The 55,735-nt window shown below is 61.3% G+C and carries 52 protein-coding genes, 1 pseudogene and 1 riboswitch (1 of these 54 cut by a window edge); of the genes and pseudogenes, 35 read left to right on the top strand and 18 right to left on the bottom strand.

All coding sequences use genetic code 11. The features are described from left to right. From ACTHLA_RS04695 to ACTHLA_RS04685, 3 genes are all read right to left on the bottom strand, one after another. A protein-coding gene (locus ACTHLA_RS04695; RefSeq protein WP_440185927.1) for a YebC/PmpR family DNA-binding transcriptional regulator crosses the window boundary here: on the bottom strand, nt 1-288 show its start. The gene continues 471 nt to the left of window position 1, outside the view; 288 of the gene's 759 nt are visible here — the first part of the coding sequence; it begins with the start codon at nt 286-288; its stop codon lies beyond the left edge, outside the window. A gap of 89 nt (nt 289-377) precedes the next feature. Beyond that, nucleotides 378-1,220: a TIGR00282 family metallophosphoesterase gene (locus ACTHLA_RS04690; protein WP_440185926.1), complete on the bottom strand. Its 843-nt coding sequence runs from the start codon at nt 1,218-1,220 to the stop codon at nt 378-380. Between the two features lie 34 nt (nt 1,221-1,254). Next, complete coding sequence (locus tag ACTHLA_RS04685) at nt 1,255-1,860, bottom strand: 5-formyltetrahydrofolate cyclo-ligase (RefSeq protein ID WP_440185925.1); 606 nt, start codon at nt 1,858-1,860, stop codon at nt 1,255-1,257. 296 nt (nt 1,861-2,156) lie between these two features. Next, a riboswitch (yybP-ykoY riboswitch) is annotated at nt 2,157-2,276 on the top strand. 63 nt (nt 2,277-2,339) lie between these two features. Between ACTHLA_RS04685 and ACTHLA_RS04680 the strand changes: the two genes are divergently transcribed. The 6 genes from ACTHLA_RS04680 to ACTHLA_RS04655 all read left to right on the top strand — a co-directional run bounded on the left by ACTHLA_RS04680 (nt 2,340) and on the right by ACTHLA_RS04655 (nt 9,955). Further along, entirely contained in the window at nt 2,340-3,338 is a 999-nt protein-coding gene (locus ACTHLA_RS04680) for a sodium:calcium antiporter (protein ID WP_440185924.1), read from the top strand. Nucleotides 3,339-3,349: 11 nt separating this feature from the next. After that, nucleotides 3,350-3,637: a 4Fe-4S dicluster domain-containing protein gene (locus ACTHLA_RS04675; protein ID WP_440185923.1), complete on the top strand. Its 288-nt coding sequence runs from the start codon at nt 3,350-3,352 to the stop codon at nt 3,635-3,637. 85 nt (nt 3,638-3,722) lie between these two features. Next, nucleotides 3,723-5,894 carry a M3 family metallopeptidase gene (locus ACTHLA_RS04670; RefSeq protein WP_440185922.1) on the top strand — a complete coding sequence of 724 codons (2,172 nt, stop codon included), beginning with the start codon at nt 3,723-3,725 and terminating at the stop codon, nt 5,892-5,894. A gap of 126 nt (nt 5,895-6,020) precedes the next feature. Next, entirely contained in the window at nt 6,021-6,659 is a 639-nt protein-coding gene (locus ACTHLA_RS04665) for a hypothetical protein (RefSeq protein ID WP_440185921.1), read from the top strand. 163 nt (nt 6,660-6,822) lie between these two features. Beyond that, nucleotides 6,823-9,093 (top strand): glycoside hydrolase family 3 C-terminal domain-containing protein, encoded by a 2,271-nt coding sequence (locus ACTHLA_RS04660; RefSeq protein WP_440186023.1) that lies wholly within the window; start codon nt 6,823-6,825, stop codon nt 9,091-9,093. Between the two features lie 61 nt (nt 9,094-9,154). Then, nucleotides 9,155-9,955, top strand: a complete 801-nt coding sequence (locus ACTHLA_RS04655; RefSeq protein ID WP_440185920.1) for a GDSL-type esterase/lipase family protein — start codon at nt 9,155-9,157, stop codon at nt 9,953-9,955. Here the strand turns inward: ACTHLA_RS04655 and ACTHLA_RS04650 are convergent. Continuing rightward, on the bottom strand, nt 9,915-10,370 hold the full coding sequence (locus ACTHLA_RS04650; RefSeq protein WP_440185919.1) for an Lrp/AsnC family transcriptional regulator: 456 nt from the start codon (nt 10,368-10,370) through the stop codon (nt 9,915-9,917). The genes ACTHLA_RS04655 and ACTHLA_RS04650 overlap by 41 nt on opposite strands. A 111-nt stretch (nt 10,371-10,481) precedes the next feature. Here ACTHLA_RS04650 and ACTHLA_RS04645 point away from each other — a divergent pair, with 111 nt between their 5' ends. Both ACTHLA_RS04645 and ACTHLA_RS04640 read left to right on the top strand, forming a co-directional pair. Next, complete coding sequence (locus tag ACTHLA_RS04645; RefSeq protein WP_440185918.1) at nt 10,482-11,219, top strand: tryptophan 2,3-dioxygenase family protein; 738 nt, start codon at nt 10,482-10,484, stop codon at nt 11,217-11,219. After that, complete coding sequence (locus ACTHLA_RS04640; RefSeq protein WP_440185917.1) at nt 11,216-12,277, top strand: aminotransferase class V-fold PLP-dependent enzyme; 1,062 nt, start codon at nt 11,216-11,218, stop codon at nt 12,275-12,277. Before ACTHLA_RS04645 ends, ACTHLA_RS04640 begins: the two co-directional genes overlap by 4 nt. A 34-nt stretch (nt 12,278-12,311) precedes the next feature. Here ACTHLA_RS04640 and ACTHLA_RS04635 read toward each other — a convergent pair whose 3' ends face one another. Together ACTHLA_RS04635 and ACTHLA_RS04630 are read right to left on the bottom strand one after the other, a co-directional pair. Continuing rightward, nucleotides 12,312-12,638, bottom strand: coding sequence for a cell division protein ZapA (locus ACTHLA_RS04635; protein ID WP_440185916.1), 327 nt, complete (start codon nt 12,636-12,638; stop codon nt 12,312-12,314). Further along, nucleotides 12,638-12,955 carry a hypothetical protein gene (locus ACTHLA_RS04630; RefSeq protein WP_440185915.1) on the bottom strand — a complete coding sequence of 106 codons (318 nt, stop codon included), beginning with the start codon at nt 12,953-12,955 and terminating at the stop codon, nt 12,638-12,640. Before ACTHLA_RS04630 ends, ACTHLA_RS04635 begins: the two co-directional genes overlap by 1 nt. Before the next feature lie 131 nt (nt 12,956-13,086). On the opposite strand from ACTHLA_RS04630, the gene tkt reads away from it, so the two are divergent. The 8 genes and pseudogenes from tkt to fba all read left to right on the top strand — a co-directional run bounded on the left by tkt (nt 13,087) and on the right by fba (nt 24,022). Beyond that, the gene (tkt, locus tag ACTHLA_RS04625) at nt 13,087-15,078 is read left to right on the top strand and encodes a transketolase (protein ID WP_440185914.1); all 1,992 of its coding nucleotides are present in this window, start codon (nt 13,087-13,089) and stop codon (nt 15,076-15,078) included. 109 nt (nt 15,079-15,187) lie between these two features. Beyond that, nucleotides 15,188-17,074, top strand: a complete 1,887-nt coding sequence (locus tag ACTHLA_RS04620) for an acyltransferase family protein (protein ID WP_440185913.1) — start codon at nt 15,188-15,190, stop codon at nt 17,072-17,074. Nucleotides 17,075-17,409: 335 nt separating this feature from the next. Further along, nucleotides 17,410-18,153 carry a response regulator gene (locus tag ACTHLA_RS04615; RefSeq protein WP_440185912.1) on the top strand — a complete coding sequence of 248 codons (744 nt, stop codon included), beginning with the start codon at nt 17,410-17,412 and terminating at the stop codon, nt 18,151-18,153. Nucleotides 18,154-18,166: 13 nt separating this feature from the next. Then, nucleotides 18,167-19,726, top strand: a complete 1,560-nt coding sequence (locus ACTHLA_RS04610; protein WP_440185911.1) for a sensor histidine kinase — start codon at nt 18,167-18,169, stop codon at nt 19,724-19,726. Nucleotides 19,727-19,894: 168 nt separating this feature from the next. Beyond that, a pseudogene (gene gap, locus ACTHLA_RS04605) lies at nt 19,895-20,917 on the top strand (type I glyceraldehyde-3-phosphate dehydrogenase). Between the two features lie 220 nt (nt 20,918-21,137). Next, a complete protein-coding gene (locus ACTHLA_RS04600) occupies nt 21,138-21,635 on the top strand; it encodes a hypothetical protein (protein WP_440185910.1) in 498 nt (165 codons plus the stop codon). A 25-nt stretch (nt 21,636-21,660) separates the two neighbouring features. Continuing rightward, the gene (locus ACTHLA_RS04595) at nt 21,661-22,857 is read left to right on the top strand and encodes a phosphoglycerate kinase (RefSeq protein ID WP_440185909.1); all 1,197 of its coding nucleotides are present in this window, start codon (nt 21,661-21,663) and stop codon (nt 22,855-22,857) included. Between the two features lie 127 nt (nt 22,858-22,984). Next, on the top strand, nt 22,985-24,022 hold the full coding sequence (fba, locus tag ACTHLA_RS04590; RefSeq protein ID WP_440185908.1) for a class II fructose-bisphosphate aldolase: 1,038 nt from the start codon (nt 22,985-22,987) through the stop codon (nt 24,020-24,022). Nucleotides 24,023-24,101: 79 nt separating this feature from the next. Here fba and ACTHLA_RS04585 read toward each other — a convergent pair whose 3' ends face one another. Beyond that, complete coding sequence (locus tag ACTHLA_RS04585) at nt 24,102-24,491, bottom strand: DUF2442 domain-containing protein (protein WP_440185907.1); 390 nt, start codon at nt 24,489-24,491, stop codon at nt 24,102-24,104. Beyond that, entirely contained in the window at nt 24,484-24,729 is a 246-nt protein-coding gene (locus ACTHLA_RS04580; protein ID WP_440185906.1) for a DUF4160 domain-containing protein, read from the bottom strand. Before ACTHLA_RS04580 ends, ACTHLA_RS04585 begins: the two co-directional genes overlap by 8 nt. A 102-nt stretch (nt 24,730-24,831) precedes the next feature. Here ACTHLA_RS04580 and ACTHLA_RS04575 point away from each other — a divergent pair, with 102 nt between their 5' ends. Continuing rightward, complete coding sequence (locus tag ACTHLA_RS04575) at nt 24,832-25,110, top strand: antitoxin of toxin-antitoxin stability system (protein ID WP_440185905.1); 279 nt, start codon at nt 24,832-24,834, stop codon at nt 25,108-25,110. Further along, nucleotides 25,107-25,358 (top strand): type II toxin-antitoxin system RelE/ParE family toxin, encoded by a 252-nt coding sequence (locus tag ACTHLA_RS04570; RefSeq protein ID WP_440185904.1) that lies wholly within the window; start codon nt 25,107-25,109, stop codon nt 25,356-25,358. The genes ACTHLA_RS04575 and ACTHLA_RS04570 overlap by 4 nt, the downstream gene beginning before the upstream one ends. A gap of 57 nt (nt 25,359-25,415) precedes the next feature. On the opposite strand, the gene ACTHLA_RS04565 is transcribed toward ACTHLA_RS04570, so the two are convergent. After that, nucleotides 25,416-25,817, bottom strand: coding sequence for a hypothetical protein (locus ACTHLA_RS04565; protein ID WP_440185903.1), 402 nt, complete (start codon nt 25,815-25,817; stop codon nt 25,416-25,418). Between the two features lie 398 nt (nt 25,818-26,215). On the opposite strand from ACTHLA_RS04565, the gene ACTHLA_RS04560 reads away from it, so the two are divergent. The 5 genes from ACTHLA_RS04560 to ACTHLA_RS04540 all read left to right on the top strand — a co-directional run bounded on the left by ACTHLA_RS04560 (nt 26,216) and on the right by ACTHLA_RS04540 (nt 28,741). Further along, nucleotides 26,216-26,722: a hypothetical protein gene (locus ACTHLA_RS04560; protein WP_440185902.1), complete on the top strand. Its 507-nt coding sequence runs from the start codon at nt 26,216-26,218 to the stop codon at nt 26,720-26,722. Nucleotides 26,723-26,832: 110 nt separating this feature from the next. After that, the gene (locus tag ACTHLA_RS04555) at nt 26,833-27,378 is read left to right on the top strand and encodes a 6-pyruvoyl trahydropterin synthase family protein (protein ID WP_440185901.1); all 546 of its coding nucleotides are present in this window, start codon (nt 26,833-26,835) and stop codon (nt 27,376-27,378) included. 1 nt (nt 27,379) lies between these two features. Further along, nucleotides 27,380-27,733 (top strand): dihydroneopterin aldolase, encoded by a 354-nt coding sequence (folB, locus tag ACTHLA_RS04550; RefSeq protein WP_440185900.1) that lies wholly within the window; start codon nt 27,380-27,382, stop codon nt 27,731-27,733. Between the two features lie 2 nt (nt 27,734-27,735). Next, nucleotides 27,736-28,275 carry a DinB family protein gene (locus ACTHLA_RS04545; protein WP_440185899.1) on the top strand — a complete coding sequence of 180 codons (540 nt, stop codon included), beginning with the start codon at nt 27,736-27,738 and terminating at the stop codon, nt 28,273-28,275. 58 nt (nt 28,276-28,333) lie between these two features. After that, nucleotides 28,334-28,741 carry a hypothetical protein gene (locus ACTHLA_RS04540; RefSeq protein ID WP_440185898.1) on the top strand — a complete coding sequence of 136 codons (408 nt, stop codon included), beginning with the start codon at nt 28,334-28,336 and terminating at the stop codon, nt 28,739-28,741. Between the two features lie 6 nt (nt 28,742-28,747). Here ACTHLA_RS04540 and ACTHLA_RS04535 read toward each other — a convergent pair whose 3' ends face one another. From ACTHLA_RS04535 to uvrB, 3 genes are all read right to left on the bottom strand, one after another. Then, nucleotides 28,748-29,386: a DUF3617 domain-containing protein gene (locus tag ACTHLA_RS04535; protein ID WP_440185897.1), complete on the bottom strand. Its 639-nt coding sequence runs from the start codon at nt 29,384-29,386 to the stop codon at nt 28,748-28,750. A gap of 107 nt (nt 29,387-29,493) precedes the next feature. Next, nucleotides 29,494-29,901, bottom strand: coding sequence for a hypothetical protein (locus ACTHLA_RS04530; protein WP_440185896.1), 408 nt, complete (start codon nt 29,899-29,901; stop codon nt 29,494-29,496). Between the two features lie 292 nt (nt 29,902-30,193). Next, nucleotides 30,194-32,353: an excinuclease ABC subunit UvrB gene (uvrB, locus tag ACTHLA_RS04525; protein ID WP_440185895.1), complete on the bottom strand. Its 2,160-nt coding sequence runs from the start codon at nt 32,351-32,353 to the stop codon at nt 30,194-30,196. A 633-nt stretch (nt 32,354-32,986) separates the two neighbouring features. Between uvrB and ACTHLA_RS04520 the strand changes: the two genes are divergently transcribed. The 4 genes from ACTHLA_RS04520 (at nt 32,987) to ACTHLA_RS04505 (ending at nt 37,277) form a co-directional block, all read left to right on the top strand. Then, entirely contained in the window at nt 32,987-34,111 is a 1,125-nt protein-coding gene (locus ACTHLA_RS04520) for a cell wall hydrolase (protein ID WP_440185894.1), read from the top strand. Nucleotides 34,112-34,336: 225 nt separating this feature from the next. Continuing rightward, nucleotides 34,337-36,055, top strand: a complete 1,719-nt coding sequence (locus tag ACTHLA_RS04515) for a methyl-accepting chemotaxis protein (RefSeq protein ID WP_440185893.1) — start codon at nt 34,337-34,339, stop codon at nt 36,053-36,055. A 244-nt stretch (nt 36,056-36,299) separates the two neighbouring features. Beyond that, nucleotides 36,300-36,686 (top strand): hypothetical protein, encoded by a 387-nt coding sequence (locus ACTHLA_RS04510; RefSeq protein WP_440185892.1) that lies wholly within the window; start codon nt 36,300-36,302, stop codon nt 36,684-36,686. A gap of 216 nt (nt 36,687-36,902) precedes the next feature. Beyond that, entirely contained in the window at nt 36,903-37,277 is a 375-nt protein-coding gene (locus tag ACTHLA_RS04505) for a hypothetical protein (RefSeq protein ID WP_440185891.1), read from the top strand. 73 nt (nt 37,278-37,350) lie between these two features. On the opposite strand, the gene ACTHLA_RS04500 is transcribed toward ACTHLA_RS04505, so the two are convergent. After that, nucleotides 37,351-37,488 carry a hypothetical protein gene (locus ACTHLA_RS04500; RefSeq protein ID WP_440185890.1) on the bottom strand — a complete coding sequence of 46 codons (138 nt, stop codon included), beginning with the start codon at nt 37,486-37,488 and terminating at the stop codon, nt 37,351-37,353. A 336-nt stretch (nt 37,489-37,824) separates the two neighbouring features. On the opposite strand from ACTHLA_RS04500, the gene ACTHLA_RS04495 reads away from it, so the two are divergent. After that, entirely contained in the window at nt 37,825-38,352 is a 528-nt protein-coding gene (locus ACTHLA_RS04495; protein ID WP_440185889.1) for a TIGR02281 family clan AA aspartic protease, read from the top strand. On the opposite strand, the gene dusA is transcribed toward ACTHLA_RS04495, so the two are convergent. Continuing rightward, a complete protein-coding gene (gene dusA, locus ACTHLA_RS04490) occupies nt 38,336-39,388 on the bottom strand; it encodes a tRNA dihydrouridine(20/20a) synthase DusA (RefSeq protein ID WP_440185888.1) in 1,053 nt (350 codons plus the stop codon). The genes ACTHLA_RS04495 and dusA overlap by 17 nt on opposite strands. Before the next feature lie 119 nt (nt 39,389-39,507). Here dusA and ACTHLA_RS04485 point away from each other — a divergent pair, with 119 nt between their 5' ends. Beyond that, complete coding sequence (locus ACTHLA_RS04485) at nt 39,508-40,746, top strand: site-specific integrase (protein ID WP_440185887.1); 1,239 nt, start codon at nt 39,508-39,510, stop codon at nt 40,744-40,746. A 245-nt stretch (nt 40,747-40,991) separates the two neighbouring features. On the opposite strand, the gene ACTHLA_RS04480 is transcribed toward ACTHLA_RS04485, so the two are convergent. Next, nucleotides 40,992-41,996, bottom strand: a complete 1,005-nt coding sequence (locus ACTHLA_RS04480; RefSeq protein ID WP_440185886.1) for a hypothetical protein — start codon at nt 41,994-41,996, stop codon at nt 40,992-40,994. A 137-nt stretch (nt 41,997-42,133) separates the two neighbouring features. Between ACTHLA_RS04480 and ACTHLA_RS04475 the strand changes: the two genes are divergently transcribed. From ACTHLA_RS04475 to ACTHLA_RS04465, 3 genes are all read left to right on the top strand, one after another. Next, nucleotides 42,134-44,374 (top strand): hypothetical protein, encoded by a 2,241-nt coding sequence (locus ACTHLA_RS04475; protein ID WP_440185885.1) that lies wholly within the window; start codon nt 42,134-42,136, stop codon nt 44,372-44,374. Between the two features lie 173 nt (nt 44,375-44,547). Beyond that, entirely contained in the window at nt 44,548-45,306 is a 759-nt protein-coding gene (locus tag ACTHLA_RS04470) for an ImuA family protein (RefSeq protein ID WP_440185884.1), read from the top strand. After that, entirely contained in the window at nt 45,281-46,738 is a 1,458-nt protein-coding gene (locus tag ACTHLA_RS04465; RefSeq protein WP_440185883.1) for a Y-family DNA polymerase, read from the top strand. Before ACTHLA_RS04470 ends, ACTHLA_RS04465 begins: the two co-directional genes overlap by 26 nt. A gap of 38 nt (nt 46,739-46,776) precedes the next feature. On the opposite strand, the gene ACTHLA_RS04460 is transcribed toward ACTHLA_RS04465, so the two are convergent. Then, on the bottom strand, nt 46,777-49,098 hold the full coding sequence (locus tag ACTHLA_RS04460) for a S8 family peptidase (RefSeq protein ID WP_440185882.1): 2,322 nt from the start codon (nt 49,096-49,098) through the stop codon (nt 46,777-46,779). A 133-nt stretch (nt 49,099-49,231) separates the two neighbouring features. Further along, complete coding sequence (locus ACTHLA_RS04455) at nt 49,232-50,290, bottom strand: AAA family ATPase (RefSeq protein WP_440185881.1); 1,059 nt, start codon at nt 50,288-50,290, stop codon at nt 49,232-49,234. 266 nt (nt 50,291-50,556) lie between these two features. Between ACTHLA_RS04455 and ACTHLA_RS04450 the strand changes: the two genes are divergently transcribed. Genes ACTHLA_RS04450 through ACTHLA_RS04440 form a run of 3 tightly spaced genes read left to right on the top strand, consistent with a single transcriptional unit; the run spans nt 50,557 to nt 54,728 of the window. Then, nucleotides 50,557-51,234, top strand: coding sequence for an SOS response-associated peptidase (locus ACTHLA_RS04450; protein WP_440185880.1), 678 nt, complete (start codon nt 50,557-50,559; stop codon nt 51,232-51,234). Nucleotides 51,235-51,249: 15 nt separating this feature from the next. Next, entirely contained in the window at nt 51,250-51,504 is a 255-nt protein-coding gene (locus ACTHLA_RS04445) for a hypothetical protein (RefSeq protein ID WP_440185879.1), read from the top strand. A 2-nt stretch (nt 51,505-51,506) separates the two neighbouring features. Beyond that, the gene (locus tag ACTHLA_RS04440; RefSeq protein WP_440185878.1) at nt 51,507-54,728 is read left to right on the top strand and encodes an error-prone DNA polymerase; all 3,222 of its coding nucleotides are present in this window, start codon (nt 51,507-51,509) and stop codon (nt 54,726-54,728) included. A 406-nt stretch (nt 54,729-55,134) separates the two neighbouring features. On the opposite strand, the gene ACTHLA_RS04435 is transcribed toward ACTHLA_RS04440, so the two are convergent. Continuing rightward, the gene (locus ACTHLA_RS04435; RefSeq protein ID WP_440185877.1) at nt 55,135-55,656 is read right to left on the bottom strand and encodes an SOS response-associated peptidase; all 522 of its coding nucleotides are present in this window, start codon (nt 55,654-55,656) and stop codon (nt 55,135-55,137) included. Between the last annotated feature and the right edge of the window lie 79 nt (nt 55,657-55,735).

Below are 55,735 nucleotides of genomic sequence, written 5' to 3'. Positions count from 1 at the left end.
GATGCCGACGCCGCCCGGACCGCGGCCCTCATAGCGGACCTCCTCCATATTGTCGGCCTCGCCCGAAGCGCCCTTCTTGATGGCGCGCTCGATATTGTCCTTGGGCATGGATTCGGCCTTGGCCATGGAGACGGCCAGACGCAGGCGCGAATTCATCGCCGGATCGGGCAGGCCCATCTTGGCGGCGATGGTGATGTCGCGCGACAGTTTCGAGAAGAGCTTGGAGCGCGCGGCGTCGGCGCGGCCCTTCTTGTGCATGATATTCTTGAATTTACTGTGGCCAGCCATGAAATCCTCTCACGCCGCCCGCATTGGTGCGGCATGTCCTTGAAGTGATCGCGGGTTTCTAACCTCGCAAAGGCGCTTTGTGAAGCCCGTTATCCGGCTGAGGTCAGCGCCTCGACCTGGGGAATCTGCGCCTTCAGCCGTCCGCCAACGCGGATCGGCTCGATGCGCAGGGCAAGGCCGGTGCGGTCGTCGCTTTCAACATAGACGCCGCAGACCGTACCTTCGCCGGTCGCGGGCTTGTAGCGCTCCTTGCCGATGCGGGTGGTGAAGCGGCGCAAAGGCTCTTCCTTGTCCATGCCGATCACGCTGTCATAGTCGGCGCAGGCCCCGGCGTCAGTCTGATAGGCGGTGCCGCCGGGCAGGATTTGCGCGTCAGCGGTCGGGACGTGGGTATGGGTGCCGACCACCAGCGTGGCGCGCCCGTCGCAGAAATGCCCCATCGCCATCTTTTCCGAGGTCGCTTCGGCGTGCATATCGACCACAATGGCGTCGGCGGCCAGACCCAGCGGGCACGACTCAAGCTGACGGTCCACCGCGCCGAACGGATCGTCCATCGACGCCATATGCACGAGGCCCAGCACATTCATGACCAGAATCCGCCTGCCCGTTTGCGTCTCGAACAGATTGGCCCCGCGTCCCGGCGCATCGGCCAGCGGCGGATAGTTGAGTGGCCGGATCAGGCGCGGCTCACGCACAATATAAGTTAAAGCCTCTTTCTGGTCCCACGAATGGTTGCCGAGCGTCAGACAGTCCGCGCCCGCGTCAAACAACTGCCGCGCCGAATTTTCCGACAGGCCAAATCCCGCCGAGGCGTTTTCGGCGTTGATGATGACAAATTCCAGATCGAGGCGCCGACGCAAACCCGGCAGATGCTCCGCAAGGGCGTCCCGACCGGGACGTCCCACCACGTCGCCAAAAAAAGCAAAGCGCATTAATCTTCCAAATCCAGAGCCAGATGACGGCGGCTCATGCCGTGCGGCGCGCCTCGATCACGCCACCTTCGGTAAATATCTCATCCAGACGCTGATCATGCACTTCATAGGGCAGTTCGGCAAGTTCCTGCCCGGAAAAAGCGATACCGCAAACGCGCATATCCCGCTGAAGACGCAAAGATTCCAGCGCGCGGTCATAATAGCCGCCGCCATAGCCGAGCCTGTGACCATCGCGCGTAAAGCCGAGCAGAGGAACCAGAATCACATCCGGCGCGACCTCTCCGGTTTCGGCGCGGGGCTGATGGATATCGAACGGCCCCAGCTCCAGCGCGTCGCCGATCGCGAAGCGGCGGAACCGCATGACGAAACCGTCGCCCTCCGCCATAAGACACGGCAGGGCCAGCTTGTAGCCGCGATCCTCGAAGACCTGCATCAGGGGAAACGGATTGATCTCGGACTGGATCGGATAATAGCCGGCGACGCAGGCGCCCGCCCGCGGCCAGCGTTCCATCGCCGTCAGCGTCTCGGCCACCGCCGCCGCCATATGATCGCCTACGCGCAGATCGGCGGCGGCCAGGGCGGCGCGCCGACGCTTCATCTCATTGCGCAGCAGAGGTTTGGGGGCTTCGACGTCGATCAAGGTCAGGCTCCCGAAAGGCAAAGGGTGGCGGCGCCGCGTAAGAACCGTGTCGAAGGTTTAAATCCTCTCAGACCTGACAAGTCAGGTGGGAACCAGATGACTAGGACCACGGTCCAGATCAGCGCCAGCCCCCGTTCTAAGTGATTAAGGTCAGAAGGATTTGTATCGCCACGCGAGCCGCAGCAAGACCCGCCATTTTTCATAATAATGTCGGGGCGCTGTGAACTCAAGATGGTCGCAAGGACCGGACGATAAAGATTCCGCTTTCCTGAAGCGGCGAAATGCGGCATAGGCGCGTCATCGTCATTGGGGAGTAGCCGCCTTTCTTCGGAAAGGGATCGCGCCAACATACTGAACGCCGCAGCGTTCTGGCGCGCTCATAACTGGCAAGACCTTTGGTCGTGGAAGCGGTTGTCCGGCCGGGCAAGACGCCTCTGCGCGCCATCGGTTGATCGCTTGCCCGGCCCCAATACGGATACATGCTCTTAACAATTGTCCTGTTCCTCGCTTCGGCAGTCGCCATCTATCTGGCCTGCGACTATTTCACCAACAGCATCGAATGGGTGGGCAGGCATATGAATCTCGGCGCAACCGCCGTCGGTTCGGTGCTGGCCGCCTTTGGCACCGCCCTGCCCGAAAGCGCCGTGACGCTCATGGCCGTGGTCTTCGGCCATACGGCGCAGCAGAAGGACATCGGCGTCGGCGCAGCCATGGGCGGTCCGCTGGTTCTGGCGACCATAGCCTATGGCGTGGTCGGACTGGCCCTGTGGCTGAACCGGCGCAAATTGCAGCGCGCCGACGCTATGGTGCAGGTCGAACATGGCCGCCTGAGCCGCGATCAATTGGCGTTTCTGGCGATCTTCGTCGTCAAGGTCGGTCTGGGCCTGGTCGCCTTCGCGTTCAAGCCATGGCTGGGCCTTCTGTTCCTGCTCGCCTACGGCCTCTATGTCTGGCGTGAGATCACCACAGCGGAAACCGACGCCGAGGAAGAGGAGCTGGAGCCGCTCAAAATCCGCCCCGGTCATCCAACCCTGTTCTGGGCCGGTTTGCAGGCCGGGCTCGCCCTGCTGGTCATCGCCTTCGCTTCGCGCCTGTTCGTGACCCAGATCGAACATATCGGCCAGAGCCTCGGCATGGCGCCGCACCTGATCGCGCTTCTGCTATCGCCGGTCGCGACCGAACTGCCCGAAACCATGAACGCCATCATCTGGGTGCGTCAGGGCAAGGAGCGGCTGGCCCTGGCCAATATTTCCGGCGCCATGATGATTCAGGCCACCATTCCGTCGGCGCTGGGGATCGCCTTTACGCCATGGCGCTTCGATCATGCGCTGCTGGCTTCGGGCGTGGTGACGGCCCTGGCCATTATCGCCCTGTTCCTTATGTTCCGGCGCGGGCGGGTCGATGCGCGAGCATTGGCGGGCGTGGCAGGGCTTTACGGAGTCTTCGCACTATGGCTGGTGCTGACCGGCGCGGTTTGATAAACAGCCTCATGAGCGAACCCTGCCAGCAACCGCCCGGCGCCTTTGCGCCGATCATCGACCGCGCGCGTTGCGAGGGCAAGGCCGACTGCGTCGTCATCTGCCCCTATGAGGTGTTCGAGCTGGACATCCTGCCGCCGGAAGACCGCAAGGCTCTGCCCTTCGGCGCCAAGGTCAAGGGCTTCGTCCACGGCTGGAAACAGAGCTTCGCCGTCCGCGCGGACGCCTGCCGCGCCTGCGGCCTGTGCGTCAAGGCCTGCCCGGAAAAGGCGATCACCCTGCAACGCGCGCAGGACTAGCCTCGCCTGCAACAGCGATTTTTTGGCCTTTCTTGGACCGGTTTCATGTGCAATGACTTGCCCTGAAACATTCAAGGAGGTTGTCATGAACCGAACCCGCCGTTTTTGTCTGGGCGCCACCGCGCTGGGAGGCGTCGCCCTGACCGCGCTGGCGGCAGGCGCGCCGCTGTCCGCCCTTGCAGGCCCTTCCGCCGATGAGACGTCCGATATGACCAGCAACCCGTTCGCCCAGCCGAGCGACCTGCCCTTGCAGGCCCCGCCCTTCGACAGGATCAAGGACACCGACTACCAGCCCGCCATCGAAGAGGGCATGAAGCAGCAACTGGCCGAAATCGACGCCATCGCCAACAACCCGGATGCGCCCAGCTTCGAGAACACTCTGGTCGCGCTGGAAAAGTCCGGGCGGATGCTGGACCGCGCGACCTCGGCCTTCAACGCCGTGGTGCAGGCCAACACCAATCCGACGCTCGATCAGGTGCAGACCGAAGAGGCTCCGCGCCTCGCCGCCCAGAACGACGCCATCTATCTGAACGACAAGCTGTTTCAGCGCGTCAAGGCGGTCTATGACCAGCGCGATACACTGAAACTCGACCCAGAATCGCAACGGCTTCTGGAGGTCAAATACAAGCAGTTCGTCCATGCGGGCGCCAACCTGTCCGAGGCCGACAAGGCGCGGCTGCGCCAGATCAACCAGCAGGACGCCTCGCTGGAAACCGAGTTCCAGCAACGCCTGATCGCCGGGTCGAAAGCCGCCGCCTTCATCACCGCAGATAAGGCCGATCTCGACGGTCTCAGCGATGAGGACATCGCCGCCGCCGCCAAGGCCGCGCAGGACCGCAACCTGCCGGGCCAGTATCTGATCCCGCAGCAGAACACCACCCAGCAGCCGGTTCTGGCGCAACTCACCAACCGCAAGGTGCGCGAGCAGATCTACACCAACTCGATCACCCGCAATGAAAAGGGCGACGCCAACGACACGCGCGCCATCATTCAGCAACTGGCGCAGCTCCGCGCCGAAAAGGCCAAGCTGCTCGGCTATCCCAACTACGCCGCCTATGTGTTGTACGACCAGATGGCGAAGACGCCTGAAGCGGTCGAAACCTTCATCGGCCAGCTTGTCCCCGCCACCGCCGCCAAGATCGCCGACGAAGGACAGCAGATTCAGGCGATGATCGACCAGTCCGGCGCGCACTTCGATTTGCAGCCCTGTGACTGGGAAATGTATTCCGACAAGGTGCGCAAGGCGAAGTACGACCTCGACCAGAGCGAGCTGAAACCCTATTTCGAACTGAATACGGTGTTGCAGGACGGCGTCTTCTACGCCGCCAACCAGCTTTACGGGATCAGCTTCAAGGAACGCCACGACCTGCCGGTCTATCAGCCGGACGTGCGCGTCTTCGACGTGTTCGACAAGGACGGCTCGCAACTGGGCCTGATCTATGTCGACTACTTCAAGCGCGACAACAAGGCGGGCGGCGCCTGGATGAGCAATTTCGTCAACCAGTCGCATCTCCTGGGCACGAAGCCGGTCGTCTATAATGTCGCCAACTTCACCAAGCCGGCGCCGGGCCAGCCTGCCCTGATCAGCTTCGACGACGTGACGACCATGTTCCACGAATTCGGCCACGCCCTGCACGGCCTGTTCGCCAACAGCCAGTACGCCAGCCTGTCCGGCGCCAATACGGCGCGCGACTGGGTCGAATTCCCGTCGCAGTTCAACGAACACTGGGCGCTCTATCCCGACGTGCTGAAGCACTACGCCGTCAACTACAAGACCGGCGAGCCGATCCCGCAGGCCCTGGTCGACAAGATCAAGGCGTCGGCGACCTGGGGTCAGGGCTATGATCTGGGCGAACTTTTGGCGGCGTCCGATCTCGACATGCAGTGGCACATGTTGCCCGCCGACGCGCCGGTTCAGGACGTCGACGCCTTCGAGACGAAGGCGCTGGCCGACACCCACACCAACTTTAAAAACGTGCCGCCGCGCTATCGCTCGACCTATTTCCTGCACATCTGGGCCAATGGCTATGCAGCGGGCTATTACGCCTATCAGTGGACGGTCATGCTGGACGACGACGCCTTCGCCTGGTTCGAAAAGAATGGCGGCCTGACCCGCGCCAACGGTCAGCGCTTCCGCGACATGATCCTGTCCAAGGGCCAGACCGAAGACTATGGCGACATGTTCCGCGCCTTCTACGGCAAAGACCCTGACATCGGCCCGATGCTCGAACATCGCGGTCTGGCGGCGCCGAAATAAGACATTGACGAACCCTCCGGCGCCTGCGCGCCGGAGGTTTTTTCCTTCACCACGCGCCCTGACATGACTTGACGCCCCCCGCCCGTCCTGAAACATAGGCGGATCAAAAAACACCGGGAGGCCGTCATGTCCGTTCGTCATACCCTGCTTTGGGACACCCTGCTTCTGGCCACAGCCTTCGCGCTGGCGCCGCTGGCTTCGCATGCGCAAGATCTGATGTCGCGCTCCCTGACCCCGCCTGCGGCGGATCAGTGGCAGTCCTTCGGCGACGGCGAGAGCCACAAGCTGGTCAAGGATGACGGCGTGCGCGGCGGCTGGGCTTATCAAGTGACCGCCGCCAAGGCCGGTCAAAATCCATGGGACGTGCAGGCGGGCGTCAGCACCGACCGTCCGGTCAAGACCGGCGACGTGATCCTGCTGGCCTTCTGGGCCAAGGCCGTGACCCCGCCCGCGAACGCAACAGCGATCTCAGCGCCCGTCGCGATTCAGGAAGCCGCCGCCCCCTATACCCGGCTGGGCGAGGCCACGCTCAACATCACCCCGGACTGGAAGCTCTATTACGTCACCGGGACAGCCACAAAAGACTATGTACCGCAGGCCCTGGGCGTCAGCGTGCAACTGGCCTCGGCGGCGCAGACCGTCGATCTCGGCCCGGTCTTCCTGCTCGATTACGGCGTCGGCTATAACGTCACGCATCTGCCGGTCAACGATCCCGAAGCCGCGCGCGCCGCCGAAGACGCCGCCAAGGGCAAAAAGAAGAAGTAAGGTGACACGGGTGCGTGGACGCGGTCCCACGGCCGTCGTCCGCGCTTTTTCCGCTTAAGAAGGCGCGGAATTCGTCTATAACCGCAAGATAACCGATACCCAGAAAGAGACGTCGTCAGGACGTCCAGATTTGAGCAAGAAACCGCAACCGGGAGACACCCTGATGATCTCAAGCCATGCCGTCCGCCTGACGGCCACGACCGCTATCGCCGCCATACTGGCCTGCGCCCCTTTCACCATCGCTCAGGCGCAGGACGCCGCCCCCGCCGCGCAGCCCTGGCTCAACAAGGATCTTTCGCCCGACGCGCGCGCCGACGCGGCGCTGGCGGCGATGACGCAGGAAGACAAGCTCACCCTCGTCTTCGGCTATTTCTCGACCAATGCGCCCTGGTTCACCGCCGGTACGAAGCGGTTTGAGTTCCCCAAGGACGGCCTGCCCAATTCGGCAGGCTATGTGTACGGCATTCCGCGCCTCGGCATTCCGGCGCAGTGGGAAACCGACGCCGGGGTCGGCGTCGCCACCCAGCGCTCGCCGACGCCGCGCCTGCGCACCGCCCTGCCGTCCGGCATCAGCACCGCCGCCACCTGGGACCCCGGCATGGCGTTCGCGGGCGGCCAGATGATCGGCAATGAGGCCAGACTGTCCGGTTTCAACGTGCAACTGGCGGGCGGCGTCGATTTGCTGCGCGAACCGCGCAACGGCCGCAACTTCGAATATGCTGGCGAAGACCCGCTGCTGGCCGGCGTGATCGACGGTAATGAGATCAAGGGCATCCAGTCGAACCACATCGTCTCGACCCTGAAGCATTACGCCTTCAACGATCAGGAAACCGACCGCAACATGATCGACGTCAAGATCGACGACAAGGCGGCGCGCGAATCCGATCTGCTGGCCTTCCAGATCGCCAATGAGGTCGGCCAGCCCGGCTCGGTCATGTGTTCTTACAACCGCGTCAATGGCTACTATGCCTGCGAAAACGACTGGCTGCTCAATCAGGTGCTGAAGCAGGACTGGGGCTTCAAGGGCTATGTGATGTCCGACTGGGGCGCGACCCATTCGACGGTCGCCGCCGCCAATAACGGCCTCGATCAGGAATCGGGCTGGGCCTTCGACCGCTCGGCTTACTTTGAGGGCGCCCTGCGCGAAGCGGTCAATAACGGCTTCGTGCCGCAGTCGCGACTCGACGACATGGCGCGCCGCGTCCTCTACGCCATGTTCGCGCATGGCCTGGTGGACGATCCGGTGCAGGGCGACAAGGCGGATACGATCGACTACGCCGCTCACGCCAAGGTCACACAGGCCGACGCAGAGGACGGCATCGTCCTGCTCAAGAATGACAAAGGCCTGCTGCCCATCGCCAAAACTGCGAAAAAGATCGTCATCATCGGCGGCCATGCCGATTTCGGCGTACTGTCGGGCGGCGGCTCGTCGCAGGTCTATGCCGAGGGTTCCAAGCATTTCGACGGCGAAGGCCCGGACGGTTTCCCCGGCCCGCTCACCTACTACGCCTCCTCGCCGATGAAGGGGATCGAAGCGCGCACCTCGGCCAAGGTCAGCTATCTTGACGGCAAGGACGTCAAGGCGGCGGCGAAGGCGGCGCGCGGCGCCGACATGGTCATCGTCTTCGGCACGCAATGGACCGGCGAAGGCATGGACGTGCCCGACCTCAACCTGCCGGACAATCAGGACGCCCTGATCTCGGCTGTGGCCAAGGCCAATAAGAAGACCGTGGTGGTGCTGGAAACCGGCGGCCCGGTCGTCATGCCGTGGCTGAACAATGTCGGCGCCGTGCTCGAAGCCTGGTATCCGGGCTCCAGCGGCGGCGAAGCCATTGCGCGCGTGCTGACCGGCGAGGTCAATCCGTCCGGCCACCTGCCCGCCACCTTCCCGGCCAGCGTCGATCAGTTGCCGCGTCCGAAACTGGACGGCGACCCCAAGCTTGGGCCCGACACCCATCCGCACACCGATTACGACATCGAAGGCGCGGCGGTCGGCTATAAGTGGTTCGACAAGAAGGGCTTAAAGCCGCTGTTCCCGTTCGGCTATGGTCTCAGCTACACCGCGTTCCAACTGGGCGGCCTGTCGGCGCAGGCTGACGGCAAGGGCCTGAAGGCGTCGTTCAGCGTGAAGAACACCGGCGCGAAGGACGGCAAGGAGGTCGCGCAAATCTATGTCGCGCCCGCTACGGACGCCGGCTGGGAAGCGCCCAAGCGCCTCGGCGGCTTCGTCAAGGCCGACCTCAAGCCCGGCGAAAGCCAGACCCTGACCGCCAGCGTCGATCCGCGCCTGCTCGGAACCTACGATTCCGCCAGCAAGACCTGGACGATCAAGGCGGGTGATTACAAGGTGATGCTGGCGACCTCCGCCGCCGACATCGCGCAAACGGTCACCGTCCACCTCGATCAGCAAACCCTGAACGTACAGGGTAAGTAAGCGTCTGAAAGCCCCCTCTCCCCATGACCACGGGGAGAGGGGACATATCCAAGACATCGCCATGTTCCGCCATCTGGTCCTCGCTCTCGCTCTCATCGCCTCGCCTCTGACGGCCCATGCGCAGGACTACCAGTCCTCGCCGCCGCGTCAGGACGCCACGGCGCGCGACTTCGGACCGTATCTTGGCCCCTATCGCGCCAAGGTGACGGCCAAGATGCTGGAGGATTTCGGCGAGCAATATCTTTACGCGCCCCTGAACGCCGCCCTGCCCGCGCTGAAACCGGATGAGGACCGCGTGGTCTTCCTCGGCGATTCGATCACCGACCGCTGGAATCTGGCGCAGTTCTTTCCCGGCAAGCCCTATATCAATCGCGGCATCGGCGGTCAGGTCACGCCGCAGATGATCATCCGCTTCCAGGCCGATGTCGTCGCCCTGCATCCGAAGGCCGTGGTCATTCTGGCGGGCATCAATGACGTGCAGGGCGTGTTTCAGGTCGAGAGCGAGCCGCAGATCGAAACCAATTATCTGACCCTGGCCGAACTGGCGGAGGCCAATGGGATCATTCCGATCTTCACCGAGATCACCCCGATCAACAACTATACGCCCAACGCCGCGACGGTGCTTGAGGACCGCCATGCCGACGAACTGACGCGGCTCAATGGGTGGCTTGAGGCCTTCTGCGCCGGACACGGCTATACGCTGATCGACTACGGCCCGATCTTGCGCGACGATAAGGGCCTGATGCGCGCCGACTTCACCACCGACGGCATTCATCCGACCGATTCGGCCTATGCGGTCATGGCGCCGGTGGCGGAAAAGGCTATTGAGCAGGCTCTGATGTCAGCCGCCCCCCGTCCTTGATCGCGCGCATGGCCAGGGTCGTGGAAAAGCGCTCGACTCCCGGCAGCCGCCACAGGCTCTGGCGCAAAAAATCGTCCAGCGCCGCCATGTCCGGCATGATGACCTGCAACAGATAGTCCGTCGCCCCGACCGTGGCGTGACAGGCCAGCACCGACGGATGCGCCGCCACCGCGCGCTCGAACGCCTCATGCTTGTCAAAGGCGACGCTGACCTGCACGAAGGCCAGGGTGGTCAGGCCCAGAGCGGCGGCGTCCAGTTCGGCGCGATAGCCCTTGATCACCCCTTGCGCCTCCAGCGCCTGCACGCGCTTCCAGCACGCCGCCTTGGACAGACCCGCGCGTTCCCCCAATTCGGCGAAGGACAGCCGCCCGTCGCCTTCCAGAAAGCGGATCAGCATCCGGTCAACTTTGTCCATTATTCATCTCGCACTGAGAAACATTGTTTCTCATATATCGCCATAAATACGAACAAACAAACAATGTTTGCGAATTTTGCGGCTAATCTGGCGCTACACAGGGAGGCCACGATGAACCGCAACGCCTATTATGATCTGCTCGCCGCCCCGGCGAAGCTTGACTACGAACTCTATCTGAAAACCGACCGGCTGCTGTCGTGCCAGAAGCCGCCCGCCGACCTCGTCAACAGCGACGAGATGCAGTTCCTGATCGTGCATCAGGTCGAGGAATTGTGGATGAAGCTGCTGGTCCACACCCTGCTCGACATCGACGACCACATGGCCGCCCGCCGGGTGCATCGCGCCCTGACCCTGTTTCAGCGCGCGGCGCAGATCCTGAAACTGATGAGCGAACAGCTCGACCTGCTGGAAACCATGTCGCCGCATGACTACCAGCAGATTCGCCTGCAACTGGGCAATGGTTCGGGGCAGGAATCGCCGGGCTTCCGGGCGCTGATGCGTATGCCGCCGGAGCTGTGGGCGACCTATGAGGCGCATTATCTCAAGGATCGCAGCGTGCGCGACATCTATGATGCGGGCTATGTGCACGACGACGCCTATATGCTGGCCGAAGGTCTGATGGAGCTGGACGAACGCCTGTCGAAATTCCGCGCCAACCACATCTTCCTGATCCACCGTTCCATCGGCATGAGATCGGCCTCGCTGAAAGGCCGTTCGGTCGAACTGCTGGAGTCCGGCGCGCGGCATCACTTCTTCCCGCAACTCTGGGCGGTGCGCGCCGAAATGACCGACGCCTGGGGCGGCGCCTATGGCCGGGTGCGGCCCAGCCTGTCGGAAGCGGCGGAATGAGTTTCATCCTTCCCAAAGGCGGGCCTTACCTGATGGCCCATTCGGTCGGCTGCCTGCCCGCGGGCGCGCAGGACGCACTGGCGCGCGCCGTGCTGGACCCGTGGGCGCAGGGCGATCCGTGGCCGCACTGGCTGATGGCGATTGAGGATTTCCGCAGCGCGCTGGCGAACCTGCTCGGCGGCGCGCCCGACGACTATTGCCCGCAGCCCAACCTGTCGGCGGGTCTGTTTTCGCTGCTGAGCGGCCTGCCGCACACCAAAAAGCGCGGCGCGGTGCTGGTTTCGGCCCACGCCTTCCCGTCCCTGCTCTATGTCATCCAGCAATTGCACGACAGCGGCCTGACACTGAAAATCCTGCCGCCGAACGCCGACCCCGGCGATCCGCAGCTCTGGGCCGACGCCATGAGCGACGAGGTCTGCGCCGTGGTCATGATGCACGTCCATTCCAATACCGGCGTCGTCACGCCCGTGGCCGATGTCGCCGCTATTGCGCAACAGCGCGGCGTGTTTTCGATTGTCGATATCGCCCAGTCCGCCGGGATTCTCGATGTCGATCTGCCCGGCATGGGGGTGGACGCCGCAATCGGCTCCTGCGTCAAATGGCTGTGCGGCGGACCGGGGGCGGGCTTTTTATGGGTACGCCCCAACGCGATTCACGCCCTGACCCCGCCCAATATCGGCTGGTTCTCGCACGAAGCGCCGTTCGCCTTTCAGAGCGGCTTTCGCTATGCGCCCGACGCGCGCCGCTTCTGGGGCGGCACACCCTCCGTCGCGCCCTATGCGCTGGCGAAGGAAGGTCTGCGCCTCATCTCGGACATCGGCGTCGCCACGATCCGCGCCCATAACCGCGGCCTGATCGCGCGTCTTAACGTCTCGTTCGACCCCGACCGCAGCGGCGGCACGCTCTGTCTGCGCCTCGGCGACGGAGCCGTGCAGCGTCTGAAAAACAAAGACGTGAAATTCGATCAACGCGACGGCCTCAGCCGCCTGTCCTTCCACATCTGGAACACGGATCAGGACGCCGATCTGGTCGCCGCTGCCCTGGAGCGCTTTTCCTAGCCCAAAAAGTGGAACCACGTATTGGGGAAACGCCCTAAGCGCCTAACAGCTTCTCCAGCCGCTCCGCTGCGTCCGAGATCGCAAACGCCGCCTTGCGCTCCATTTCGTGCGCCCCGGCATTGATGCGGGCATTGGCCGAATGCGCCTCGGCCAGTTGCGCGCGCAAGTCCTGCATCTCGTCGATCATCAACAAGGACGCCATCAGGAACAGCCGCACCTCGCCGATGGCGCCGACATCGGCCACCACCATTTCGACATGCTCGTTGAACAGGCGCGCCAGTTCGGTGACGCGGCCTTCCTGACCGTCGGCGCAGCCGACCGTATAGGGCTTGTTGTTGACGCGAACCGTGACCTCAGCCATTACGCCGCCTCCTCGCCCAGCAATTGCCGGATATCGGAGGCCGCCGCGCCCAGCGCCGCATAGGCGCTTTCCGCCGCCATGGCCAGTTCGGCATTGTGCGCGCGCGCCACATCCAGCTCTTCGAGCAGTTTCTGGTAATCGTCGTGGCGCACACCGTCGGCGGGACCGTCATAGGCGGGAACCGGCTCGCCTGCCTGCAAGGCGCGCACCCTTGATTCGAGCGCGGCCAGCGCCTTGTCGAGACGGTCCACGGCGACGGCCAGATTCCCGCCCGTTGCCAACGGCGCCGCATTAAGCCCCGGCTGTCCCTGCTCCATCACGACCTCCTTGCGTCCTGCGGCCTATTTTCAAGACCGCGTGGCGCGAAAAAACCTACACTTGCGCGGCAAGTTCCGCTAAAGGCAGCGTCAACTCATCCGTTAACAGACAGTGTAATAGAGACTCGCCCATGACCACAAGCGCCGCCGTGACCTCCGGGAGCAAACCGTCACCGGTCCTGATGGCCGACGCCATCCGCGTCCTGTCCATGGAGGCCGTCCACCGGGCGAAATCCGGCCACCAGGGCATGCCGATGGGCATGGCCGATGTGGCGACGGTTTTGTGGACCAAGTTTCTCAAATACGATCCGAAAAAGCCCGACTGGGCCGACCGCGACCGTTTCGTGCTGTCGGCGGGCCACGGCTCGATGCTGCTCTATTCGCTGTTGCACCTGACCGGCTTCAAGTCGGTGTCGATGGAAGATATCAAGAACTTCCGTCAGTGGGGATCGACCACGGCGGGCCACCCCGAATACGGCCATACGCCCGGCGTCGAATGCACGACCGGCCCGCTGGGTCAGGGTCTGGCCACCGCCGTCGGCATGGCGATGGCCGAGCGTCATCTCAATGCGCGCTTCGGCGACGACCTGGTCAACCACAAGACCTGGGTGATCGCGGGCGACGGCTGCCTGATGGAGGGCGTGTCGCACGAGGCGATCTCGCTGGCCGGGCGCTATAAGCTCAACAATCTGATCGTCCTGTTCGACGACAACAATGTCACCATCGACGGCTGGGCGACTCTGGCCGAAACCGGCGACCAACTGCTACGCTTCAAGGCGGCGGGCTGGGCGGTCAAGGCCGTGGACGGCCACGACCACGCGAAGATCGCCGCCGCCATGCGCTGGGCTGTCAAGCAGGACAAGCCGGTGATGATCGCCTGCAAGACGGCGGTGTCGAAGGGCGCCGGTCCGCTGGAAGGCGACAAGAAGGGCCACGGCTACAACCTGATGGACGACGAGATCAAGGCCGCCCGTCAGCATATGGATTGGCTGCACGACCCCTTCACCATCCCCGCCGAGATCAAGAAGGCCTGGGAAGCGGCGGGCCGCAAGGGAACCCGTGTCCGCAAGGCCTGGGAAGCCGCCGCGAAAGCCAAGCCGAACTATACCGCTTTCGACGCCGCCATGCAGGGCAAGCTGCCCGAAGGCGTGTTTGCGGCGCTCGACGCCCATATCGCCGACGCGGTGGCCAACAAGCCCGCCGATGCGACGCGCTCCTGTTCGGGCAAGGCTCTGGCCGCTCTGGTTCCGGCGCTCGATACGCTGGTCGGCGGCTCGGCGGACCTGACCGGCTCGGTCAATACGCTGGTCAAGGGCATGACCAGCTTCGACGTCGATAATTATGGCGGCCGCTACGTCCATTACGGCGTGCGCGAATTCGGCATGGCGGCGGCGATGAACGGCATGGCCCTGCATGGCGGCGTCCTGCCCTATGCGGGCACCTTTTTCGTCTTCTCTGATTACAGCCGTCCGGCGGTGCGCCTCGGCGCCCTGATGGGCGCCAAGGTCGTGCACGTGATGACGCACGATTCGATCGGCGTCGGCGAAGACGGCCCGACGCACCAGCCGGTCGAGCATCTGGCCTCGTACCGCGCCATGCCCGGCCTGCACGTCTTCCGCCCCGCCGACATGGTCGAGGCCGCCGAATGCTGGAAGGCCGCCCTGACGCTGGACGGCCCGTCCATGCTGGTGCTGTCGCGCCAGAAGGTTCCGGCTGTGCGTGAGGCCGCTGGCGATCTGGCGCTCAAGGGCGCTTACGAACTGAAACCCGCTTCGTCAGACGCGCAGGTGACCATCTTCGCCACCGGCACCGAGGTCTCGGTCGCGGTTGCGGCGCAGAAACTGCTCGAAGCCGACGGTGTGGCCACCCGCGTGGTGTCGGTCCCGTCCTGGGATCTGTTCGCCGCGCAGCCGGAAAGCTACCGTAAGGCCGTGATCGGTAAGGCGAAGGTCCGCGTCGCCGTCGAAGCCGCCGCCAAACTCGGCTGGGAACGCTTTATCGGCGAGGACGGCGTCTTTGTCGGCATGGAAGGTTTCGGCGCTTCCGCCCCCGCCGACCGCCTGTTCAAGGAATTCGGCATCACGGCGGAAAACGTAGCCGCGAAAGCCAAAGCCGCGCTGTAAGACTTTCTCCTCCCCATCTTGATGGGGAGGAGCGTGTTGTGTTGGCCACCTGTTTGCATTTCCCGCTCTGACCGGCTAGGCAGGGCGAAAGCAGGGGCCAGCCATTTCCATGAACGACACCGCCATCCATCCGCCCAAGCGGGCCGACATTCAGGGCCTGCGCGCCCTCGCCGTTCTGGCGGTAGTCCTGTTCCACGCCGATCATGCGCTGCTGCCCGGCGGCTTCACGGGCGTCGATGTCTTCTTCGTGCTGTCGGGCTTCCTGATCACTCAGGTGCTGCTGCGGCCAATGAAGGCGGGCCGGTTTTCCATTGTCGACTTCTACCGCCGCCGCATCCGCAGGCTCTATCCGGCCCTGTTCGCCATGCTGGCCTTCGTGATGGCCGCGGGGCTGATCTTTTTTCCGCCGCCCCTGCTCAAGGCGCTGGTCAAGAGCCAGTTCTTCACCACGCTTTATCTCTCCAACTTCGCCTTCGCGCGCGAAAGCGGCTATTTCGATTTGCAGGCCGAATTAAAGCCTCTGCTGCATACCTGGTCGCTGGCGGTCGAGGAGCAGTTCTACCTGCTTTATCCGCCGATCCTGTACGCGCTTCACCGTTGGGCCAAGCCGCTGCTGTGGCCCGCCCTGGCTTTGATAGCGCTGGCGTCGCTCTATGTCTGCCAGATCAATCTGGAGCGCTATCCGGCGCCCGCCTTTTACTGGCCGGTGTCGCGCGCCATGGAGCTTCTGATCGGCGCGCTGGCGGCGGGCGCCCTGCCGCGCCTCAACCTGAGCCAGCGCGCGCAAAGCCTGCTGGGCGCCGCCGGTCTGCTCGCCATCATCATCGGCTATGTCGTCATCAATAACCAAACACCGTTTCCGGGCCTGTGGGCGCTTTTGCCCTGCCTCGGAACCGCCGCCCTGCTGCTGACGCCGCAGGGCCTGCCGAACCGCCTGTTGAGCGCAAGGCCGCTGGTCCGCGTCGGCGACGTCTCTTACTCGCTCTATCTGTGGCACTGGCCGCTGCTGGTGTTCGCGCGCTTCCTGTTCCCCGATGCGGTCTGGCCGGTGATCGCCGCCCTGATCCTGTCCGGCGCGATGAGCTGGCTGTCCTGGCGCTATATCGAAGCGCCGTTTCTGCGGCATCCCGGCAAGCCAGTCCTCTGGTTTGCGCTTGGCTGCATGGCCGCCTCGATCGCCGCCTGCCTGCTCATCTATTACAATGACGGCCTGCCGCAGCGCTTTTCGCCGCAGGCCCGCGCCTATCTGGAGGCCAGCAACGATTACAACCATGACCGCAAGACCTGCCATATGGAGTCGAACAAGCCGATTCCCTATGCGCAGACCTGCATTTACGGCGATAAGAGCGTCGCGCCCGCCTATGCGGTCTGGGGCGACAGCCACGGCGCCGAACTGTCGCGCGCGCTCGGCGAAAAGCTCGGCGGCTACGGGCAGTCCTTACGCGAACTGACCATGTCGGGCTGTCCGGCCACGCTGAGCGGCAAGCCGGTCTGCCGCCAGCACAATATCGACATGATGGCCGCCATCAAGGCCGATCCGAACATGCAGACCGTCATTCTGGTCGGCAATGTGCATGACGACGATCAGGCGGCGCGCGCGGCGACGGCGGGCATGGAGCAGACCGCGCTCGACCTGCAAAAGGCGGGCAAGACGGCGATCCTCGTCTATCCGATCCCGATCTACACTTTCGACCCGCCGTCGCAACTGGCGCTGTCCATCCGCACGCATCAGCCGCAACAGGTCGGCCAGCCCCTGTCGGAATATCTGGCCCGCCATCAGGCGATCATCGACGACTTCGACCGCTTCACGCAGAAGAACCATATCCAGCATGTCGAGCCACAGAGCCTGTATTGCGACGACGCCCTGTGCCACGTCTATCAGCCCGGCGTCGGCGTGCTGTATTTCAACGCCGGTCATCTGAGCCTGACCGGGGCGGGCGTTCTGGCGGATAAGATCCTGTCGCAACTGTCGCTCAATACACAGCCGGAAAAATAAGCAAAAGGCCGTGACAGCGGCGGCTGTCACGGCCTTTCCGTCGCCCGACGGCTCCGGGGAGATACCGGCGGGAACGGGCTCTTACGTCGTGGTCACGACGTCCGCATCTTCAACGCGCCGCAAACAGGCTTCCGTCGCGGCATCACCCGTTTTTTTCAGTTTTGCGGCGATGGATCGCCATCCGGGCCGACCGGCGTCGCGCCCGTCTGTTGCTGGCGACTGCCAAAGAAAAAGCCAATTGGGGCGTAAGCGGCTTCCGTGTTACAAGCGCGCAATCAGACCGCCGCAACCTTCGGTGATAGGGGGCTGTCTGTGTTTGTTTCCCGGAGCGTTTCATGTCTCTCGCCAGCCCTGCCCCCAACTCCGCATCCGACGCCGCCAAAACGACCCGCGCGCTGATCGTCGACGACGATCCCGATCTGCGCGAGTTGATCAGCCAGTTCCTGTCCAATAACGGCTTCGTCGTCGATACCGCCTCGCAGGCGCGCGACATGGACAGGCATCTGGCGCGCGGCGACGTCGATATCGTCGTCCTCGACTACATGATGCCTGGCGAGGACGGCCTGTCGGTTTGCAAGCGCCTCAATGAGGCGGGCGGGCCGCCGGTGATCATGCTGTCGGCGCGCGGCGAGGAAATCGACCGCATTGTCGGTCTGGAGCTGGGCGCTGACGATTATATGGCCAAGCCGTTCCACCCGCGCGAGCTGCTGGCGCGCATCCGCGCCGTGCTGCGTCGCCGCGAGGCGCGCAGCGGCGGCTGGGACGCCAAAAGCCCGATCGCCCACTTTTTCGGCTGGCAGCTCGACAATATCAAGCGCACGCTTGTGCGCCCCGATGGCGTTCAGGTCGCCCTGTCCAATGCCGAATTCGAGCTGTTGCGCGTCTTCCTCGACCGACCGGGCCGCGCCCTGACGCGCGATCAGATCCTCGACCACCTGCACGGCCCCAACGCCGACTCCTTCGACCGCGCCATCGACGTGCAGATTTCGCGCCTGCGCCGCAAGCTCAGCGACGACCACGCCGAGGACATTATCCGCACTATTCGCGGCATCGGTTATATGTTCAAGCCCCTGAAGTAATATCCCGCAAATAATGCCGTCCACGCCGCGCGCCGCGCATCCCTTGTTCGTCTCCCTGCCGATCTTCTGGCAGGTGCTGGGCCTGTCGCTCAGCGTTCTGGTGCTGGCGCTCGGCGTCAACACCCTGGTCGTGCTCAAGGCGCCGGCGCCGCAACCGTCGGGCTACACGATTGGCGAGGCCGTCACCGCACTGAAGGGCGGCGAGGTCCGGCTGCAGAACGGCCACCGCCTGCGCGGCGCGACACATGATGCGGCGCCGGATTTCGTCGAGCATCCGCCGCAGATGGGCGGGCTGTTCCGCGATCTGCAACAGGTCATCCGCGAGCGTCTGTCGCAACAGCTTGGCGCCCCGGAAAACCAGATCTGGGTCAGCTTCAGGCCGCGCCATGAATTTCCGCGTTCGTGGGACCATCAGCATGGCGGTTTCGACGACCACGATCCGGCGCATTCGAGCGGCGGCGGTCTCAATTTCGGCTTCCCCCCCAAGGACGCGGCGACGTCTGCAAACCCCGCCTTGCATGGCGACTGGACTCTGCGCCGCGATCCCGGCGAATATGGCATGATGAGCGCCACGGCGCGCGCCAGTCTGGTCTATCCGGCCTTTGACGCCGCCTGGCGCACGCCCGACGGCGCCTACCGCGTCATCCTGGCCCCGCGCTCGCTGATCGAGCCGTGGCAGGCGCGGCTGCTGATCGGTTTCGGACTGGCGACGCTGCTGATCATCCCGCTGGCCTATCTGCTGTCGCAGCGTCTGGCCCGTCCGATCGCCGCCTTTTCCGAAGCCGCCGCCAAGCTCAGCGTCGAGGACAACGCCCCGCCGATCCTGGCCGCCGGTCCGCGCGAGGTGCGTCAGGCCGCCGAGGTCGTCAACGCCATGCAGGCGCGCATCCGCAAACAGATCGAAAGCCGCACCATGCTGATGGGCGCCATCGCCCACGACTTGAAGACGCCTCTGGCGCGCATGCGGCTGCGTATCGAAGACCTGCCCGCCGCCGTGCGCGACAAGCTGTCCCAGGACATCGCCCATATGGACGCTCTGATCCGCTCAGCCATGAGCTTCACCAGCGCGCACAAGCTGGCCGATCAGATGCGTCCGCTCGACCTGTCGGCCCTGACCGAAAGCCTGATCGACGATATGAGCCCGGTGTGTGAGATCGGCGCAGCGCAGATTGCGCCCAATATCCGTGTGCTGGGCGATCAGGTCGCCTTAACGCGCATCCTGACCAATCTGATCGAGAACGCCGGGCGCTACGCCTCCGGCTGTCGTGTGCAACTGCGCGCCGAAAACGGCGACGCCGTCCTCAGCCTGATCGACGACGGGCCGGGCCTGCCGGAGGAGACGCTGGAGGCGGTGTTCGAGCCCTTCTTCCGGCTGGAAAGCTCGCGCAACCGCGACACCGGCGGCACGGGGCTGGGCCTGTCGGTCGCGCGCGCGCTGGCCGAAGCGCAGGGCGGCAGCCTGCGCCTGCACAACCGCTATGACGGCGAGCAGGTCACCGGTCTGGAGGCGCGCCTGAGCCTGCCGCTGCTGCGCCCGAAAGCCGCCCGGAAAGTTGCAGCCGCAACCCTTTAATCCTCCGCTTTTCTCAGGCGAAATAAGGGCTTGATCTGGAAATTCCCTGATAGCGTTACCATATTGGGTGCGGCGCGAAATAGGGCTTGACTTGCAGGCCCTCAGGTTGAAGAACCGGCGCCAAAGTCAGCAAAATGACGCCGTCATCGAAGAGAAGGATTTCCGCCCATGGCTTTACGTGTCGCCATCAATGGTTTCGGCCGCATTGGCCGCCTGGTTCTGCGCTCGATCATCGAGCATGGTCGTAAGGACATCGAGGTCGTGGCCATCAACGATCTCGGCCCGGTGGAAACCAATGCGCACCTGCTGCGTTACGACAGCGTGCATGGCCGCTTCCCCGCCGAGGTCAAGGTCAATGGCGACGAACTGACGATTATAGCCAACGGCGCGACCTACGGCCCGATCAAGGTCACGGCGATCCGCAACCCGGCTGAGCTGCCGCACAAGGCGCTGGGTGTCGACATCGCGCTGGAATGCACGGGCATCTTCACCTCGAAGGAAAAGGCCCTGGCCCATATCGAAGCGGGCGCGAAAAAGGTCATCGTCTCGGCCCCGTCCGACGGCGCGGACAAGACCATCGTGTTCGGCGTCAATGACGATACGCTCACCAGCGACGACGTGGTCATCTCCAACGCCTCCTGCACCACCAACTGCCTGGCCCCGGTCGCCAAGGTTCTGTCGGATCTGTGCGGCATCGAGCGCGGCTATATGACCACCATCCACTCCTAGACGGGCGACCAGCCGACGCTGGACACCATGCACAAGGATCTCTACCGCGCCCGCGCGGCGGCCCTTTCCATGATCCCGACCTCGACCGGCGCGGCCAAGGCCGTCGGCCTCGTCCTGCCGCACCTGAAGGGCAAGCTGGACGGCTCCTCGATCCGCGTGCCGACCCCGAACGTCTCGGTCGTCGATCTGAAGATCGTGCCGACGCGCAGCGTGACCAAGGAAGAGGTCAACGAAGCGATCATCAAGGCCGCCGACGGCCCGATGAAGGGCATTCTCGGCTACAGCGACGAGCCCTTGGTGTCGCACGATTTCAACCACGACGCCCACTCCTCGACCTTCGCGCTCAAGCAGACCCAGGTGATCGAAGGTCAGCTCGTCCGCGTCCTTAGCTGGTACGACAACGAATGGGGCTTCTCCACCCGCATGGCCGACACGGCTTTGGCGTTCGCGAAGCACCTGTAAAGAAGAAGGGCTCCTGGCGACAGGAGCCTTTTCACTATTCAGAGGGCCTCCCCCCTTATGCCTCCCCAGCTCGCTGGGGAGGGGGACCGCGCCCGCAGGGCGTGGTGGTGGGGTTTCTTCCTCGGTTAAGTCCATTGTCATGACGAGATGAAGATCATAGTATGTTAAGATATTGCTCTAGCACTTAGGCGGAATTTTGCTTTTACATCGGGGGAATGTAATGATCAGGATATTCAACTTTACACTGTCGCTCATCATAGTGATGAGCATTACAAGCTGCGATCGCCTTCCCATTACTCCGGAAGGTAAAGCTCGTAGTGCAATATCTAAGATGCTAATTGACCCATCTTCTGGAAAATTTACTTATATAAATAAATCAAAAAACGCTATCTGCGGTACTGTGAATGCGAAAAACCGGATGGGAGCCTATACAGGGTCAAGTTTATTTATATATGACGCTATTTCAGGTGAAGTGGAACTATATGATGGCCCCCCAGATATCAGTGATTACGAATCATGGAGCTATCACACTAAAGATGGCATGAGTGGTGGTGATGAATATTACAATAAAATAGAAACAGGTTGCCAATTCCCGGAAGATTGGAAAAATAAGTGTTCCAGTGTTTCTGCCACTGCTATTCCGAGAAATGAAAAGTTTTGTACTGCGTGGAAAAAGAACGATTATTCCACCCTCTACGAAATGTCACACAATTACTAGAACTTTTTAACCCCCGAATATACCCATGACCTTCAAAACCCTCGACGACCTGTCCGACCTCACCGGCAAGACCGCCCTTGTGCGCGTCGATTTCAACGTGCCGGTGGATAACGGCGCGATCACCGACGACACCCGCCTGCGCGTCGCCTTGCCGACCATCGAGAAGCTCGCCGCCAAGGGCGCGAAGGTCGCCCTGCTCGCCCACTTCGACCGCCCCAAGGGCAAGGTCGTGCCGGAGATGAGCCTAAAATTCGTCGCCCCCGCCCTGTCGGCCCTGCTCGGCGCCACCGTCCCCTTCGCCAGCGACTGCGTCGGCGACACGGCGCAGTCCGTGATCGACGCCCTGCCCGCAGGCGGCGTGGCCCTGCTGGAAAACGTCCGCTTCCACCCCGGCGAGGAAAAGAACGACCCCGACTTCGCCAAACAACTGGCGGCGCTCGGCGACCTCTATGTCAATGACGCCTTTTCCGCCGCCCACCGCGCCCACGCCTCGACCGAGGGCGTCGCCCACCTTCTCCCCGCCTATGCCGGCGAGTCGATGAAGCGCGAACTGAACGCGCTCGACGCCGCGCTCGGCAATCCGCAACGCCCGACCCTCGGCATTGTCGGCGGCTCGAAGGTCTCGACCAAGCTCGACCTGCTGAAAAACCTCGTCGGCAAGCTCGACGCCCTGGCCATCGGCGGCGGCATGGCCAACACCTTCCTCTACGCGCAGGGCCACGATGTCGGCGGCTCTCTCTGCGAAAAAGACCTGAAAGACACCGCGCTCGACATCCTCAAAGAAGCCGAAGCCAAGGGCTGCAAAATCCTGCTGCCGCTCGACATCGTGGTCGCGCAGGACTTCAAGGCCCACGCCCCCAACCGTACGCAGGACTTAGGCGCTTCGCTCTCCGCTGACGACAAGATTTTCGACGCCGGCCCAAAGACGGTCGCGCAGCTCACAGAGGTCATGGCAGCCTCGAAAACCCTGATCTGGAACGGCCCGCTCGGTGTGTTCGAATTGCCACCGTTCGACGCGGCGACGGTTGCCGCGGCGAAATTTGCTGCATCGCAAACCAAAGCCGGTAAACTGGTCGCGGTTGCGGGCGGCGGCGACACGGTCGCGGCGCTCAACCATGCGGGCGTCGTCGGCGATATGACGTTCGTTTCGACGGCGGGCGGCGCCTTCCTCGAATGGATGGAGGGCAAGCCTCTCCCCGGCGTCGAGGCTTTACACGGGTAAGGAAACCTATTTAAAATTTATGGCTTCGGACGCTTCAAACAGAACACAACCGGCGTCCAAGCCATCGCCGTCACCGGGCCACCGGCGGCGGCCTTTACGAAACAGAGCATGAAAGAGGGACAAGATCATGGCTCGTATCAGTTTGCGGCAACTGCTCGACCACGCGGCCGAGCAGGACTACGGCATGCCCGCCTTCAACATCAACAATATGGAGCAGGGCCTGGCCATCATGGAGGCGGCGCGTAAAACGCAGTCGCCGGTGATCATTCAGGCCTCGCGCGGCGCACGCGCCTATTCCAACGACCTGATGCTGAAGCGCATGATCAATGCGCTGGTGGAGATCTACCCGGAAATTCCGCTCTGCATGCACCAGGACCACGGCAATTCGGTCGGCACCTGCGCCTCGGCGATCCAGCACGGCTTCACCTCGGTGATGATGGACGGATCGCTGAAAGCCGACGCCAAGACCCCCGCCGATTATGACTACAATGTCGATGTCACGCGCCGCGTCGTCGAGATGGCGCATGCCTGCGGCGTCTCGGTCGAGGGCGAGCTGGGCGTGCTGGGCAGCCTTGAAACCGGCATGGGCGAGGCCGAGGACGGCCACGGGGCCGAAGGCGTGCTGTCGCACGACCAGTTGCTGACCGATCCCGATCAGGCGGTCGATTTCGTCGCCAAGACCCAGGTTGACGCCCTGGCCATCGCGATGGGCACCTCGCACGGCGCCTACAAGTTCACGCGCAAGCCGGACGGCGAGGTGCTGGCCATGCACGTCATAGCTGAAATTCACAAGCGCCTGCCCAACACCCACCTGGTCATGCACGGCTCATCCTCGGTGCCGCAGGAGCTTCAGGACATCATTAACGAAAACGGCGGCGAAATCCCCCAGACCTGGGGCGTGCCGGTCGAGGAGCTGCAAAAAGCCATCAAGATGGGCGTGCGCAAGATCAATATCGACACCGATTTGCGCCTGGCCATCACGGCGGGCATCCGCAAGACCTTCGTGGAAACCCCTTCGGTCTTCGACCCCCGCACCTATTTCAAGCCCGCCTACGCCATGATGCAGCAGGTCTGCGAAGACCGCTTCGAACAGTTCGGCGCGGCGGGCAATGCGCCGAAGATCAAACCGGTCGGCCTAAGCGCGATGGCGCAGTTCTACCTTTAATCATGGGGGAAACAGGTTTCCCCCATGCACCCCCTTCTATGTGAAAACACCCTCAGAGCGCGGCTCTGAGGGTGTTTTTCTAGGCCGATTTACGTTCGCCGGATTTGGGTCGCCCGCCTTTTGCGCCATTGCTGCGGCTGGCCGCCAGCCTGCGCTCCGATTTCGCCATTACGGTTGAACCGAGCAAATCCTCGAACAGTTGCGAAACCGAAATATCGGCGTCGATCTGCGGCGCATGCAGACCGAAGCCGCGTCCCTGCACCTCAAACGTGCGCAAATCCTCCGGCGCGGCGTCCTCAAGCCCCTTGATCATCCCGACGGGAAACGCCGCCTCCACGCCATTGCTGAGCTGCACAATAAGGCGCTTCGTCCGCGCATCGAACGTCGCGCTCTCGGCCCGGAACGCCGCCGTCGCAGGCCGTTTCTTTTTGGCGAACGCCGCCTCCGTCACCATCGTGAATTCAGCCATGTATCTCACTCCACTTCGCACAGATCGCCGCGAGATTGTTCGCAACCTGCGCGCCAATCTCATTCAACTCTGATAACCGGAACCCGTCATGATCCCACAGCTCAACAGGCCCGTCCGGGCAGTTGAGCTTGAACCGCGCCGCCGCCTCATTGCCCTTCACGGCATGAACATGGCTCGGCGGATGATCGTTCGTATAAATGGCGACACGAATGTTTCTGAGGGTCAAAACCGTCGGCATGGATGGAGGATAGCAAAAACCTAGATGCGCGTCTAGGTTTTTGGGTCTTTCTTGCCAAAGAGACGCCTTAGGTATATACTTTCTATATACCGGAGCGTCGCCATGTCGAAACAATCCCTGTTCACCATGAAGCTCGAACCCGATCTGCATGCGGCGTTCAAGGCTGAGGCGGAAGCCGCGCATCGCTCGGCGTCGCAGGTGGTGCGCGACATGATGCGCGACTTTGTCAAGCGACAGCGCGAGATGCGCGACTATGAGACGTTTCTCCAGCACAAGGTCGAGGCCGCAAGATCGTCTCTGGCGTCTGCCAAGGGCCTTACGCATGATGATGTGGAGGCGGTCATGGCGGCGCGGCGTCAGCCGTTTCTGGATAAGCCGTGAAACTGGTCTGGTCGCCGGAGGCGCTCAACGACCGCCTGGCGATTTTCGACTTTATCGCCGCCGATAATCCCCGCGCCGCCTTAGGCATGGACGAGTTGTTTCTGCGCGCGGCCAACAACCTGTTCGAACTGACCCAACGTATGTCTGCGGCGGCTGACCGGTCGAAACTTAAATGTGCAACAGCGCACATGAATCCCAACCGGCTAGAGCGTTCCCCCCCCCAAAAAACGGCTCCACTTTTCGGATAAGAAAGAGCGATAAAACAAAGAATTAGAGCGCCGATCTGATTCCATCAGATCGGCGCTCTAAGATCTCAACGCTACGACATTTAAGTTCCGGCTTGTCGAAATCCAAAAAACCATGACCATGCCAACTACCGCAAGAGATGGCACATGCTCCACGATGGGTAAGAAATAGCTGGTCAGCTTAACTGCAACGAGAAACCCGAGGCCGCCTAGTGCAGCTTTGGACATGGCGCGATATTCCAAAACCTTCTGATATTCATCAGCCCCGCGCCACCACAGAGCGTAGATGATACCGCAAAAAATTAGCGGCGCTAGTGTAATTGCCATCACGGCAAACCCAAGCATTTCAGGCGGGGCAGCGACCAAGTGACCATTTTCGGCAACGGCGCAGATAGCCGTATAGCCTATGGCTAAGACAATCTTAAACACGAAAGCGCCTCGGCTAGGCATTGCATGTTTCATTACGTCCCCCTTTGCTTGACAAGCGTCCTTTACATTTCCAAAGTATGCATGTCAAGTTTCTTTGTCATCACCTCCCATAAATGGCGTAATTGCGGCGCTCCAGGTGAGAAGGCGGCGATGTCGATTAACGGGATATTTCGGCAATCGTCAAATGTCTGCAAAGGGCGCCGGGCGGTCACGAGCCACATTTAGCAGACGATGGATTTGACGATGAGGTGTGGAGCTTGCGAGAGACTTTTGGTCTTTAACGCGGACTTCTGCTCTATACGCAGATAGTTGCCGAGCATGGGGCACGTCTGGTTTCAGGCGGTCCACGCAGTTTTCGATCAATGTCCGCAATGGGCGCGATCCAGACCTCAACTTATCCCCCTCCTCAATTTCTGCCGCATCCTATCCCCATGTCATCGGATGCGCGCACAGACCAGCCCCACCTGACGCCGGAACAAAGGCGCGAGATGCTTCGCGCCTTCGCCGACGGGATGCTGGTGAAGATCACGCAGATGGACGATCCCGAAGACCTGCCGGGCGTCGAGCGCGCCGTGCGCGTGGCGGCGGTGATCGAGCGACTCTACAGCCGCTGCGACCGCGCCGAACATCAAGGGCCCGATCCGCGCAAGGTCCGGGCCGAGCGCGCGCAGAACGAGGGCGAAGCCCTCAAGGCGCAGGTGTCGCTGGCCGGGACTCTTAAATGGAGCGAGGAGCGCCGCCGTGACCTTGGCCAGTGGTGGGACGCCGCCGGAGACGCGATCAAAACGCCCGAACCCGGTTGCGACATCGAGATTAAGCTGCCCGTCAGAACGGCGAAGGCGGCGGATGCCGGCCATGCTCGCGATGCCGATCCAGGTCATCCCGCCCATAAGCCCATTGTTTCAGGGTCCGGCAAAGCCCCCCTCCCACCGCCCTGAAGCGCGCTGACGCTTCGCTCCTTGAGCACGATGCGGTCCCCCTCCTCCGCCACCTCCCGCATTGACTCCGCCCGCGCTTTGCTGTTGAAGGCCCGCATAGGGTTTCCAGCATGCTGATCCAGTTCAAACGCCGCTTTTCGATGGCCCACCGCCTGCGCTTCGACCGCGATTCGAAGTGCGCGACCCCGCATGGCCATAACGAATTTGTCTGCGTCGATCTTCAGGCAAAACCCGGCAAGACCTTCGACTGGGGCGGCGCCAACTATGCCGAAAACTTCTCCAATCTGAAAAAGCAATGGCACCGCTTCGTCGATGTCAGCCTCGACCATGCGTTTCAGCTTGGCCACGACGATCCCATGATCGGCTATTTCCGCGACCACGAACCCGAAATCCTGCCGCGTCTCCTCGTCATTCAGGGCGATCCGACCACCGAAGCCGTCGCCGCCGCCCTCTATATGAAGCTCAACGCCATCATGGCCGTGCATGTCCCGGACTTTGAGTGCGTGCGGCTGGAGATCGAGGAGACGCCGACCAACAGCGTCATCCTGACCCAAGCCGATCTGGCGACCTGCACGGTAAACCTAGGCGACTGGTGCCATCGCGCCGATATGAGCATGAACGACCTGCTGCCGGTCGATAGCTGGGAAAGGTTGTGACATGCTGACCCGCCGCCGCGTCTTCGTGAAGGGTCTGAAGGTCTTGGCGGCGATCGGCGTCTATGACCACGAACATGGCCGCGAACAGCCGCTGATCATCGACGCCGTCTTCGACCTCGGCCTGCACGAGATCCGCCTGCTCAAGGACACGCTCAACTACGAAAAGGTCGGCGAAACGGCGCGCGCCATCATCGCGCGCGGCCATATCAAGCTGGTCGAGACCCTGGCCGAAGATCTGGCGCGCGGCCTGCTCGGCCTGCCCTACGTCACGCGCATAGAAGTCACCATCCACAAGCCCGAAGCCCTGGCCGACGCCGAAGCCGCGGGGGTCTGCGTGGTGATGGAAAGGGACTAAACATGCTGGCCTACAAAGAGCATCTGCGCCTGATGGCGCGCTATAACCAGACAATGAACGCCAGACTGATCGCTCTGGTCGAAGGCCTGCCCGAAGAGGCCCTGCTCGAAGACCGCGGCGCTTTTTTCGGCTCGATCCTCGGCACCATGAACCATCTGGTCGTGGCCGACCTGATGTGGCTGCGCCGCATCCGCCCGTTTCCGTTCGGCGAAACGCTGGCGATGATCGACGACCTGCCCAAACCCGCCGCGCTCAATGAGCTGCCCTACCCGACGCTGGACGCTTATAAGCCGGTGCGGGAGCGCATCGACGCCGCCCTGGTCGTCTTTGTCGAGGCGCTGAGCGACGCCGACATCGCCGGGCCGCTCAGCTATCACAACACCATAGGCCTGCCCTTCACCAAGACGCTCGGCCTCGTCCTCAGCCACGTCTTCAACCACCAGACCCACCATCGCGGCCAGATCACCACCCTGCTCAGCCAGACCGATCTCGACATCGGCGTCACCGACCTGATCGCCATGGTTCCCGACCTCGATGCGTAGTTTTTGCTATGCAGCATGAAAAAGCCGTACTAGGCTGAGCAGGTTAAAGGGGACAGGCATGGCCGAAAAAACGCTGACCGAACACATCAAGAGCTTCGCCTCGGACGCGCGCCTGCCCGCCTTTTTGAACTATATCCTGATCTTCTTCATGGTGCTGACCTTCGGCCTGACCGGCGTGCTGGCCCTGCTCATGGCCAGCTTCGCCGAGGACAAGGCGCCCGACTGGATCAAGAGCCATTACCAGTTTCAGGTCCGCTCCTTCTGGTTCGCCATCGTCCCGGTCGTGCTAAGCGCCGCCCTTTACACCGTGGTGCAGAAACACGGCGTCACCTCGCCGACGGTGAACATCGTCATGCTGGGTCTGGTGCTGATCTGCCTTGGCTATACGGTCGGACGGGCGATCATGGGCTTCAACCACCTGCTCTATTTCCGCCCCCTGCCCAATCCGAAGACGTGGTTGGTTTAGGGTTGATTAGTCGCCGCCCTCCGGCGCAGCGGCGGACTTATCCTCTTCGGTGGATTTACCCTTATCCTTACCCAGTCCGGCGCCCAGTCCAGCCATGTCGAACAGATTGACCTTGACGCCGTCGCTGATTACGTCGCCCGGCTTCTGACCGGTTGCGCAGGCGCCGATGCGTTTGGAGGCGATGTCATAGGTCGCAACGCGATTCAGATTGGCGCCGGTGGTCTGAAGCCGCACCTTCATCATGTAGTCATGCGTATAGTCGCCGTCGATCGAGCCGGAATATTCGGTCACCACGCCTTCGCCGGTGTGGCATTCGGCCAGAAAGCCGAGGCTGCCGTCGCCCTGCGGTCGATACCCCTTCTCCGTGCAGGTGTCGCCGCTGAGATCGTTGCCCAATACGCCCAGATGTTTGTCCACCTGCGCATCAATGCAGATGTCGAGGGTCTGCGGCGCCTCGGCGCTGCCGGTCTCTGTGAGTGTGGTCCGCCACAGGCCAGGCGCGCGCGCGGGCAGAGGCTGCAAGGGCGGCGGCGGAGGCGGCGGGGGTATGACCGGCGCTTCGGCGGGCTTTGTCGGCGCCTTGTGACAGGCCGCCAGAGCCGCGCTCAGACTCAGCAGGACGATAAAGGCTGACTTTCGCGCCATGCGCTATCCTCGCACACGCAGGCGCGACAAGCGCTTGCGCGTGGAAAACTAAGGGAAATCCGTCAGGAGCGCCAGTTTTAAATATCGCGCGTCAGGCGAGTCGCGCCTCAGCCGCTCTTTTTGACCGCCTCCGCGAAATTGGTCGTCTTCTTGGTGATGACCTGCAGGGTTTGCAAGGTGCGCGGCAGCTCCTCGGCCAGACGACGGCAGATTTCACGCGCGCCGACGCCATAAACCTCACCGCCATCGGCGATCTCGACCGCCATCCGGGCCGTAGCTTCAAGCAGGGTCTCAAATTCGCTGATCTGCTCGGCGGCCAGTTCACGGGCTTCGGCCTGCAAACGACGGACGCGCTGGGTGCGGCTTTCGCGCACAACTGTGGCGGCCTCGTCCGCGAGATCGGTCTTGTGCGTCACTTGGGTCGGCAGGCTCATCACCTTGTCGCCGTCGATAACCTGTCCGAGCGCCACTTCCTTGGAAGCGGGCGGCACCACATTCAATCGAGTCCTACGCATCCTCAAACCCCGCTGCGAAACACCGGCCCACATCGCATGAACCGTCGAACGGCGCGCGCCACCTGAGGTGGAAATTGTCCGGCGAGAGGGTTAAAAAGCGCTTAAGACTCCCCCGGACGGCGCCTTACCGTAATGACAGGGTCTCGCGTTTCAAAATAAAAATCCAGAGGAAATGTGGCGCGATTGCGTCAAAACTTGCGCTTTTATCCACAGGTGTGTGGCAAAAACGACGCTTCTCGTGCGACTTGTATGTCAAAGCGCCAGATTCAACCGCGAGATTCCACCGCCAGAATCAACCATCAGAATCGAGCATGTCTTTGGCGAAGGCCAGATCCAGCGTCTTGAGCCGCTTGATTTCGTCGCGCAGCCGCGCGGCTTCCTCGAACTCCAGATTGCCCGCCGCCTCGCGCATCCGGCCTTCCAGATCCTTGAGCGTCGCCTGGAAGTTGGAGCCAAGAAACGGTTTGGCGTCCTTTTCAGCCACGCCAATCGGAACCTGCACGCGGTCCGACTTCTCATAAGGACTATCGAGAATGTCGCTGATGCCGCGCTTGACCGATTCGGGCGTAATGCCGTGCGCCTCATTATAGGCAAGCTGCTTTTCGCGGCGGCGCGTGGTTTCAGCCAGAGCGCGCTCCATCGAGCCGGTGATCCTGTCGGCATAGAGGATGACGCGGCCATCGACATTGCGCGCGGCGCGTCCGATGGTCTGGATCAGCGAGGTCTCCGAGCGCAGGAAGCCCTCCTTGTCGGCGTCGAGAATGGCGACGAAACCGCATTCGGGAATATCGAGCCCTTCGCGTAACAGGTTGATGCCGACCAGCACGTCGAAGGCGCCCAGCCGCAGATCGCGGATGATCTCGATCCGCTCCAGCGTGTCGATGTCCGAGTGCATGTAGCGCACGCGCAGCCCCTGCTCGTGCATGTAGTCGGTCAGGCTCTCGGCCATCTTCTTGGTCAGCACCGTGACCAGCGAGCGATAACCGTTCTGCGCCACCTGACGCACCTCATTGATGACGTCATCGACCTGATTGAAGCCGTCCTTATGCTCGGGCCTGCTCTCGACCGGCGGGTCGTTCAGGCCGGTCGGGCGAATGACCTGCTCAGCGAAGACGCCCGCCGTGCGCTCCATCTCCCACTTGCCGGGCGTCGCCGAGACGAACACCGAATCGGGCCGCATCGCCTCCCACTCCTCGAACTTGAGCGGGCGGTTGTCCATGCACGACGGCAGGCGGAAACCGTATTCGGCCAGCACGCTTTTACGCGCAAAGTCGCCGCGGTACATGGCGCCGATCTGCGGCACGGTGACGTGGCTTTCATCGACGAACAGCAGGGCGTTTTCGGGCAGATACTCAAAAAAGGTCGGCGGCGGATCGCCCGCATTGCGCCCGGTCAGGTAACGCGAATAGTTTTCGATGCCCGCGCAGGCGCCGGTCGCCTCCATCATTTCCAGATCGAAGGTGGTGCGCTGATCGAGGCGCTGCGCCTCCAGAAGCTTGCCCTCGGCGTGAAGCTGGGCTAGGCGCTGTTTCAGCTCGATCTTGATGCGATCTATGGCCTGGCGCAGGGTCGGACGCGGCGTAACATAGTGGCTGGCGGCGTAGATCTTGACCTCCCCGAGATCGGCGGTCTTCTTGCCCGTCAGCGGGTCAAACTCATGGATCGACTCGATTTCATCGCCGAACATGTTGATGCGCCAGGCGCGGTCCTCGTAGTGGGCCGGGAAGATTTCGATGACGTCGCCGCGCCGCCGGAAGGTTCCGCGCTCGAAGGCCTGATCGTTGCGCTTATATTGCAGGGCCACGAGATCGGCGCGCAACTGCGCCTCGTCGATGGTCTGGCCCGCCTTCAGTTCGAAGGTCATGGCGGTATAGGTCTCGACCGAGCCGATGCCGTAGATACACGACACCGAGGCGACCACGATCACATCGTCGCGCTCCAGGATCGCCCGCGTGGCGGCGTGGCGCATGCGGTCGATCTGTTCGTTGATCGAGGAATCCTTCTCGATATAGGTGTCGGTGCGCGGCACATAGGCTTCGGGCTGGTAATAGTCGTAATAGGAGACGAAATACTCGACCGCATTGTCGGGAAAGAAGGCCTTGAACTCGGAATAGAGCTGCGCGGCCAGCGTCTTGTTGTGCGCCAGAATCAGCGCCGGGCGCTGGGTCTGTTCGATGATCTTCGCCATGGTGAAGGTCTTGCCGGAGCCGGTGACGCCCAGCAGCACCTGATCGCGCTCATGGCCTTCGAGCCCCGCCATGAGATCGGCTATGGCCTGCGGCTGATCGCCCGCCGGTTCATAGGGCGCGGCCAGACGGAATGTGCGCCCGCCCTCCGACTTGTCAGGGCGCGCGGGCCGGTGCGGCGTCCACATCATCGGCGACGCGTCATAATCCGTCACGAAAGCGCCGGACGCTTCGGAAACACCGGCGGGAGGGGCAGAACGAGACATGAACACAACATAGTCAGGGGTGAAAAAATTGAAAGGGGCCGATAAAATTTGTTTTCAACCCCGCCGCGTGGGCCATTTAACCTCCGTTTAGCGTCAAAACTTGTCAGCGGGCGGAGAACCGATCGGCAAATAATGCCGGGATTCCAGTCGTTTAAAATCAGGTATCGGCGTTATGGTCCGCACGGACGCCATTTTTGTCTTGTCGGCGGCATTTTAACAAGGGGTTAAAACTTGGCTTTTCTATAAATTTTTGACCTCATAAAGAAATCATAAATAATATCCATCAAGCGTATCGTATAGTTTATGACGCAAATACTCAAATTTATATGTCAATAAAAAGATTGTAACCTAGGGGCTGCTGACGCCGTTTTCTTGGCTTTGTCCCTGTATAGAGACGTAACACTAAAGCCTGCCTAAGTGTTAACCAGGCAATAACACATTTTCGCCACAATTCGCCCCTAGAGAACGCCCTCAGCCAGCGGGCCCTATCTCCTCGCTGGCTTTTGTTGTGGACGCGGCGCGAAGTCGCCACCCGTCCCGACAGACCTTCCGGGGGGCGCCTGCGCCCTCGCCACAGAGGACCAGATAGTCTTGACTTCAACCCCACTTGCGCGCCACCGCATGCGCGCGCTCATGGCGGCCAGCTCCGTCGGCCTTCTGATCGGCGCCGCGTTCGGCGCGGTCTGGCTCGGCGGCACACTGGCGCATGAGGCCAGCCTTCGTGAACAGGCGGACCAGATCCAGAAACTGTCCCATCAGGATGGGCAAACCGATCTGGCCGATCTCGACGCCGCTGATAACGGCGCCCTGAATTCTGCTGCGATGAGCATTGCGAGCCGCTTTTCGCGCTTCAACGATCAGGGCGCCGACAACGCCCTGCAGGCGCAGAATATGAACGCCCTGCGCACCTCCAGCTATGTGCGCGGCGAGAAGGTCCAGGCCCTGCAACTGCGCGCGACGCTGATGGACGATACGGCCAATGCGACCGTCTCCGACCACCCGGTCGCGGTGCGCGCGGCCTCCAGCTTCAAATTCGCCAAATCCAACCAGAACGATCTCGATTGCCTGAATCAGGCCGTCTATTATGAAGCGCGCGGCGAAGGCCAGGACGGCATGCGCGCCGTCGCTCAGGTCATCGTCAACCGCGTGCGCAACCCCAGCTATCCGAAAAGCGTCTGCGCCGTCGTCTATCAGGGCGCCGCGCAGGGCGCGTGCCAGTTCAGCTTCGCCTGCAACGATTCCATGACCGCGCCGGTCGAGCGCAGCGCCTGGCGGCGCGCGCGCGACATCGCGCGTTCAGCGCTGAACGGCTATGTCATGAAGGATGTCGGCACGGCGACCAGCTTCCATACGGTCAGCGTCCATCCGGGCTGGTCGGCGACCATGCAGCGCGTCGCCACCATCGGCAGCCATATCTTCTATCAGTTCCGCGGCCACGGCGCGCGCCTGAGCGACGATGTGCAGCCGTCATCGACGCCCGCGCCGCAGATGATCGCCGACCGCGATCAGGCGCACGACGACGCCGCGAATAAGACCGCCCTGCTCAACGCCCTGTCGCTCAATGCGGCGCAGGCGGAACCGAAGCCGGTCGCCGCTTCGGCGCAGGTCGGCGGACAGGCGGCGCGCGACATCGCCGCCACCGTTGCTGCGGATAAGCCCGTCGCGAAAGCGGCGGCCAAAATGGTTCCCGGTAAGGCGCCCCCCGTCAAGGTGTCGGAGCCGCTTCAGGCGACGCCCCCGGCGCCCGCCAAATCCTGAGCTTAACCCTTCGTGGTTATCGTGGCGCCCGCCGGTTCTCCGGCGGGCGTTTTCACGCGCGCATCGCCCGGACGACGCGCCGTTCGCCGCGTTAGGAATTCAACAACCTTAATCTGACACCTTGGCCGCAAGCCGTCTTAACCCTCGGCGCGGAATGATTCTGCGCGCCGTCGGAAAGACGCATAGGACGATAACTTTCAGTCAGGTATCTTTCAGGGGCTAATTATGCTGAAACCCAGCGCTTCTTCGGGTGGTTTGAAAATTTCAAACTGGTCGTTCACCATCAAGTTCATGGCGCCCGCCGCCATTGCGACCGCCATGATCGCTGTTCTGACCGGCGGCGCCGTTATGGTCATGAACGGCCAGGGCAAGACCATCGACCGCATCAACAATGTGGTGCTGCCGCAGGTGCAGGAGCTGGGCGACATCAAGGCTGGGATCAAGGAAGAAAACGGGCAACTGTTCCGAGCCCTGACGCTGAAGGCCACCGACCCGACGGCCAACGCCTCTGACAAGGTCAACACGGTCGCCGCCGATCTCGGCAAGATCGGCGACCGCGTCAAGAAGGACTCCGCCGCGACGCAGGATCCGGCGCAGAAGAAGCTGCTGACCGACCTGGGCAAGGAGATCAAGACCTATAAGGAAGCCGTCGAATTCGCCGGTTCGGTCATGGATGTGGACTTCACCTCGGTCCCGCCGCTGATGTCGCAGTTCGACGACGGCTACGCCAAGATGTCGGCGCTCAGCGATCAGTTGATCAAGGCCAATATCGCCGCTGCCTCGAAGGCCGCCGAAGACGCCAAGGCCGCTCAAACCACCGGCGTCAGCCTGCTGACCACCTTCGCCATCCTGATGGCCCTGGTGTCGGGCGCCATCGCCTTCCTGTTCTCGCGCGTCACCGTCACCGGCATCAACCGCATCGCCAAGACGACCGAGGAACTGGCCAAGGGCAATCTTGAGGTCGATATCTCCGCTCTCGCCCGCCGCGACGAACTGAAGAGCGTGGTGGACAGCCTCAATGTGTTCAAGTCGAACGCCGAGGAAAAAGAGCGCCTGATGGCCATCGAGGCCGCCACCAACAAGACCCGCGAGGAGCGCGCGCGCCAGATGGCCGAACTGGCCGAACGCTTCCGCCACGAAGCGCAGGACATGCTGGACGCCCTGTCCTCCGCCGCCTCGGACCTCGACGCCAACGGCCGCACCCTCCTGACCATCGCGCAGGAAAACGAGCGCCGCTCGCAGGACGCCGTGGGCTCGATCCGCAATTCCGCCGACAATGTGCAGAACGTCGCCTCGGCGACCACCGAACTGTCGGCCTCGATCGGCGTCATCGGCGACCAGGCCGTGCGCTCGGTGGAGATCGCCGCCGAAGCGGTGTCGGAAGCCGACCGCACCAATGACTCGATGGCCGAACTGAGCCGCGCCGCCGACCAGATCGGCGAGGTCGTGGACCTGATCAACGCCATCGCCCAGCAGACCAACCTGCTGGCCCTCAACGCCACCATCGAATCGGCGCGCGCCGGCGAAGCGGGCAAGGGCTTCGCGGTCGTGGCCTCCGAAGTCAAATCTCTGGCGCAACAGACCGCCAAGGCGACCGATGAAATCCGCGAGCGCATCAAGGACATCCAGGCCGCCGCGCAAAACGGCGTCGGCGCCATCCGCGGCATCGGCGAGACGATCAAGCACATGAACGAGATCGCCGCCTCGATCGCCGACTCGGTGCATCAGCAGGGCGACGCGACCAACGAAATCGCCCGCAACGTCAACGAAGCCTCGGACGGCACCTCGATGGCTTCGTCGTCGGTGTCGCAACTGTCGGCCTCCGCCGCCGACACGGAAAAGGCCTCGACGGAAATGCTGGCCGCCGCCACGCAACTGACGCAGCGCACCGAAGCGATGAGCGAAAACATCCGCCGCTTCCTGGCGGAACTGACCGCCGCCTGATTGCGGCCTTCACCCTGATCCTGATGAGAGGCGTCTTCGGACGCCTCTTTTTTTGCGCGCGGCCCGCTTCCGTAACTGTCGAAACTTTTTTTATTGCGGCGCCGTAAATTGTGACAGCGATTCACGCGGCATTAAATACATGCGCGTATAAGCTTCATTCAGGCCAGAACAACGTCGGGATGGATCGCGACGGGCCCTTCTTTCAATCGTATCCAAATGCGTAAATATCAGGAAAGTTTGCAAAATGCAGAAGTCCGTTTCCAAGACCTGGCTCGTCGCCGGCGTACTGGGTCTCTCCGCCGCTGTTTTCGCCACCCAGGCGCTGGCCGATTGCGATGACGGTCAGGAAAACATGGTTGGCAAGGCGATCGCCGCCGCCGCCTCGGCCAAGATCTCCAGCATGATCCCGAACCCCGGCAAGCAGATGATCAACCTCGACACCTGCGACGTCGGCGGCGGCGGCCTCATGGCCGACTTCAAATACAATGTCATCGGTTCGGACGGCCTCTACTGGGTGTCGGGCCACGCCAAGGTCGCGGGCGGCTCGGTCACCGAACTGAAGCTGACCTCGCTCAGCTCCAACCTGGCCGCCGCTTCGGCCAAGGCGGGCGTGAAGCTGGCCTCGAACTAAGCTTTCCTGTACCGGATATGAGAAAAGCGCGGCCCCGTCCGCGCTTTTTTTATGTTTTTATCGTTTCAGATGCGACCTTAACCTGCGCTCGTAGCTATGTAAGGGTTTCAGCCTACTGCATTTACCTTGTTTAAAATTATGTATCCTTTGAATTTACTGAATATTTTTCAGTTTGTCCTAGGATAGGCCCATCCTGAAGAAATCAAGGAGGGAAACATGATCAAACAGGTTCTTATCGCGGGCGTCGCCGCCCTGGCCCTGAGCGCCGCTGTCGCCCACGCCGGCGAATGCAGCGAAGATCAGGAATCGACCGCCGGCATGCTGGCCGCAGGCGTCGCCAAGACCGCCGTCAGCAAGGTCGTGCCGGTAACCGGCAAACAGATGGTCAATGTCGAAAGCTGCGACTTCCGCGGCGGCGCCTACAGCGTCGATTTCAAGTACAATTTCCTGGCCGCCGACGGCCTCTACTGGATCGAGGCCAACGCCAAGTTCAATGGCGACGGCTCCGGTTCGTCGATCAAGGTCAATGGCAAGAGCCCGAACATGGCCGCCGCCGAAACCAAGGCTGGCGTCAAGCTGGCCTCGAACTGAGCCCGTCCGGCGCCCAAAAACAAAGCCCTCCGCGATGGATCGCGGAGGGCTTTTTCGTGTTCGCAAGCGTCAGCTATTTGCGCTGAAACGGGCGATAGTCCTGAGGACGACTGACGACGCGCTCCTCCCGGCTATGTCGGGGACTGCCGAACAGGCCGCCGAACAGGGCGAAGGACGTCATGGCGTGTTGTTTCTTGTCTTGGTCTTGCATGGTTTGCGCCTCCTTTTCCAAATGCGTTGGACAAGAAGACGCGTCGCGGCTCGCAGGGGTTCTCACCCTCTCAGTCGTCGTCGCGTCGATAACCATACTCTCCCCAAACAGGGGAAATTGCAAGAATTAATCCGAATACGGACCAATTAATTTTTACATGAAATTATATTGTGCTGTTTTTAAACATTTTATTTGAGTTCAGGCTCGCATCAAAATCATAAAACGCCGCACAATAGGAATCTCGCCCGCGATTCACCGGACGGCAACCCTCCTGTGTCATAACGGAGATGAGGCCCAAAACGGGCGGCCCCTTAGGGCGTATGCACGGAGCGTCGCATGATCAAATCGGCCATTGTCCTGGGCAGCGCGATTTTCTGCGCCGTTCTGGCCGGGACCGGCGTGCTGTCGCTCGACCCCCATCCCGAAATTCCGGCCAGCGCGGCCAGCGCCAGCGTCGCAACCGCCGTGACCAATCTGTCGGCCACGGTCAGCGACAGCCACATTACCGCCATTCCCAAGGCGGCGGACGGCCACTTCTGGGCCAACGCCTCGGTCAACGCCCATGCGGTGCGCTTTCTGGTCGATACCGGCGCCACAGTGGTCGCGTTGACGCCGCAGGACGCCCAGCGTCTGGGCTTCGATCCGGCTTCACTCGTCTATAACCGTAAGGTCACCACCGCCAACGGCGCGACCGACGCCGCCGCCGTCACCTTGAGCAGCGTGTCCGTCGGCCAGAGCGCCGTGCAGGACGTGCAGGCCCTGGTGCTGAAGGACGGGCTGACGACCTCCCTGCTCGGCATGAGCTATCTGGGTCGGCTGTCGCGCATCGAAGCAACGCCGTCCAGCCTTATCCTGCACCCATAGTCGCGGCGTAGGCCTCGCGACGCGCCTCGGCGGCGTCCTGCGCCGCGCGCACGGCGTCCACGGCGCGATCCAGCACCTCAAGGCCCGCCCCCGGCGCAATCGAGTCCACGGTCAGGATGCGCCGGAACGCCCGCGCGCCGGGCAGGCCGTGCATCAGGCCCAGCATGTGCCGCGTCATGTGCGCCATCGGCGTTCCGGCCTCAAGCTGCGCCTGCATGTACGGGCGATAGGCGTCCAGCGCCGCGAACGGCCCGACATCGTCGCCCGCTTCGCCGAAAATCCTGCGGTCCACCTGACCTAGTAGCGCCGGTTCGTGATAGGCCGCGCGCCCCAGCATGACGCCATCGACCTGCGCCAGATGCCCCTCCGCCGCCTCCAGCGATGCGACGCCGCCATTGATGATGATGGTCAGATCGGGCCGCGCGCGCTTCAGTTCATACACCAGTTCGTAATCGAGCGGCGGAATGTCGCGGTTCTCCTTGGGCGACAGGCCTTGCAGCCAGGCCTTGCGCGCATGGACGATGAAGGTGGTCACCCCGGCGGTCGCGCACGCCTCGACCAGCGCGAACAGCGCCTCGCGCGGCGCCTGATCATCCACGCCGATACGGCATTTCACCGTCGCCGGAATGGGCGCAGCCTCGCGCATGGCCTGCATACAGTCGGAGACAAGCTGCGGCTCACGCATCAGACAGGCGCCGAACGCCCCCGACTGCACGCGATCGCTGGGGCAGCCGCAGTTGAGATTGACCTCGTCATAGCCCCAGTCCGCCGCAATCCTGGCGCACTGCGCCAACTCATCAGGATCGGAGCCTCCCAGTTGCAACGCCACCGGATGCTCAACCGGATCAAAGCCGATCAGACGCTCCCGGTCGCCATGGATCACCGCCTTGGCGGTCACCATCTCGGTATAAAGCAAGGCCCGCTTCGTCAGCGCCCGATGAAACGCCCGACAATGCCGGTCCGTCCAGTCCATCATGGGCGCGACGGAAAACCTTGAACTTATATTATTTCGACTTTTTTGTTCTTTTTCAATCATTTTGCAACTTATCAACAGTATCGGTTTTTGCTCGTGCTGTACCATTTCCCCCTATTTTCTTGCCAAAAGTACAGCAATGCTGTACCTTTGTTGCTCATGCTGTACCGCCAGGAGACGACATGGGAACGATCGTTCCAAGAAAACGGAAAAACGGCACCACCGCCTATCACGCTCAGGTCCTTATAAAGCGTGATGGCAGGATAGCCTACCGTGAAACGCGCACCTTCGACCGCAAGGCTGCGGCAAGCGCCTGGATCGATAAGACTGAAGAAGCTCTGCTGAATCCACGAGCCCTTGACGAGGTGCGCCAGGATGACCCGCCCCTACGCTTCGTCATCGACCGGTACATGGCAGAATCGAAGAAAGCGATGGGGCGGACCAAGACGCAGGTCCTCAACACATTGAAGGACGAGTACGAGATCGCCGACCTTGCATGCAGCGCGATCAGCAGCGCGGACATTACCAGCCTGGCAACCGACCTTGGCCGAACCCGCCAGCCCGCGACCGTCGCTAACTACCTGTCGCACCTGGGCGCCGTATTCGCCATTGCGCGCGCGGCTTGGAGATATCCGCTTGATCCCGCCGTCATGAAGGATGGTCATCTCGTAGCAAAGAAACTGGGACTGACCGGTAAGGGCAAGGAGCGCGACCGCCGCCCCACGCTGGCCGAACTCAATGTCATCCTCACCCACTACCAAACAAGAGAGCGGGAGGTCGAAATGCTGCCGATGACTAAAATCGTGCCTTTCGCTATCTTTTCCACACGGCGCCAGGAGGAGATCGTCTCGATCCGATGGCCAGACCTGGACGAGGACCACAGCCGAATACTGATCCGGGATATGAAAAATCCGACTGAGAAGGTCGGGAACAACGTCTGGGTCGATATCCCACCGGAGGCGATGAAGATCATCAAGTCCATGCCAAAGATCGAGGATCGCATCTTCCCCTACACCACCGACGCCGTCAGCGCGTCCTTTACGCGCGCCTGCCAGTTTCTTGGTATCGAGGACCTGCACTTCCACGACCTGCGCCACGACGGGATTTCGCGCCTGTTCGAACTGGGCCTCAATATCCCGCACGTCGCGACCGTCAGCGGGCATAGATCCTGGCAAAGCCTGAAACGCTATACCCATATCCGCCAGCCGGGAGACAAGTACAAAGGATGGGAATGGCTCAGCATCGCTACGGCGCCGCTCAAAATTAAGGGCGAAAAGCCTTACGCATTACCCCGGTTCAAACCCACCGCGCCGCCCCCCCGCCTTCCGCCGGAAACCAAAACCCGCTCCAAGCCAACCAAGGCCGTCGCCGATCCGCCTCGCAAACGAGGCAGACCCCGGAAAGAGCGTACCTTCAGCTGATAACCGGCGTAAGACGGCGGCAGCCTTGCATTCCGCTGACAAGAACCTCAAATTAGGCAGCGCGGTGGCGAGCGTCGTCATTTTTATGACGATCCTGGTCTTGCGGCATCTGTTCAATTTATGCGCAGCGCGTCAGGAATGGACAGAAGCAACAGTTGCGGGAAAGTCGACTCACTATCGCCCTGAGCTAAGGGCACAACCCACACAATCCAATGATTGCCCCCTATGCCGGCCCTGCCATTGACCTATAAGCTTGCCCATCTTTGAGCATATGGGTCGGGTAGAAGTTCCGTCCTCGGTGTCAACGTCATATCAACCCCAGCGTCCGCAAAAGAGACATCTGACACCTGAAGCCCCGTCCAAAACAGCGCCAGATCTTTGTCGGCGGTGCAGAGTTGCGTATTCTCATTAGGGAACTGGGCAAATGCCTGCACCAAAATTTCGAGCGACTTCAGATCGCAAACCGCATTGTAGGCATCCTCGACTCGGTATTTCGGCCTGAACTTCAATAATCGGCGCGCGGGGCTTTTGCCGTTCGGCACCACCAGGGCACTCAGGCATGCCAGCACTATCAGGCGCTTACGTTTTAAGCCATTGCGATCAGCCGCAGCCAATATATCCTCCCATCGGGCATCCATACGCTGGCGTCCGACCGGAGCGGAAAGCCAGGGCGCAATCTCGGTCAAGAAGGCGATCTCGTTTGCGATCGGCACCCGTAGGTCGTTGATTAATCCTAACACGCCATGGAGCGTGTGAGGGCCAACCATAAGCTTGGCATTCGGAAGCGCCGCCTGGATTTTCGACGTCGCCTCCAAGAGCTGCAGCTCGACTAGAGGCGGGGTCGGCACCGATCGCGTATTCCCTTCGAAGGCATAAAGCACGGGGTTCAGACGAACAGGCAAACCTTCGTATAGGTCCAAAAAGTCGGCAGCCTGGCTGACCGCCCGACCACCGGCAAAACGCCCGACCAGCAAAGTTACAACGTTCCGGTCTAGGAAAACCATGGCATTTTCGCGGGTACACGCCAGCGCCGAGGGCAGCCACCCGCCTCTAACCAAAGCAATCGCCTGCGCCGTAAAGTGTGTATCCATAGTGCTCGACAGGTTGGCGAACCCGTCAATATTCAAGTCCTTCGCGTCGGTCTCAAGGATCTTCGCATTCACCATCCGTAGAGGAACAACCAAGCGACTGGCGGGCCTGGCGGCCTTCAATTCGTCGTAGCCAAGCGGCACCACATCGACATCGGTCAAGCGCAATGTCCGGCCAGGACCGCCATCGGGCCCAACATGCTCCTTGAACCCAAAAGCGACTATGCCCTTTGGGCGGGCATCAGAGGCTGGAGTCGGATTACTGTGCATTATCTATAACCGCTCCACGGTCGATATTGATGAAACAACCCCCAAGTCGTACCGTGCCGATGCTCGCATTGGGGTGGGACCAAATGGCCTATGTGATAGATGATGCCTTATGGAGATTAATCAACGCCGCCTATAGTCATTTGCCACCCGATGGCGACTGGCTCCCGATCCTCGCTCGGCCGGTTACAAAGCCCGGCGCCGGCTTAAAAAAGCACGTCGGCAAATTGGTCGACGCCGCAGCAGCAGCCGTACACGACGGGGAGACCAAAGCCGCTCTCAACCTGCTGGCTCTCGCCTTCCATGTAAACGCGGAAGAAGCGCGGGCGAAGACCGGCGAAAACGGGCTGTTTCGGGCATCAAAAAGCGATTTCAGGGCCACGCATATTGCCACGGTCGTCGCCGGACTGCTCGGTCATGCTCGTGCAACGGAGCTGCCTGACCCCATTATTGAATACCTTCGATCAACAGGCAACCTGCTGAAGCTCGGCGCGGCCGTCAGCCGTCTGCATAAATCGCTCATCCAGTTTTTGAGCCGCAAGAAGTTTTTGGGCGTGAAATCCATCCTCGCCTATGCCGATGCCCTGTTCATGTTAGAGCACTCCGGGAAGTTCTACGCCGACAAGAATACTGTTCAGGGCTATACCAAGGAGGATATCGCTGAAGCCGCGTCGTTTATCCTCCACTTGCAAGATAAGAGAGGTGGTGTTGGCGACGTTGATTTCGGCTTTTCCGACGATGAAGCGATAAGCGACGGCTTATATGCCAAGATATTGATCAAAGCCTGCAAGATCAGACAGTATTGTGAGGCAGAGATTCTGATCGATGCGTTTGATTATCGCTGTGAATTAAAAAAGCGCGCGGCTTCAATATCCGCCCCTTACCCAGAGTTAGAGCAAAGCATTAAGCTTGGATACATCCAGGCTGAAATGGCCAAGGCGGCCGCTCCTTTCATCCGAATACAAGGCATTCGGCAGGGGGAGGTTTCTCTCATCTCGGTCGCAAATGAGATATATCAACGGTCGTCTGACCAGATCGTCGAAAGGCGCGATTTTCCTACCCCCCGATATGTGTTTACGTTTCCGGATGCGCCCGCATTCCGCGACATGATCAGGTATGACGGTCTAACGATTGAAGAGAAGATCTACGTCCAAGAGATAACCTCCGACGAACACACCAATTGGGAAGAATTGAGAGATTTTGAGCTAGTCCCCAACCTCACCTTCCTCGACCTGCTCAAGGTTCACCGACTTTTCAGCTTCATCTCCCGCTTCAACGCGAACACATTCAAAGCGAACATCGCCGAGGAGCCGGACGTTGTCTATCGGTCCCTGATCCCTGTATTCAGAAATGAACAGTTCAGGCGCGTCCTCGAAATCGCGCTTCCGGCTGAAAAAGTCGACGACGCCTTGCGTCTTTTGACTTGGAAAAGCGGCGATGTCGGCGTCCTGGATATCCAGTACCGCCCCATCATTGAAGGCCCGACACACCTGATGGTTCCGATGAATATAGCCGGGACCGCCAACTGGTATCGCAACCTGACCTATACGTCCAAGCGACGCGTGATAGAAGATGCGAAAGAAGAAGGCGCGTCGAAGGCTTTGGCTGCAGCGTTAGCCGGCGAAACAAGCTGGGTGCGACGGGAATACAAGACCAAATTGAACGGCAAGACAATCGAAGTCGACGTTTTGTGCCGCTTGGAAGATACGCTGTTCGTATTTGAATGTAAGCACGCGTTTTTTCCATGCAACAGATTCGAGTTGCGTACATCATATAAGCATATTCAAACCGCGTCGAAACAGCTGACACGAATTGTCGATCTGTTGCAGGCCCCCAAGACGGAACTTGAATTGTACAAGCGTCTCGGCTGGCCGGCGACACCCGCCAAGTCTATCGTCACCTGCATCGTTTCCTGTAACGGTATGTTTCCTGGGCTTCGCTTAAATGGTCATCCGGTGCGACGGATCAGCGAACTTGTGAATATGATCGAAACCGGAGACATAAAATTCATGCAGGCGCGAACGATTGACACCGACACCGGCCCCGACGCCGAGGTCTCCGATGCGTTTGTTCACAGTATGTGGGACAGTGATAAGCTCACGGCGTCATTTCTAATTGACTATATTAAGAACGATAAGCTCAACAACATTCATTTTGATTCATTGATTGACGTTGATATCCAATGGCAGATCGATGACTTCACGCTGACCCTTCACACCTATGCGATGGACCCCGAGAAAGCGGCCACCGCTTTCCGTCCCGCGGGCGAATAGGCTCCCGATCGCAGCCCCTGGCGCTCATATTGCCTCGGTATCTCCGAGCGGAAAGATGTGCATGACCAGCACTGAATCCGACCGGCCTATTGACATTTTCCAAATATTTAGAACAAAAAGGGAACATATTTTCATTTTGCCCGAGATGATATGCTTCAGAAGGAACCATACCAGTGCCCGCGTCCGTCAAGCCCTCCATTGCCGAAATGCGCGACCGGATTCGCCGGATGGAAAACGGGGCTGCGCGCAACTGGCCCGCACTCCCTTTTGGTATCGCGGAAATTGACCGGCGGCTGCCGGGTGGCGGCCTGGCTTTAGGCTGCCTGCATGAGGTCGCTGGCGGAGGGTCCGGCGCCATTGATGGCGCCGCCGCGGCCGCGTTCGCCGCCGGCATTGCCGCCCGAACAGAGGGTCAAGTCATGTGGTGCCTGACCAAGGCCGACCTGTTCCCCCCAGGGATTGCCGATGCAGGTCTAGGCCCTGAACGATTGCTGCGCGTAGTCGTCGACGACGACAAAGCGCTCCTTCTCAGCATGGAGGAAGGTTTACGCCATGGCTCGCTTTCCGTCGTCGTCGGTGAGGTGACACGCCTGGACATGACCGCATCACGCCGCCTGCAACTGGCCGCCGAAAGCACAGGCACCATGGGCATTGCCCTGCGCCGCTGGCGCCGCGAGGTTGACGCCGCCGATTTCGGCCAGCCCACCGCCTCCCGGACCAAGTGGCGCGTGACGGAGGTCCCCCCGGAAGCCCTGCCCGTCAATGGCGTGGCCCGAGGCCGATGGCTGCTGGAGTTGTTGCGAGTTCAAGGCGCCGAATGCGCCGATTTCTACGTGGAGGCATGCGATGAACAGGGTTCTGTCGCTCCATCTCCCGTTCTGGCCGACCGATCGGCTACGACGGGCTATGGGGCAGGCCGCGCCAGCGCGTGACCTCCCCCTGGCCCTAAAGGGAACGGATCGCGGCAAGCGCATCATCACCGCCGCCGACGATCTCGCACACCACATCGGTGTCCGCCCCGGACAGGCCGTCGTGAAAGCCCAAGCACTCTATTCCGATCTTTTGCTGATGGACGCCGAGCCGGATGAAGACCGGGAGGCGCTGGAACGCCTGGCCATTTGGGCCCTTCGTCTCTCCCCAGTCGTAGCCGCCGATCCGCCCGACGGTCTGGTCATCGACACCACCGGCGCCGACCACCTGCACGGGGGTGAAGATAAGATGGTGGACGCCATCGTTGCGCGTCTGGCCGAGACCGGGATTACGGCCATCGCCGCCCTGGCCGACACCCACGGCGCCGCCCATGCCCTCGCCAGATTCGGCGGAAAGGCGCGACTCATCGTGCCCGCAGGCCAGACGGCGGACGCGATTCTGCCCCTCCCCGCTGCCGCTTTACGCCTGCCACCGCCACTGATCGATACCCTGAAAAGCTTAGGCTTCGATCGGATTTCGGATCTGGCCTCGAAACCGCGCGCGCCGCTCACCCTGCGCTTTGGGCCCGAACTCGGCCGGCGTCTGGACCAAGCATTGGGCCGTTTGGTCGAGCCAATCAAGTCGGCGCGGGAAGTGCAGTATATCGAAATGCGCCAAATCTTCGCCGAGCCCATTGGCGCCCCCGAAACTATCGAGCGCTATACGCGGAAGCTGACGGTCGATCTCTGCGATGCGCTGGAAGTGGCCGGCCTCGGCGCGCGGATATTGGACCTTCTGTTCTATCGCGTCGATAACCGGATTGAGTCCGTTCGTGTTGGAACCGCCAAACCGGTCCGCGACGTCAAGCAGCTCTCCCGGCTGCTGTGTGACAAGATCGAGACCGTCGATCCCGGATTCGGCATCGAGGTGATGACCTTGACTGCAACGGCCGCCGAGCCACTCTTAGTCAAACAGGTGGGCGCCGCCTTCGCTGGCGCGCCCAAGCCGGAGGTCGGCGGGCTGGTGGATATCCTGACCAACCGACTGGGGCAACGTGCGATCGACCGTCCGATGCCGGCCGCAAGCGACCTGCCTGAACGCTCGGTCGCCTGGGCCGAACCCAACTCGGAAATCAAGCAAGGCTTTCCCAAGGAATGGAAGCGGCCGACCCGCCTGCTGACTCGCCCCGAACCTATAGAGGTCCTGGCCCTGCTCCCAGACCATCCCCCGCGCGCCTTTACCTGGCGCGGCCTGCGCCATCGCGTTGCATCCGGCGATGGCCCGGAACGCATTTTCGGGGAATGGTGGAAAAGCGACCCTGAGCTCGAAAGCGTTCGCGACTATTATTACGTCGTCGACGATACCGGCAAACGCTACTGGGTGTTCCGCGATGGCGACGGCGAATTCGATGATACCGGCAAACAGGGCTGGTACATGCACGGCATATTCGCATAGAAACAACCGCTCGACAGACTCGCACTCAAGTCTATCGGCTAGGCATTCGCATGAACGGCGACGATCGGTTTCAAAGCCACACGATTGAAAACTTGGGTGTAAATCTGATTTTCGCCCTCCATTTCAAGCGTGACGACAAGAGCAAAGGCAGCGTTGTCTTCAAGCCCGTCCGCTTCCCTCTGCACTTCGATCTCGAAGTAGCCATCGGCGGCCAACCCGGCCGCCTTGTCACCGTCCCAGCGCCGATGCACAACGGTGCCCTTGTGGGCTTGCTTCGGGTCTGGCTGAGCCCCTGTAGCCTTCATCCCGGCCGCCCCAAGCTGGCTTGGCTCGTTTATCTTCATCCGCACTGCCCGGTAGGCGACGGCTCCCGGCTTCGGGGGGGAAAACCAAGCCAAGGTCGCACTTAAGCCATGAGCCTGCGCCTTACCGGACATGGCGCCCGGCCACGGAACTCGGAATTTAACACCCTGGTCCTGTTGAAGCCCGCCAACCGCCCAAAGCGTCGCCCGATCATCGGCACAATCTATCAACCGCTCAGGATCATAGGCGCCAAATCCCAGATATCGGCGGATATTATCCTTCTGCCGGTAGTGCTGCTTTGCGTCGGCGGGCCCAAGAACCTCAAGGATCAGTTCCCGCGCGTGCGTCCATTTTGCACCATGCACCAGCAACGCCTTGAGAAGCACCGCCCGTTGGACACTGGGTAAAGTCACAAAATTTGGATACGCCGCCTCTAAGGCTTCATGGGCGCGGGCGGCAACACCTGTCACCTGGGCTGCGGCAACACTTGTACCTATCGAACGCGCCACGGCATTGGGCCCCAGGGCAGCTGGTGGAGGCGGCGCCGCCACAGAGATACCGCCAAAAGCGGCCGCGTTCGTCGTTAAGGGATGCTGACGATGATGCGCACCGGCAGACGCAACGCGGATATGATGTCGGCCGCCTGGCGCCAGTATTTCAGGCTTTGTAGCGCCGTTCATTCCTGGACCGAGGCCGCTCGAAATAGTGCAGAGCCCTGAATCAGCCAAGACATCAAACGTGAATGCTGGCAGGGGGTGCGGATGTGTGTATTCGTCCGAATGCAAGGCCCCCACCGTCACCGCGTTCATCGCCTCAGCGGGCGCGAGGATGCGCCTCAGGGCGATTTGCGATGCGCTTGCCCCGAGCGTCACCCGAAGCTTTTGATCAGCGTGCAGGTCCTCGTAGGCGACAGCGGTGATATCTGGCACATCCAGATGATCAGCGTGGTTTCCTGCACTTATGACAAACAAAACTCCATACCGATTGGAAAGATAGTCGACCACACGAGCCCAACCAGACATTCGACCCGAAAACGGTTTGTTCGGATCGCCCAATGAAGCATTGATCAGAATCACATGGGGGGCAGTGGGCGCGTTCGGGCCCTTCATACGGGAAAGCGCAATCTCGAATAGATCGGCAGGCAATCGATCCGGGAACCTTTCCTGCACATCCGGTTCAGCCGGCGCGTAGAGCATATTCAAAAAATACACCGGCCGTTCCAGGGCACGTTGCCAAGGCTGGTTTAGGTCGCCGTGGACCACAGCGGACGCCATTGCCGTACCATGCCGCCTGGCGCCGACCGACAAAGGCTCAAGGTCGAATGGGTCATCGAGGCTCAGTTTCCCGACCAGACGCGGATGCCCCGACATTGGGACCGCATCAAAAATCGCTGCAATTGGGTCACCGTTTAGCGCGGTCCCCGGCTGACCAGGCCCCGCCTCCACGGCTTCGAACGGGGAAATGTGGAAAATGCTTTGCGGACGAATCTGAAGGATCGCCTCAGAACCAGCAAGGCCGGCAGACGCCTGTTCAGGTACTTGCCTGCTTTCTTGAAGGGCCTGCACCAAGGCGGCAGCAGGAACATCTGCCAAGAGCGCGTGATACCCCGCGCCCGCTATACGCTTCGCGGAAAGAACCGTCCCCCCGACCGCTTGGATGCGATTTCTCGCCGCGGTCTCGACAGGATCACCAACCTGGCGAAAGACCAATTCAACTTCGACCCGTATTTCTGCTCTACCAGATTGCGCCTCTGTCTCAAGGATATCAAAATCTGCTGCACTAATCCGGTCCTGCGGTCCCCATGGTCTGATATCACGCAGTTGCGACAAAAGCAGCTTCCAGGCACTGAAGCGTGGCGGAACTTGGCCCGTCGCCCGCCAATTGCGCCAGAGGGTGACCAGGTTCCGCAACGCCCCTTCAGAGGGGACCATGAGATACATGGCCGGGCTCTTGTCGAGTTCATCGGGGTCGAGATCTTCCGCCCCCAGAAACTCTAATCCCGGTACGAGACGCACTGCCTGCTCGAATTTCAAGACACTACCGGTGAGTTCAAACACAAGTAACCGCTCAGGCGCCAGAGCCGAGGGATCTGCGCGTATCTGAAGGACAGGTGTATTGGCATCCAGTTGTTGACTGAGTCGCGTCAACCTCAGCCCGCCCGGCGTCTGTGCCTGAGCGTCAGGTCCTAGCTTACGCGGAATCGGTGCGCCGCCGCCCGTTTTCCGCTTGATTGGATTTCCCGCGTCGAGCCGCAGGAGCGGTTGCTTCGATGGATTCGCCATTCGTTTCAGGCTTAATGCGCGTCTTCCAGAGCTTGAGCTCTTGCGCAAGCACGCCTTTCAGCGTCTCGCCCCCCTGAGATAGTATATGTCTACGCCGGATATTCTGACAAAACTCAAATACTTCCGCGAAGCTTGTCTTACCCAAAGCTTTCGCAACGCTCTCAGCGGTCATACCAGGATTCTCGGCCCACGCTTCAAAAAAACGATCAACCAATACCGCAACTGCGCTTTCTGGTGGGGTGGGCATATCGATGCGCAGCTGAAAACGCCGCCAAACGGCGCGGTCCAGCAGTTCGGCGTGATTGGTCGCCGCCACAACTACCACGTAACTGGGTAGCTGATCGATCTGCATCAGTAGGAAGGAAACCACACGCTTAATTTCGCCGGTCTCGTGAACGTCACCGCGCTCCTTCCCAAGCGCATCGAACTCGTCAAAAAATAGGACACACGGTGTTGCCCTGGCATACTCAAACAAACGCCCCAAGCGCGCGTTTGTCTCACCAAGATAGGACCCGACGAGTGCGTCATAACGGACAGTCAGCAGAGGCACAGATATGGCCTCAGCCATGGCTTCAGCCAAGGATGTCTTTCCATTTCCAGGCGGTCCGGACAACAGCACGCGATGCCGCGGCTGCATCCCTTGAGATCGCAGCAAATCCGCGCGGTGTTGTTCCTGAATCAGCTGTCTTGTTAGTTGCTCCGCAGGAAGGGTCAGCAGCAGGCTGTCCAGATTGGCGCGAGGTTCGGTCTCAATTACGAAATCACGTCCACCCGTGTTCGGACGCTTCAACTCGCTGGACGCCGTGACGGGCACAGACTGCAAGGCGCGATGAAGCCTGTCCGCCAGGACATGGTGGCTCTTGGCACGCTCCTCAGCGACAATAGCCTCGACCGTGGTCATCAGGGTCGATTTATCGCCGGAAGCGCCTGCCTTGACCAAAGATACAAGGAGATCACTTCTCGCCATCAGCCGCTCTTTTTCCTATCAATTTGGAATCATTATCATACGTCGGCAAACTTGGGAATCCCCACCAAGCATCAACTTGGACCGTCTCCCTCTGTGGTGGACTCGCCGCGCGTTGAAACGAGTAGGTTGACTCTTTATCCCATAAAGAACAAAAAGGGAACATTATTATCCAAACTTGCCATTGCGGGCGCAAATAAGCCGAGCACATTCGTTAGCTCACTGCTTATTCCGCAACCAAACCGATATGCAAATAGTATGGTGACGAGATGTGTGGACGCTACGGAGGACCGAAAAGCCTGGAGGTCTATGCCGGTTTCCAGCCGATGAAAGCTCCTTTCGACGGTGTGACACTTCAGCTCGAATATTCGATCGGGCAGATGGCCCCGGTCTTTGCGCGCGACCGCGATGGGCAGGTCGCGGTACAGCTTATGCGTTTCGGGTTGATCCCCCACTCCTGGAAATCCGCCGCGAAAGAGTGGCGATATTCCACCCAAAATGCGCGTCTGGAAACCGTCGCGACGAACGGCTCCTTCGCCCGGTCCTGGGCGCGCGGTCGCCGTTGCATCGTTCCGGCCCAATGGGTGGCCGAACGCCTTGGTGTCGTCGACATACCCGGCGGTAAGTTGCAGGCGGACTTCCACGACAGTCAGGGCCGCCCTCTGGGTCTCGCTGGCCTGTGGGATTGTGCGGATACGAGTGAAGGGCACCTGCTGTCGTTTGCCCTGATCACACGTGAACCGGGTCCGCGGATGGCCAAGGTTCACCCGCGCGAGGTCTGCATCCTGAAGCCAGAGCAATGGGCACCATATCTGGCGGGCGATCAAACGGTCGATCTCGCCGCACCCTGGCCAGATGACGCCTGGACTGTCTACCTGCCCAACGCCTCGCGCAAGCGTATCGAACAAGCCTCCCAGGATCTGTTTGCGCCACAGAGCGCGGCCTAATGCGGGGCGAAAATCATGATCGAAAATAACCGCGCCGCCCGCCCCCATTACGGTCTCGTCTTCAAATACATCGAAGGCCTGCGCGCCGGAGATATGACGCGCAGCGCCGTCGAAACGGCCTTGCTGGCGATGCGTCCTGATCCGACCCTGTCTTCGTCCTGGGCCGATCTGCCTGACTGCCTGGCCATGGCGCTGAACCGCGCGCGTTCGGGAGCCATCGAGTTGTCCGAGGCAACAGCCCTGGTGCTTCGCATCCTCGCGGCGGGATAGCCGTGGCCGTCGCCTACGCAGAACTTCAGGTCACCACGCAGTTTTCGTTCCTGCGCGGTGCGTCTTCGGCGTCCGAACTGTTTACCCGAGCCAAGGAACTCGGCATCGACGCCTTAGGCGTGGCCGACAGAAACACCATGGCCGGAATTGTGCGCGCCCACGTCGCCGCAAAGGAGGCCGGCGTGCGCCTGGTGGTCGGATGCCGCCTTGACCTGACCTGTGGCACCTCCCTCCTCGTCTACCCGATTGACCGTGCAGGATATGGACGATTGTGCCGGCTTCTGAGCCTGGGCAAGGGCCGCGCCGGGAAAGGCGAATGCGACCTCGGCTGGGAGGATGTACGTCATTACGCCGAAGGCCTGATCGCCATCCTGGTTCCCGATTTGCCGGACGCCGTGACCGCCGCCAATCTGCGACGTCTGAAGGAGATATTCGGCGATCGGGCCTATCTGGCTCTGACCCTGCGACGGCGGCAAAACGACCAGATGCGATTGCTGGCCTTGTCGAACCAGGCGTCGCAGGCCGGTGTCCCTACCGTGATCACCAACGATGTCCTCTTCCATGACCGTGCGCGACGCAAACTTCAGGATATTCTGACCTGCATCCGCCACGGTACGACCATCGACGATGTCGGCTTCGCACGTGAGCGCTTCGCTGATCGCTATCTGAAACCGCCGGAGGAGATGGATCGCCTGTTCAACACCTACGACCACGCCCGGCTCCGCTCGCTCGAAATCGTCCGGCGCTGCACCTTTTCAATGGACCAGTTGCGCTATCAGTACCCCGAGGAAAAGGTACTGAAAGGCATGACCGCCATGGAGGCGCTGAAGCGCTATACATGGGAAGGCGCCAAGCAAAGATATCCCGAAGGCGTACCCGACAAGGTCATAGGCCTGCTGAAACACGAGCTCGCCCTGATCGAAAAGCTCGAATACGCGCCCTATTTCCTCACTGTCCATTCCATCGTCCGATATGCCCGATCGGAAGGCATCCTGTGCCAGGGTCGTGGCTCCGCGGCGAACAGCTCAGTGTGTTTTTGCCTGGGCGTCACCTCGATCGACCCGGAGCGCAACGACCTGTTGTTTGAGCGGTTTATCTCCGAGGAACGGAATGAGCCGCCCGACATCGATATCGACTTTGAACATGAACGTCGCGAACAGGTCATTCAATGGATCTACGACACCTATGCCCGTGACCGGGCCGCCCTGTGCTGCGCCGTCAATCGGTTCGGCACCAAGCAGGCCCTGATCGATGTTGGCAAGGCCCTGGGCCTTCCGGGCGACCTGATCAAAACCCTATCTTCAGTGGTCGGTAGCCGGTGGGGCCAGGACATCCGCGATGAGGATCTCCTTCAGGCCGGCGTCAACATCAAGGATCGCCGCATACGTCTGACTCTGGAACTGGTGGCCGAACTTCAGGGCGCGCCCCGCCACCTGTCCCAGCATCCCGGCGGGTTCGTCCTGACCGAAGACCGCCTGGACGAGCTGGTGCCGATCGAGCCGGCGCGCATGGAAGACCGCCAGATCATTGAATGGGATAAGGACGACATCGACACCCTGCGCTTTATGAAGGTGGATATTCTGGCCCTGGGCATGCTCACCTGCATCCAGAAAGCCATCGACTATATGCGCGACCGCAAAGGCTTGGGCTATGACCTGGCCACCATCCCGGCGGAAGACCCACGCACCTACGCCATGATCCGCAAGGCCGATACCCTCGGCACTTTCCAGATCGAGTCTAGGGCGCAGATGAATATGTTGCCGCGCTTGAAGCCGCGCAGCTTCTACGACCTGGTCATCGAAGTGGCCATTGTTCGCCCCGGCCCGATCCAGGGCGACATGGTGCATCCCTATCTGCGGCGCCGGGAGGGCAAGGAGCCGGTCGTCTTCCCGAAACCCGAGCTGGAGAAGGTGCTTGGGAAGACGCTCGGCGTCCCGCTTTTTCAGGAACAGGCGATGCGGGTGGCGATCGAATGCGCCGGCTTTACGCCAGGCGAGGCCGACCAGCTCCGGCGCAGCATGGCGACTTTCAAATTCACGGGCGGCGTCTCGAAATTCAAGGACAAGCTTCTCGATGGTATGGTGGCCAACGGCTATGACCAGGAATTCGCAGAACGTACCTTCTCGCAGCTGGAAGGCTTTGGCAGTTACGGCTTCCCCGAAAGTCACGCCGCCTCCTTTGCTCTGCTGGCCTATGCCTCCTGTTGGATTAAGTGCTGGCACCCCGACATCTTCTGCTGCGCGCTTCTGAACTCCCAACCCATGGGCTTTTACCAGCCGCCGCAGATCGTCAGGGACGCCCAGGAACATGGCGTCGAAATCCGCCCCGTCTGTCTCAATGCGTCCCGGTGGGACTGCACCCTTGAACCCACGGGGCGGGAGGACCGCTTCGCAGTCCGCCTGGGTTTTCGCATGATCAAGGGCCTGAAGAATGCCGACATGGCGCGCCTGGTCGCCAACCGTATGGAAACCCCCTTTGTCAGCATCGACGACCTCTGGCGACGGGCGAAGGTGAAGACGGCCGCTCTCGTCAAGCTGGCCGATGCCGACGCCTTCGGTAGCCTGGGCCTGAACCGGCGCGATGCGAAATGGGCTATAAAGGCGTTACGCGACGACCCTTTGCCCCTGTTTGCCGCCGGCGGGCTGCTCCAGGATGAGGCCGTACCGGAGTTTGACGAGCCCGCGATCGAACTGCCGCGCATGACGCGCGGCGCCGAGGTCGTGGCCGACTACAACCATGTCGGCCTAACCCTGCGGGAACACCCTGCATCCTTCCTTCGCGCGGACCTGGCGGCCCGCAACATCAAGTCCTGCCGCGAAGCCGCCAACCTGCCCGATGGCCGGTACGTCCAAGCGGCCGGCATGGTTCTGGTCCGGCAACGGCCAGGCTCTGCCTCAGGCGTAGTATTCATCACCGCCGAAGACGAAACCGGTATTATCAACATCATCGTCTGGCCAAAAACCTTCGATCTCTATCGCCGCGCCGTGCTGGCATCGAGCTTCCTTCTGGTGACCGGCACCATCCAGAAGGAGGGCGAGGTCGTTCACCTGATTGCCCGCAGCCTGACAGACCTGTCTCATGAACTGGCCGCGATCGGCGAACGTGAAACGCCCTTTCCCGCTAAGTTCGGCCGGGCTGACGAGTTTGCTCACGGCAGTCCGGGTGTCGATCACCGCACTAAGGTCGCGCCGGCCGCCCTGCTCAGGGCGCGGAATTTCCACTGAACCGGTCCGTGGACGTAAATACGGGCGCCAAACGGCGCAATTGAGGTCATATTTATTCAGATTAAGTATGTGTACTGCGCGGGACCGCGCGTTTCAGTGTCGTAAGTTTCTAGAGAATCCTTGAGGTTTTACAGAAAATGGCGCATATAAGCGTGGTTGCAGAGACGGACCTTAGGCAACAGCTCGCCCGGAAACGGGTTCACACCCAAGTGTGGAATATGCAAGAAGCGTCCGATTCAGACTGAAAAAAAGACCCCGGAAATGTTGCGTTTTTGCTACCCATGCGGCGGGCTTCAGCGCTCTATCCACCAGACGTCGTGGACAACGACGCTCACTCTCCAGTCCCGGTCAAACCACCCCGTTTGATCAGGCCGATCAGCTTGCATACAGACCATCGCTCATGAGGTTAGGCGTAGACCCGGGTTTCGATCGCCGTGCGGAAAAGGCCCTCGGCGGTCGGTGTCAAAAGTCCAGGCATGGGCTCGCAATCCAGCCAGGGCCGCCATTCTTCAGGATGCAACATGATCGGCTCCCGCGTGTGCAGCCCCTCCATGTCGGGGCCGTTGCCGCGCGTGAGAACCGTGAAGGATATGACCTCGCCCTCCGCCGTCGTAGCCCGGTCCCATAAACCGGCCAGCACCATCGGATGATTGTCGCCACGCCGAATGCAATACCTGTCCTTGACCTGCTTGGACTTCGGAGCTTCAGGATTCAACAGCTTCCATTCCCAGAAGCTGTCCACCGGCACCAGGCAGTGTTTGGACTTCCAAGGGCTGCGGAAGCTCGGCTTTTCAAACGCCTCCTCAATCTTGGCATTGAACGTCGTGGCCTTCCATTCCTTTACAGCTCCCTTGAAGAACCCCGGGTGTTGATTTCCACTTAGAACTGACCCATTAGGCGGCATAATTTCCACTGAGAATTGACCCATGTGAAACTCTCCTCGTTGTCAGACAGCGAGGGCCCTCGGAGTGATAGACATGGCATTATTGAGCGTTATCAGGCGCTGG

The sequence above is a fragment of the Asticcacaulis sp. genome (assembly GCF_051956075.1).
Classification (GTDB): Bacteria; Pseudomonadota; Alphaproteobacteria; order Caulobacterales; family Caulobacteraceae; genus Asticcacaulis.
Note: the sequence above shows the minus strand (reverse complement) of the source record. Positions and strands in the feature narration are given on the sequence as shown.

What these genes read in the sequence shown, in the direction of transcription:
- ACTHLA_RS04690 (WP_440185926.1), bottom strand. Translation starts at nt 1,220, where the DNA reads ATGCGCTTTGCTTTTTTTGGCGACGTGGTGGGACGTCCCGGTCGGGAC.
- ACTHLA_RS04680 (WP_440185924.1), top strand. Translation starts at nt 2,340, where the DNA reads ATGCTCTTAACAATTGTCCTGTTCCTCGCTTCGGCAGTCGCCATCTAT.
- ACTHLA_RS04675 (WP_440185923.1), top strand. Translation starts at nt 3,350, where the DNA reads ATGAGCGAACCCTGCCAGCAACCGCCCGGCGCCTTTGCGCCGATCATC.
- ACTHLA_RS04670 (WP_440185922.1), top strand. Translation starts at nt 3,723, where the DNA reads ATGAACCGAACCCGCCGTTTTTGTCTGGGCGCCACCGCGCTGGGAGGC.
- ACTHLA_RS04665 (WP_440185921.1), top strand. Translation starts at nt 6,021, where the DNA reads ATGTCCGTTCGTCATACCCTGCTTTGGGACACCCTGCTTCTGGCCACA.
- ACTHLA_RS04660 (WP_440186023.1), top strand. Translation starts at nt 6,823, where the DNA reads ATGATCTCAAGCCATGCCGTCCGCCTGACGGCCACGACCGCTATCGCC.
- ACTHLA_RS04655 (WP_440185920.1), top strand. Translation starts at nt 9,155, where the DNA reads ATGTTCCGCCATCTGGTCCTCGCTCTCGCTCTCATCGCCTCGCCTCTG.
- ACTHLA_RS04650 (WP_440185919.1), bottom strand. Translation starts at nt 10,370, where the DNA reads ATGGACAAAGTTGACCGGATGCTGATCCGCTTTCTGGAAGGCGACGGG.
- ACTHLA_RS04645 (WP_440185918.1), top strand. Translation starts at nt 10,482, where the DNA reads ATGAACCGCAACGCCTATTATGATCTGCTCGCCGCCCCGGCGAAGCTT.
- ACTHLA_RS04640 (WP_440185917.1), top strand. Translation starts at nt 11,216, where the DNA reads ATGAGTTTCATCCTTCCCAAAGGCGGGCCTTACCTGATGGCCCATTCG.
- ACTHLA_RS04635 (WP_440185916.1), bottom strand. Translation starts at nt 12,638, where the DNA reads ATGGCTGAGGTCACGGTTCGCGTCAACAACAAGCCCTATACGGTCGGC.
- ACTHLA_RS04630 (WP_440185915.1), bottom strand. Translation starts at nt 12,955, where the DNA reads ATGGAGCAGGGACAGCCGGGGCTTAATGCGGCGCCGTTGGCAACGGGC.
- tkt (WP_440185914.1), top strand. Translation starts at nt 13,087, where the DNA reads ATGACCACAAGCGCCGCCGTGACCTCCGGGAGCAAACCGTCACCGGTC.
- ACTHLA_RS04620 (WP_440185913.1), top strand. Translation starts at nt 15,188, where the DNA reads ATGAACGACACCGCCATCCATCCGCCCAAGCGGGCCGACATTCAGGGC.
- ACTHLA_RS04615 (WP_440185912.1), top strand. Translation starts at nt 17,410, where the DNA reads ATGTCTCTCGCCAGCCCTGCCCCCAACTCCGCATCCGACGCCGCCAAA.
- ACTHLA_RS04610 (WP_440185911.1), top strand. Translation starts at nt 18,167, where the DNA reads ATGCCGTCCACGCCGCGCGCCGCGCATCCCTTGTTCGTCTCCCTGCCG.
- ACTHLA_RS04600 (WP_440185910.1), top strand. Translation starts at nt 21,138, where the DNA reads ATGATCAGGATATTCAACTTTACACTGTCGCTCATCATAGTGATGAGC.
- ACTHLA_RS04595 (WP_440185909.1), top strand. Translation starts at nt 21,661, where the DNA reads ATGACCTTCAAAACCCTCGACGACCTGTCCGACCTCACCGGCAAGACC.
- fba (WP_440185908.1), top strand. Translation starts at nt 22,985, where the DNA reads ATGGCTCGTATCAGTTTGCGGCAACTGCTCGACCACGCGGCCGAGCAG.
- ACTHLA_RS04585 (WP_440185907.1), bottom strand. Translation starts at nt 24,491, where the DNA reads ATGGCTGAATTCACGATGGTGACGGAGGCGGCGTTCGCCAAAAAGAAA.
- ACTHLA_RS04580 (WP_440185906.1), bottom strand. Translation starts at nt 24,729, where the DNA reads ATGCCGACGGTTTTGACCCTCAGAAACATTCGTGTCGCCATTTATACG.
- ACTHLA_RS04575 (WP_440185905.1), top strand. Translation starts at nt 24,832, where the DNA reads ATGTCGAAACAATCCCTGTTCACCATGAAGCTCGAACCCGATCTGCAT.
- ACTHLA_RS04565 (WP_440185903.1), bottom strand. Translation starts at nt 25,817, where the DNA reads ATGAAACATGCAATGCCTAGCCGAGGCGCTTTCGTGTTTAAGATTGTC.
- ACTHLA_RS04560 (WP_440185902.1), top strand. Translation starts at nt 26,216, where the DNA reads ATGTCATCGGATGCGCGCACAGACCAGCCCCACCTGACGCCGGAACAA.
- ACTHLA_RS04555 (WP_440185901.1), top strand. Translation starts at nt 26,833, where the DNA reads ATGCTGATCCAGTTCAAACGCCGCTTTTCGATGGCCCACCGCCTGCGC.
- folB (WP_440185900.1), top strand. Translation starts at nt 27,380, where the DNA reads ATGCTGACCCGCCGCCGCGTCTTCGTGAAGGGTCTGAAGGTCTTGGCG.
- ACTHLA_RS04545 (WP_440185899.1), top strand. Translation starts at nt 27,736, where the DNA reads ATGCTGGCCTACAAAGAGCATCTGCGCCTGATGGCGCGCTATAACCAG.
- ACTHLA_RS04540 (WP_440185898.1), top strand. Translation starts at nt 28,334, where the DNA reads ATGGCCGAAAAAACGCTGACCGAACACATCAAGAGCTTCGCCTCGGAC.
- ACTHLA_RS04535 (WP_440185897.1), bottom strand. Translation starts at nt 29,386, where the DNA reads ATGGCGCGAAAGTCAGCCTTTATCGTCCTGCTGAGTCTGAGCGCGGCT.
- ACTHLA_RS04530 (WP_440185896.1), bottom strand. Translation starts at nt 29,901, where the DNA reads ATGCGTAGGACTCGATTGAATGTGGTGCCGCCCGCTTCCAAGGAAGTG.
- uvrB (WP_440185895.1), bottom strand. Translation starts at nt 32,353, where the DNA reads ATGTCTCGTTCTGCCCCTCCCGCCGGTGTTTCCGAAGCGTCCGGCGCT.
- ACTHLA_RS04520 (WP_440185894.1), top strand. Translation starts at nt 32,987, where the DNA reads ATGGCGGCCAGCTCCGTCGGCCTTCTGATCGGCGCCGCGTTCGGCGCG.
- ACTHLA_RS04515 (WP_440185893.1), top strand. Translation starts at nt 34,337, where the DNA reads ATGCTGAAACCCAGCGCTTCTTCGGGTGGTTTGAAAATTTCAAACTGG.
- ACTHLA_RS04510 (WP_440185892.1), top strand. Translation starts at nt 36,300, where the DNA reads ATGCAGAAGTCCGTTTCCAAGACCTGGCTCGTCGCCGGCGTACTGGGT.
- ACTHLA_RS04505 (WP_440185891.1), top strand. Translation starts at nt 36,903, where the DNA reads ATGATCAAACAGGTTCTTATCGCGGGCGTCGCCGCCCTGGCCCTGAGC.
- ACTHLA_RS04500 (WP_440185890.1), bottom strand. Translation starts at nt 37,488, where the DNA reads ATGCAAGACCAAGACAAGAAACAACACGCCATGACGTCCTTCGCCCTG.
- ACTHLA_RS04495 (WP_440185889.1), top strand. Translation starts at nt 37,825, where the DNA reads ATGATCAAATCGGCCATTGTCCTGGGCAGCGCGATTTTCTGCGCCGTT.
- dusA (WP_440185888.1), bottom strand. Translation starts at nt 39,388, where the DNA reads ATGATTGAAAAAGAACAAAAAAGTCGAAATAATATAAGTTCAAGGTTT.
- ACTHLA_RS04485 (WP_440185887.1), top strand. Translation starts at nt 39,508, where the DNA reads ATGGGAACGATCGTTCCAAGAAAACGGAAAAACGGCACCACCGCCTAT.
- ACTHLA_RS04475 (WP_440185885.1), top strand. Translation starts at nt 42,134, where the DNA reads ATGAAACAACCCCCAAGTCGTACCGTGCCGATGCTCGCATTGGGGTGG.
- ACTHLA_RS04465 (WP_440185883.1), top strand. Translation starts at nt 45,281, where the DNA reads ATGGGGCAGGCCGCGCCAGCGCGTGACCTCCCCCTGGCCCTAAAGGGA.
- ACTHLA_RS04455 (WP_440185881.1), bottom strand. Translation starts at nt 50,290, where the DNA reads ATGGCGAGAAGTGATCTCCTTGTATCTTTGGTCAAGGCAGGCGCTTCC.
- ACTHLA_RS04450 (WP_440185880.1), top strand. Translation starts at nt 50,557, where the DNA reads ATGTGTGGACGCTACGGAGGACCGAAAAGCCTGGAGGTCTATGCCGGT.
- ACTHLA_RS04445 (WP_440185879.1), top strand. Translation starts at nt 51,250, where the DNA reads ATGATCGAAAATAACCGCGCCGCCCGCCCCCATTACGGTCTCGTCTTC.
- ACTHLA_RS04435 (WP_440185877.1), bottom strand. Translation starts at nt 55,656, where the DNA reads ATGGGTCAATTCTCAGTGGAAATTATGCCGCCTAATGGGTCAGTTCTA.